This is a genomic window from Stenotrophomonas sp. 96582_Sma (assembly GCF_056480905.1).
Map to the genome: position 1 here is coordinate 1,574,713 of NZ_CM151122.1, position 54,659 is coordinate 1,629,371.

Consider the following 54,659-nt stretch of genomic DNA (forward strand, 5'->3'; position numbering starts at 1 on the left):
GCGCTCACCAGGCTGCGGCTGCGCCCGTGCAGCAGCGCCAGTACGGTGCCGGCGGTGACCGTGTCGCCCTCGGAGACATGCCATTCGATGCGCACGTCCGGGTCGAGCGCGCGATGGGTGGCGTCGAACCAGGGGCGGCCGGCGATCACCCCGTCCTGCTTGCACAGCAGGTAGGCGCTGTCGGCCTGGTCGGGCAGCAGGGCGGCGGTGACGTCGCCGCTGCCCAGGTCCTCGGCCAGCGCACGCGCGACATCGGCGGCGACAACGGCCGCATCCGGCGTCGGCAGCGCGCTCATGCGGCCGGGAAGTCGGCGATCTGGGCGGTCGAGATGGCTTCCTCGGCCAGCAGCACCGGGATGCCGTCGTCAACGCGGAACACCTGCTTGCGGTCGCGGGTGACCAGCGCTTCGCGCAGCGGCTGCGCCAGCGGGTTGCCATCGGCCTTGTTCACCGCGCCGGCGGAAATGGCCTTGTTGAGGGCTTCCAGGCCCTTGCCATCCAGCAGGGACAGGGGCTGGCGGGTGTCCGGCGACACCAGCAGGTCGAGCAGCTTGCGATCCATGGTTCTTCGTCTTGCGTGGAAGATGGCTAGAATACGTCTTTAAGGCAGGTGACGGCCAATGACCCCCAACCCGATCGCGCCGCTTGTCGGCATCGTCATGGGTTCCCGTTCCGACTGGGAAACCATGCAGCACGCCGCCCAGAAGCTTGAAGCTCTGGGTGTTCCGTTCGAAGTGAAGGTAGTGTCCGCGCATCGGACGCCGGATGTGTTGTTCAGTTACGCCGAGCAGGCGGGCCCGCGTGGCCTGCGCGCGATCATCGCCGGTGCCGGCGGGGCCGCGCACCTGCCGGGCATGATCGCCGCCAAGACCGCCGTGCCGGTGCTGGGCGTGCCGGTGCAGTCCAAGGCCCTCAACGGCATGGATTCGCTGCTGTCGATCGTGCAGATGCCGGCCGGCATCCCGGTCGCCACCTTCGCCATCGGCAATGCCGGCGCCTCCAACGCCGCGCTGTTCGCCGCCGCAATGCTGGCCAGTGACCAGCCGGCGATCGGCCAGGCGCTCGACGCGTTCCGCGCACGCCAGACCGAAGACGTGATGGCCCACGACGATCCACGCCAATGAGCCTGACCGTAGGCATCCTGGGTGGCGGCCAGCTCGCCCGCATGATGGTACTGGCCGGTGCGCCGCTGGGATTGCGCTTCGAACTGTACGACCCCGCAGCCGACGCCTGCAGCGGCCCGCTGGCGCCGCTCACCGTCGGTGCCTTCGATGACCGTCAGGCGCTGGCGGATTTCGCGGCCAAGGTCGACGTGGTCACGTTCGATTTCGAGAACGTGCCGGCCGACAGCGCGCAGTTCCTGGCCGACCGCGTGCCGGTCTACCCGCCGCCGGCCGCACTGGCCGTGGCCCAGGACCGGTTGAGCGAGAAGACCTTGTTCCAGCAGCTGGGCATTCCGCTGCCGGCCTTCGCTGACATCCGCAGCCGTGACGAGTTGGCGGCGAAGGCTGCCGAGTTCGGTCTGCCGTGCATCCTCAAGACCCGCCGCCTCGGTTACGACGGCAAGGGTCAGTTCCGCCTGCGCAGCGAGGCCGACATCGATGCCGCATGGGATGCGCTGGGTGCGCAGGTCGAGCGTACTGGTCTGATCCTGGAGGGCTTCGTGGCCTTCCAGCGGGAGGTCAGCGTGGTTGCCGTGCGTGGCCGCGATGGCAGCTTCGAGGCCTGGCCGGTCACCGGCAACTGGCACGTCGACGGCGTGCTGTCGGCCAGCGTGGCGCCGGCCGTGTTGTCGGCCGCCGAGCACGAGGCCGCGATCGGCTATGCCCGTCGCGTCGCCGAGCACCTGCAGTATGTCGGCGTGTTCGCGCTGGAGCTGTTCTGCCGCGATGGCGAGCTGTTGGCCAACGAGATGGCGCCGCGCGTGCACAACTCCGGCCACTGGACCATCGAAGGCAGCGAGACCTCGCAGTTCGAGAATCACCTGCGCGCCGTGCTGGGCCTGCCCCTGGGCAGCACCCGCATGCTCGGCCATGCCTGCATGCTGAACTGGCTGGGCGCGATGCCGGACCCGGCGCCGGTGCTGGCCCAGGCCAGCGGCCACTGGCACGACTACGGCAAGGAGCCGCGTGAGGGCCGCAAGGTCGGTCATGCCACGCTGCGCGATGATGCTGCTGATGCACTGGCCGATGCACTGGACCAGGTGGGTCTGGAGCTGGGTCGCCAGGCCCAGGTGGCGCCGGCGGTACACGCGCTGCGCAACCGCTGAACCCGGTAGTGCCGGCCGCTGGCCGGCAATGCAACGATGTGGCGCGCCGGTGCAGGCATCGGCGCAACATTCCCGGTGGTAGCGTGGAGCTCCTTTCACAGGAGTCACGACCATGCTCGACTGGAATGCCTACCGCAAGGAACTGAAGGGCCGCATCGGCGAGATCGGCAAGCTCTCGCCGGATACGGTCAAGGGCTATGCCACCCTGGCCAATGCCGGCGCGCAGACCAACCACCTGGATGCCAAGACCCGCGAGCTGATCGCGCTGGCCGTGGCAGTGACCACCCGCTGCGACGGCTGCATTACCGTGCATGTGGATGCAGCGCTGAAGCACGGCGCCAGCCGCGAGGAAATCGCCGAGGCGCTGGGCGTGGCAGTGTCGCTCAATGCAGGCGCCGCACTGGTGTACTCGGCACGGGTGATGGACGCGGTGGCCGCGCACGAGAGCGCGTGAAGCTCCGTACTGTTTCCCGGTAGTGCCGGCCGCTGGCGGGCGGATCGGGTATGCTCGTGCGCGTATGGGGATGCCGGCCAGCGGCCGGCACTACCCCGTGGCGGAGCCGCTGCCTCAGCGCAGCTGGCTTTCGGCGAATTCCCAGTTGACCATCTGCCAGAACGCGTCCAAGTAGCGCGCGCGATCATTCTGGTAGTCGGTGTAGTAAGCGTGCTCCCATACGTCGCAGCACAGGAGCGGGGTGCTTTCGCCGGTCAATGGCGTGCCGGCGTTGCGGGTGGCCTGCAGGCCCAGCTGCCCGCCCGGATGCTGCACCAGCCACACCCAGCCCGAGCCGAACAGGCCCAGTGCGGTGCGGTTGAATTCCTCGCGCAGGCGCTGCACGTCGCCGAACTGGCGCTTGACCAGCTCGCCCAGCCGCCCCTGCGGCTCACCGCCGCCGCGCGGGCGCAGGCACTGCCAGTAGAAGCCATGGTTCCAGGCCTGTGCGGCGGCATCGAACAGCGTGCCCTGGGCGTGGCGGACGATCTCTTCCAGTGACGCTTCCTCCCACTCGGTGCCGAGGATGCCGGCGTTGACGGCATCCACGTAGGCGCGATGGTGGCGGCCGTGATGCAGTTCCACGGTCTGTGCGGACAGGTGCGGCTGCAGGGAGCCGGGAAGGTAGGGCAGGGCAGGCAATTCGACAGGCATGGACAGGTTCGTGGCCAGGGGGCGGCGGCAGCCGGTTCCATCCGCTTACAATGGCGGCTACCGTGGGCAGTCTAGCCGACCATCACGGTCGGTTTGTCCGGCGAAGCAAGGAGTGTGGTTGTGGCGGTAATGCAGCAAATCCAGGCCGAGGTCGATCGTTACCCGCTCGTGCTGTTCATGAAGGGCACCCCGCAATACCCGATGTGCGGCTTCTCCAGCCGCGCCGTACAGGCATTGATGGCGGCCGGCGCGGTCACCCTGCGCACCGTCAACGTGCTGGAAGAGCCCGAGATCCGCGCCAACCTGCCGCGCTTTTCCAACCTGCCGACCTTCCCGCAGCTGTTCATCAACGGTGAATTGATCGGCGGCTGTGACATCGTGCTGGAGCTGTTCGAAGCCGGCGAGCTCAAGCGCATCGTCGAAGAGGCGACCCAGGGATGAGTGCCTGGCCATCGACGTCACCGACCGACGGGGCGCTCGATGGCCGCCCGTTGCAGGATCGCGTGGTACTGGTCGCCGGTGCCGGTGGTGGGCTGGGCAGTGCTGCGGCAGTGGCTGCTGCAGCCGCTGGGGCCACCGTGGTCCTGCTGGGCCGCAAGCCGCGGCGCCTGGACCGTGTCTACGCCCAGGTCCAGGCGGTCGGCCCGGAACCCCTGCTGTACCCGTTGGACCTGGAAGGCGCAGGCCCCGACGACTATGCCGAGCTGGCCCAGGCCCTGCAGCGCGAGCTGGGGCGGCTGGACGGCCTGCTGGTCTGTGCCGCCCACTTCCCGGGCCTGACCCCGTTCGAGCTGGCTGACCCAGCCAGTTTCGCCCGCGCGGTGCACGTTACCTTGACCGCGCCGGCCTGGCTGGCCCAGGCCTGCCTGCCACTGCTGCGGCAGCGCGAAGATGCGGCGCTGGTGTTTGCGGTCGATGCCCCCGACCGGGTCGGGCAGGCTTACTGGGGCGGTTACGGTGTGGCCCAGCATGGCCTGCGTGGCCTGATCGCCAGCCTGCACGACGAACTCGGCCGCAGCCCGGTACGGGTCAGTGGCCTGTACCCCGGCCCGCTGCGCACAGCCCTGCGGGCCCGGGCGTATTCCGTCGACCAGGACCCGGCCGCCCAAGGCCCGGAGGCCGCCGCCGCTGCGGCCGTGACCCTGTTGTCCGGTGCTGGCGCCACCTGGCGCGGCCGGATTCTCGATGCCAGCGGGGCGTCCCCGGCCGAGTGAGTGCTAGGGAAAGGCGGAGTGAAGAACCCGTCACGATTGCGTTGCGATCGGGTGCCGTTTGTCGCACAACCGTCACATTGATGGCGTAGCGTGTTAATCTAGTGTTAACCGTTGTGGCTTCCTTCAGCCAAGCGGTAGGGAACCCCAGATAAATGTCCGACCAGCCACCCGCAGGGCTGTTTGGATGCGCTTTTTTTCCGCCATCGCCAACTCGCATCGAGGCTACCGAAAAATGACCCACCCACTCCGGATGTCCAAGCTCACCCTTGGTCTCGTGGCTGCGCTCGCCGCCGCTCCCGCCTTCGCCCAGAGCACCTCTGCCGGTGTCGGCGGCCAGGTGATGTCCTCTGCAGGCCAGCCTGTCGCTGGCGCTGAAGTCACCATCACCCACACCGAGTCGGGCACCGTTTCGCGTGCCACCACCGACGCGTCGGGTCGTTACAACGCGCGCGGCCTGCGCGTGGGTGGCCCGTACACCATCACCATCACCAAGTCCGGTGAAGGCACCAAGACCGAAGAAGGTGTCTACCTGAACCTGAACCAGGTCAACACGGTCAACGCCAGCCTCGGCGGCGATCTGGCCGCCACCAACCTGGACGCCGTGAACGTTGTCGCCACCGCCGGCGGCCTGGACCTGTTCAGCGCCACCAAGATGGGCAGCGGCACCAACGTGACGCGCGAAACGATGGACGCGCTGCCGTCGGCCAACCGCAACATCCAGGACTACATCCGCCTGGATCCGCGCATCTCGCAGGTCAGCAAGGCTGACGGCGCGATCTCGGCCGGTGGCCAGAACACCCGTTACAACGCCATCCGCATCGACGGCATCAGCGCCTCCGATCCGTTCGGCCTGGGCTCCAACAACCTGCCGACCGAGCGTCAGCCGGTGTCGATGGACGCCATCCAGGAAATCAACATTGACCTGGCCAACTACGACACCACCATCGCTGGTGGTACGGGTGCGGTGATCAACGCCGTGACCAAGTCGGGTACCAATGAATTCCACGGCACCGTGTACGGTTCGTACCGCGACAAGGACATGGTCCGTTCGCGCCTGGAAGGTGACAAGCAGGACTTTAACGGCTTCAAGGACGAGAAGACCTACGGCATGACCTTCGGCGGCCCGATCGTCAAGGACAAGCTGTTCTTCTTCACCAACTACGAAAAGTACGAGCGTAGCGGTGGCGGTGTCAGCCTTGGCGAAAGCCCCTACAACAAGGCTGGCGGCATCAGTGATGCTGATATCGCCCGCGTCCAGAAGCGCATGTCCGATCTTGGCTATCAGGTCGGCGGCGTCGGTGCGCTGAACAACAAGACCGAGATCGAAGAGTACGCGGTCAAGCTGGACTGGAACATCAACGAGAACCACCGTGCGGCCCTGCGCTACAACAAGATGAAGCAGGACGTGGTGCGTTTCCCGAAGGTCAGCAACAGCGAAATTTCGCTGAGTGACTTCTGGTACACCCAGCCGACCGAGTATGAGACCTGGATGGGTGAACTGTTCAGTGACTGGTCCGAGAACTTCTCGACCGAGTTCAAGGTCTCGCACAAGGACTACTCGTCCAACCGCGTTGCCGCTTCGCACCTGCCGCAGATCCGCGTCCGCTTCGACAACAACAATTCGCTGTACCTGGGTACCGAGCAGAACACCCACACCAACCTGGTGGAGTCGAAGGAACTGAGCGCCTTCGGTGCCGGTACCTGGTATGTCGGTGACCACACCGTCAAGTTCGGCTTTGACTACACCGACAACGACCTGATGAACTTCTACGGTCGCAACCTGTACGGCGCGTATGAGTTCGCCAACCTGGCTGCGTTTGAAGCCGGCACCCCGTCCGCGTACCAGGTGCGCGTGCCGCGTGCTGGTGGCAGCCTGGATGACATTCCGGCGAAGTTCCACCTGAAGAACACGGGTCTGTTCATCCAGGATACCTGGGCGATCAACTACAACCTGAGCCTGATGTTCGGTGTCCGCGTTGACATGCCGGACTTCAGCACCCAGCGCCTGTACAACCCGCGCATCGAGCAGCTGTACGGCTTCAACAACACCAAGCTGGTCGACAAGAAGCTGTTCCAGCCGCGCGTCGGCTTCAACTACACCTTCGATAGCGACCGTCCGACCCAGCTGCGCGGTGGCGTGGGCCTGTTCGGCGGTGCTGCCCCGAACGTGTGGCTGGCGGGTGCCTACCAGAACACCGGCCTGAACTACGCCGAGTACAACCTGACCCGCAATCCGGGTGGTTTCAGCTTCGATGCTGACAATCCGTTCATCCCGGACCCGTCGCTTGCTTCGGCACGTCAGAACGTCGACCTGATCGCTCCCGGTACCCGCCTGCCGTCGGTCTGGAAGGCCAACCTGGCCTTCGATCACGAACTGCCGTGGTACGGCATCGTGGCGTCGGCCGAGCTGCTGGTCACCAAGGTCAAGGATGGTCTGTACTTCGATCGTCTGGACGTCATGACCCCGAACGCCAACCGCTCGGTTGGTCAGGACGGTCGTGCGCTGTACTGGAACGACTACGGCATGAACGGTGCCAATGCTGGCTCGAACGGCATGCAGGCTGGCCAGAAGAACGGTCGTGCCTGCTCGGCCACCGATCAGACCTGCCCGAGTGACCGTGTCAACCGTCCGAGCGATATCGGCGACGTGATCCTGCTGCGCAACACCGACAAGGGTCGTGGTTCCCAGGCTACGTTCTCGCTGGCCAAGCCGCTGACCGAGAACTGGGGCTGGTCGCTGGGTTATACCTACACTCAGGCGAAGGAAGTGAGCCCGCTGTCCAGCTCGCAGAACACCTCGAACTGGAACAACACGCTGAGCCTGAACGCCAACGACAACGTTGCGTACAACTCGCGCTATGCGATCAAGGACCGCATCACCGGTACCCTGGAGTGGAAGCACAACTTCTTCGGTGACAATGCCACCCGCGTCGGCCTGTTCTATGAAGGCCGTTCGGGTCGTCCGTACAGCTACGTGTTCTATAACGACGTGAACGGCGACGGCGCAGGCACCAACGATCTGTTCTACGTGCCGAAGGGCCCGGGTGACGTGATCTTCACCGGCGGCGCCGACATGGAGAAGAAGTTCTTCGAATGGCTGGCGCAGAATCCGGAGCTTGATGCCTACCGTGGCAGCGTGGTCCCGGCCAACGCGCACCGCGCCAAGTGGGTCAACAGCTTCGATGTCCGCATCAGCCAGGAGTTCCCGGGCTTTGCGAAGACCCACAAGGGCGAGATCGCGCTGGACATCATGAATGTCGGCAATCTGCTCAACAAGAAGTGGGGTCTGATCGACGATTACGGCTTCTACGCCACCCGTCGCGTTGCCAACTACTCGGGTATCGACCCGGCTACCGGCAAGTACCTGTACAACTTCACCGGCCGTACCGACAACTCGTCGATCCAGGAAAACAACAACGACAAGGGCAACACCGCCGTGTCGCGCTGGTCGATGCAGCTGACCGTGAAGTACAAGTTCTGATCCGTCAGAGCCTGAAGCAGTAAGTGGAAACGGCCGGGGAAACCCGGCCGTTTTCCGTTCATGCGAAAGTCCTTGCAGGTCATCTGACATCGGCGTAGCATCCGGAAATGTGCGCGGTGCCAACGCCGCCGATGCGGTCCCGGAAAGGCGAACGCGGGAAGCACACATCCAACGGTCGGGCTTCCCGGCCGTTTTGCTTTTTAAGGGGGCGGCAGTACAGTCGGAAACCTTGAAGGAAGCGAAAAATTGGACATGACCACGAACGAAAAATCAGCCCGTGCACTGCCGGTGCAGGATGCGCGGATCTACCCGCGCGGTGGGCTGGATGTGCTGTCGCGGGCCGAAGTGGCCCGCCTGCGCGATGCGTCTGCCGGCGGTATGCACGAGCTGCTGCGCCGCTGCGCGCTGGCCGTGCTGACCAGCGGAAGCGCCTCTGACGATCCGCGCGCGGCGCGCGATCTGTATCCCGATTTCGACATCCAGGTGGCGCAGCAGGATCGCGGCGTGCGCATCGACCTGGTCAATGCACCGGCGATGGCCTTCGTCGATGGCGAGATCATCCGCGGCGTCGCCGAACTGCTGTTCGCCGTGGTGCGTGACCTGGCCTACATGGCCATCGAGATGGGCCCGGCCTACGCGGCCGAGCTGGAGTCGTCCGAGGGCATCACCAACGCGGTGTTCGGCCTGCTGCGCAATGCGCGCATCCTCAACCCGGGCGACCCGAACCTGGTCGTGTGCTGGGGTGGCCATTCGATCTCGCGCGACGAGTACCTGTACACCAAGCAGGTGGGTTATGAGCTGGGCCTGCGCGGCCTGGACATCTGCACCGGCTGCGGTCCAGGCGCGATGAAGGGCCCGATGAAGGGCGCCACCATTGCCCACGCCAAGCAGCGCCGCACCGTGACGCGCTACATCGGCCTGACCGAGCCGGGCATCATCGCGGCCGAGTCGCCGAACCCGATCGTCAACCACCTGGTGATCATGCCGGACATCGAGAAGCGCCTTGAGGCCTTCGTCCGCATCGGCCACGGCATCATCGTGTTCGCCGGTGGCGTCGGCACCGCCGAGGAAATCCTGTACCTGCTCGGCATCCTGCTGCGCGAGGAAAACAAGGACCTGCCGTTCCCGCTGATCCTGACCGGCCCGACGGTGGCAGCGCCGTACTTCGAGCAGATCGATCGCTTCATCCGCCTGACCCTGGGCGATGCAGCCGCCGAGCGCTACGAGATCGTCATCGGCGACCCGGTGGCGGTGGCAAAGAAGATGGCCAACGGCATCAAGCGCGTGCGTGAGCACCGCCTGGCACAGAAGGACTCGTTCTTCTTCAACTGGTCGATCGAGATTCCGTGGGAGTACCAGCAGCCGTTCGTGCCGACCCACGAGGCAATGGCCGCGCTGGACCTGCACCACGGGCGTGCCCCGCACGCGCTGGCGGCCGACCTGCGCCGGGCGTTCTCGGGCATCGTTGCCGGCAACGTGAAGGAAGACGGCATGCGCCGCATCGAGCAGTTCGGGCCGTTCCAGATCCATGGTGACCCGGACATGATGCAGGCCCTGGACGCGCTGCTGCGCGCCTTCGTCGAACAGCGCCGGATGAAGATCTCCGGCGAATACCAGCCCTGCTACCAGGTGCTGGCCTGAGCCTGCGCCGGCGCGATGGGGATCGCGCCGGGACAGGCAGGGGAGGGCGGGCCGTCAAGGCGTTGACGCCCGTCGCCCCGGAATGACCGTTCATCCTGCCGCCGCTTGCCGGTGGCAGGGCGATGGCCCATCGTGGCCATCAACACGCTGGGGAGCGTCCAATGTCTTTGCGCCGGCAAAACGGCTTTACGCTGGTTGAGTTGATGGTCACGATCATGGTCCTGGCCGTGCTCGCCACGATCGCCTTTCCCAGTTTCCAGGGCACCCTGCGATCCAATCGCATCGCTACCGCGAGCAACGAGTTGATCGCTTCACTCGCATTGGCCCGCAGCGAGGCGGTAAAGAATCGTCGTGGTGCGGGTGTCTGTGCGTCGTCTGCGGGCAGTACATGTGATGGCAAAAGCTGGGCTGACGGCTGGCTGGTCTGGGCGGACACCAATGGAGATGGTGCGCTGAGCGCTGGGGAGACCGTGCTCCGCTACAGCGCCGGTCGGCCGGGTCTGACTACGGCGGGTACGCCGGATCTGTCCGTGGGTTTTGACCCACGTGGTCGCAACCGCGCGAATGCATCGCTGGACCTGACCCTGCGCCCGGACACCTGCGGCAAGCAACCGCTGCAACGAACGTTGCGCATTTCGCCGACCGGACAGGTCCGGCTGTTGAAGGAGGATTGCAAGTGAGGCCGTCCCGATCCCATTCCCCGCGCGGCGTGCAAGGGGGCTTCAGTCTGATCGAAGTGCTGATCGCCATTCTCGTGCTTGGCGTTGGCCTGCTCGGTTTCGCGCTGATGCAGACCATGAACGTACGCTTCGTCCAAAGTGCCAACTACCGCACCCAGGCGACCAATCTGACCTACGAGATGCTGGACCAGCTGCGGGTGAATCGGAAGATGGCGCCGGTCTATGTCGGCGACTATACCGCCACCACGTCCAGCAAGAACTGCTTACCTCCCACCGGCAAGGACATCAGCAAAGACGCCTTCACCCTGGATTGGAGGTGCCGCCTGGGCAAGGCGCTGGGCGACGGCGCTACGGGGAAAGTAACCCGGAACGGTGATCAGTACTCGGTCAGCGTGAGCTGGGGGGATGAGCGCTGGAATGCCGATGCCGGTGACACCACGTTCACTGCCAGGAGCGGCTTGTGATGCGCGCCTCATGCTCTTCATCCCGACACATGTCGGGTCTTTCCATGGTTGAGCTGATGATCGCACTGGCCATTGGTGTGATCGTCATGCTCGGCGTGGTGCAGGTGTTTGCAGCATCGAGGGCGGCCTACCAGCTGTCCGATGGCCTGGCGCGGGTGCAGGAAAACAGTCGCTTCGCGATGGATGCCCTGCAACGCGAACTTCGCATGGCCGGGCATTTCGGCTGTGTCAATGACCAGGGGCGAAATACACCGGACAATGCCTCGCTGTTCAGTACCTTCGCAACGGCTCCGCATCCGGCGCTGGACTTCCAGACGTCGATCCAGGGCTTTGAAGCTACCGGAACCGCGCCGGGAGCGGCGGTTACCCTGACAGCCACACCCGCAACCGGCGGAACCGACTACAAGCCCGCGCTGCCTGCCGAGTTTGCTGCGGCCATGCCCAACCGAGTCAATGGCAGCGACATCGTGGTGCTGCGTTACCTGATGCCGGATGGTGTGCCGATCACCGCCATTGGCGGCGTTCCAGGCAAGCCGATTTTCAGTTTTGACAAAGCGCGCCTTGCGGTACTGCAGAGTGGTGTCTCCAACCCGGGGCTGTATGGTGCGGCCGACTGCGCCAGCGTCACGATCTTCCAGGCGCGCGCGGTGGACAAGGGCGCCGGCACCGTCACCTTTGGGGATGCGCCGAACAATGCAGGGAACTTCACCCGTCCGGTCACCACCGGTCAGGCGATGCTGCACCGTGCAGAAAGCGCGCTGTACTACATCGGCTATGACGCCGCCATTGCCCGTTCTTCGTTGTATCGCGTGCGCTTCACCGCCATCCCCAATGGCGCGCTGGTGGCCAATGCGCCGGAGGCACTGGTGGAGGGCGTAGAAAACATGCAGTTGTTGTATGGCCAGGACCGCGGGCTTACCGACGTTTATCCAACCGGTTTCATTGATCGCCAGGGCACTGCCGAAACGGTGCAGGGGTCTACCAATCCGGCCGCGAATGGTTGGCGTCGTGTCGGCGCCGTGCAGCTGGGGATGGTGATGTCCAGTCCGGATCCATCGGCGGCGCCGCAGGCCGACCAGAACGCTGCGCTCACTTCGCTGGGCGTGACGTTCACGGCGCCGGCAGACGGTCGCATGCGCGCTGTCTATCAAACCACCATCGCCCTTCGCAACCGCCTCTTTGGCAACTGAGGCTCGCATGTACACACGCCCGCGTCTTCCTTCCTTCACAGCACGCCGGCAGCAGCGAGGCGCTGTGCTGTATGTCGCCCTGATCATGTTGATCCTGCTGGCTCTTATCGGCATCGCCGGCATGCAGGTTACCGGTATGCAGGAGCGCATGGCGGCCAACTACCTGCGTTCCAATCAGGCCTTCCAGAACGCCGAAGCCGACGTGCGTACCCAGGAGGCGGCCATCAAGACAGCCATCGAAAGCGGCGGCGTTTTCGAGGCCAACCAGGAAGAATGCAGTCCGGTATTCGACCCGGCAACCTGGGCCGATGGCAAGACTGCGGCTGCGGCAATCCATACCCGGCGCCTTGATAAGTGCGTGATGGGCGGCGGAGGGACCGGCCTCGGGGGCCGGAAGAACGAAGAGACCGAAAACATCTACCAGATCACCGTCCTGGCCAGTGACGATCCGGCCAATCCATCTTCCAGCGCTGTCATCGATACGATCTTCATTCCATGAACACTTCGCGCCGCTTCTCCCGCATCGTCTCGACTCCCTGGCTGCGCGCGGGCGCTGCCGTTGCCGTGCTGGCTGGGGTGGGGGCGTTGGTCTACCCGCTGTTCGCTGCGCTTGGCGACTACGACATCGCGCAGGAGCCGTTGTACAGCAAGAAGACCCAGCCGCCGCTGATGATGATGGTGATGTCGCGCGACGAGCAGCTGTTCAACAAGGCCTACAGCGATTACAGCGACCTGGATGAGGATGGCACCCTCGACACCACATACCAGGACAAGTTCGATTACTCCGGTTACTTCGATTCCAACCTCTGCTATTCCTACGCCAGCGGCCAGTTCAAGGCCAGTGCACAGGCCGGCGGCACCTGGAAGCACAGCTGCGGTGGAAGCTGGTCCGGCAATTTCCTGAACTGGGCAACGATGAGTCGCCTGGACGTGATGCGCTACGTGCTGTACGGCGGCCATCGCATCACCGACAGCGCCGCCAGCACCGTGCTGGAGCGCGCGCAGATCCCCAACGATCTGCACGCGTGGGTAAAGGTATACAGCGGCAGTGATATCAACAGTTTCACCCCGTACAAGACCACCATGTCCTTCTGCAACGCCACCATCGAATCCGGTGGTGCACCGCTGATGCGCGCTGCGTCGGGCAACTGGGGCGAGTGGGCGGCCACCGCCAGCCGCCAGTGCATCACCGGCCGAAGCGATGAAGGCAAGGCTGATTCACCTGGCTCTGCCACCAACTTCAACGTCCGGGTTGAGGTCTGCGCCAGTGGCAGCGGAGCTTTCCCGGAGGCGTTCTGCCGCAAGTACAACGATGGCACAAGGGACTATCTGAAACCGGCTGGGCTGCTGCAGTCGTATGGCGAAAGCGGCCGTCTTCGCTTCGGTCTGGTCACGGGTACCTATGTCAATCCGCGCGATGGTGGCGTGGTGCGGCGGAACATCGGAAAGATCGCAGGTAACGGCACCGGATTCTGTGCGGCCGGCGACGAAATCAACCTGTCCAACGGTCAGTTCTGTAACAGCTTGTCCGGTGGTGCGGAAGGCATCATCAATACCATCTCCAACTTCCGTATCGACCAGTGGAACTGGAGCAATAACTGGAATGACTGCAACGACTACAGCATCCTCAACCGACAGGGCTTCGGTGACAGAGGTAATCTGACCGATCCGGGCAATGCCTCGAAGAAGTGCAGTGCCTGGGGCAATCCCCTGGCCGAGATGTATGCCGAAGCTGTGCGCTACATCAAGGGTGAAACCAAGGGCATCTACAGTGCGTCCGGGGACCTGAGCGGGCTGCCCAATGCGGTTGCCTGGAAGGATCCCTACCGCTCCCCGAACGATGGCGGCAACTCCTACTGCGCCACCTGCAACATCCTGGTGATGTCCTCAGGCCTGCCGTCGTTCGATAGCGACAACATCGGGTCGATCAATGGCCTGGCACCTGCGGCGTCGGCAACGGATGCGATCGGCAATCTTGAAGGCATTACTGGTGGCAGTTACATGGCTGGCCGCGTCGGCCTGACCGAGCGCTATGCCTCGATCAATACCCATGAGGACATCTGTCGCGCGGCCAAGGTTACTGGCCTGTCGCTGGTGCGTGGCATCTGCCCGGATGTGCCTTCCACGGAAGGCAGCTACCTGATGGCGGGCTTGTCAAAGGCCGCGGCCGAGACCGACCTTCGTCCGGGCGTGCAGAACAAGCCGGATACCTACAAGCTCACTGCGACCACCTATACCGTGGCCATGGCTGAGAGCCTGCCCAAGTTCGAGATTCCGGTGGGCAACGGCAAGATCACCCTGGCCCCACTGTGCCAGGCCAACAATACCGGTACGGCAAAAATCACCAGCAATGGCTGGCGCAGTTGCTTCCTCGGTTCTGTTGGTATCGGCACCAAACAGTCTACGGTCTCGCCGAATTTCGTCTATGGACGAACTTATCGCGCAGACGGCAAGGCTGGCAGTTTCTCGCTGGTATGGGAAGACTCGTTGTGGGGCAATGACCACGACAACGACGTGGTCTCCATGCTCAGCTACTGCGTGGGCGCTACCTGCAACGACGGCGACAATACGAATTTCCGCAACATCTGCTGGCGCTCCAGCAGTGCGGAGTGCAGCAACAATGCTGTACGCAATACCGTGGGCAGCGATGAGGTGCTGGTCCGCATTGAGAATCTTTCTGCCTATGCCGGCAACGCGATGCTCACCGGCTACACGATCGTGGGTTCGAACGCGGCCGACAACGTGCAGCGACTGGTACTGCGGCCCGGCGACAAGAACGGTTCGGTGCTGACGACCACCTCGGCTCCTCCGGCAGAATGGACAGGTGCCATTGTCCTGCGCTACCGCCTGGGAAGCGGCCAGGCCAATCAGTTGGAGAGCCCGCTGTGGTACGCCGCCAAGTATGGCGTGCCGGCTGGCAAGAAATGGGACAGCAAGGTGCCTGGCGTGCCGGACAACTATTTCCTGGCGCGCAATCCGGCCAAGCTGAAGTCTGCGCTGGAGTCGATCTTCGACAGTGCTGCCGCGGGCGAGGCGCCGGTGGGGGGCAGCGCGACTGGCGCCCGGGTCAACGCAGGTTCCTTCACCGTCTCGGCGCACTACACGGTACCGTCGGGATCCAATGACTGGACTGGCGATCTCATCGCCCGTCAGACCCTCTCCAATGGCGAAGTCGGCCCTGAGCTGTGGCGGGCGTCGACCAGGATGAGCGCTTCGGGCCGCAATATCGTGGTGTCGACTGCGCCGACTTTTGTGAACAAGTCCAATCAGTTGATTCCTGTAGCAGCGGCAGATTTCACTGCGGACAACATTCCCGGCCGCGACCGCGCCGAGAAACTGGGCAACCTTGGGCTCAATACCGTTCCCAACTGGTTCGGTTCGCATACGGTTGCCGATCTCGTCAGCTATCTGCGTGGTTCACCGGTCAGCGGGTTCCGTCCGCGCAGTGTACTGCTCGGCGACATCGTCAATTCCAGCGTCGAGATTGTTTCCACCCGGGATGACTACGGCTATACATCCTGGAAGGAGCAGGGCGGGATAGGCTGGAAGACCACACTCGGTACCCGCTACAAGGCCTATCTGACATCGAAGACTGCGTCTGGCGGCCCGCCCTCAATGGTCTATGTCGGGGCCAACGACGGCATGCTGCACGGATTCAATGCCGGCACCGGAACCGCGGCCGGCACTGAACAGTTCGCCTACATTCCCTCCACGTCGCTGCAGCACATGGCCGAACTGGCCAACCCTGCCTATGGCCATCGCTACTACGTTGACGGCGGACTGACGGCATCCGACGTCCACTACGGCGAGGCGTGGCATACGGTACTGGTAGGGACCACCGGCGGTGGCGGTGCCACGCGCGGCCCGTCCGCCACGGCAGTCGGTAACGGCTCGGTGTTTGCGCTGGATATCAGCAATCCAACGGCGTTCAACAGCGGCAACGTGCTGTGGGAGATTTCCGGCAAGACCGAATCGGACATGGGCTTCGCGTTCGGCAAGCCGGTGGTGGTGCCTGTCGCTGGCACTGATCCGAACGGCGCGCCGCGATTTGTTGCACTGTTCGGTAACGGCGTCAATTCGAGTACGGGCCGTCCTGTGTTGTATGTGGTCGACATCCAGAGCGGTGAGGTACTCAAGCGCCTGTATCCGAGCGGGGGCAAGTACGCGATCGCCAATGGCCTCAACCACGTCACAGCGGTGGCACTGCACAACAGCAGCAGCCTGGCCGATACCGTGTACGGTGGTGACATGCAGGGCAACATTTGGCGCTTCGATCTGCGGGGGGGCGACCCCACGGCATGGAATGTGTCGCTCAGCGGTACACCACTGTTCACCGCCATGCGCAGCGCGGTGGCGCAACCGATCACAGGAGCGATCCAGACGTCTGCGGGGCCGGGTGGGGGCGTCAGCCTGTTCTTCGGTACCGGTCGTTATTTCACCGCCGATGACAACGCCGTTACCCGCAATTCACCTGTGCAGACGCTGTACGGAATATGGGACAACCTCAGCGACGCGATCTCCAGCCGCGACGTGCTGGTGGGGCAGTCGATCAGTGCCAATGGTGCAGCATTCCGCGACATATCCAGCAACGCGGTGGACTATTCAACAAAGCGTGGCTGGTACGTTGATCTGATCGTGGATACCACGGTGGAGGGTGAGCGCTTCTTTGGATATCCGACGTTGCAGGGTGGCACCGTGATGTTCACCACGTATGTGCCTGGACAGTCCGTCTGCGGTACAGGTGGTGGCGTCAACTGGCGCTATCGGCTGAACATGGCCACCGGCCAGCCCGCGATGGGCGGCCTCACCGACGAAGTGGGGGGGGATCCGCTGTGTGGCGCGAATTGTGGCGCCGGGGCGTTGACTCGCGGCGGCGACGTCGCGACGGGGGCTCCTGTGCTGGATACACAAGTCAGTACATCGATGCGCAAGGGCTGCGACCCCAGCGATCCGAAGTGCTCGGTCGATGGTTCGATTGACCGGTGCATCGTGACGCTGAACACTCCGGGCGCGGATACTGCATACGGCCAGCGTGCCTGCGGTCGCCAGTCCTGGCGCCAGATCCGCTGATGACCATGAACATGAGAGCGCCGATGCACACATCCTCAACCCGCCGCTTTGCAGCCGGTTTCACCCTGATCGAGCTGATGATCACCGTAGCCGTGATCGCCGTCCTGGCGGCCGTGGCCCTGCCGTCCTATCAGCGGCATGTGCTGAAGACCAACCGGGCCCTGGCCAAGGCCGATCTGGTCGAGATCGCACAGCTGCTCGAGCGCTACCATACGGTGCAGAACAGCTATGACGGTTTCTCACTGCCGTTCAACCAGTCGCCGCGACAGGGCAACAAGCGCTACACGCTGTCCCTGAACGGTAAGGCCACGGCCAGCACCTACACGCTGCAGGCGGTGCCGGAAACCGGCCAGGACAAGGATGTGTGCGGCACGCTGACGCTGGATCAGGCCGGACGCAAGACGCCGGACAAGAAGACCAATGCGGAGTGCTGGTAACGGTTGGGCATCGCACCTGCAAAAAGGGCTTGCGCTGGCCGCCAAACGCTGGCTAAAATGCGCACCCCGCCCGAATAGCTCAGCCGGTTAGAGCACTTGACTGTTAATCAGGGGGTCGTTGGTTCGAGTCCAACTTCGGGCGCCAGATTCGAAAAAGCCGCGAGAAATCGCGGCTTTTTTCGTTTCCACGATGGCATTGCAGGTTTCAGCAGGGGGTGGACCTGCGCGGGCGCTGGCTCCTGACCCGTCCGGGGACGCTGATGATGACGCGGCTGTGCTCCTGTCCATCCACGCACAACACGATGGACTGGTTGGTACCGGCATTGCGGCCGTCGGGCCGGAACCGCACGTCGGGCCGATGATCGCTGGTGCGCAGGTCGACATGACGCTGGCGTGTCCTGTGCACGCGCAGTTCCCTTGCGGCGGCGGTCGCGCTGTTGGCCGGTTCGACCTGCACCCGCCAGCCCTGGCTCCATGCCTGGTCACACATCATGCCGTCCGACGATCCGCAGACCGTCACGCGGCGGCGTTCGGTGATGGCGGCGCTGCGCGCCATCGACAGGCTGGCGACCAGTTCGGCGCGCAGCGCTTCCGCCTGGAAGTGCCGCAGCGTGCGTTGCCAGGGGCCCCAGGCCAACGCCAGCAGGACCGACAGCACCATGACGGCGACCAGCAGCTCGATCAGATGGAGCCCGCGGTGGAGCCGGACAGGGCGAAGACGATGAGGCATGCCTCCAGCCTCGACGTACGCCGGGGCATTCACCATCAGCCAACGCCGCGCTCACCTGCCCGGAAACCCCTCAGCGGGCCGTCACTCCATGCCCCGTATACTCATCACTCCCGGGAACTGGCACCACCATGAGCGACCGTTTTGAACTCGTCTCGCCGTATTCGCCGGCGGGCGACCAGCCTGATGCCATCGCGAAGCTGACCAGCAACTTCGAAGCGGGCATCGCCAAGCAGACCCTGCTGGGCGTCACCGGCTCGGGCAAGACCTACACCATCGCCAACGTCATCCAGAACGTGCAGAAGCCGACGCTGATCATGGCGCCGAACAAGACGCTGGCGGCGCAGCTGTATGGTGAGTTCAAGGCGTTCTTCCCGCACAACGCGGTGGAGTACTTCGTCAGCTACTACGACTACTACCAACCGGAAGCCTACGTGCCATCGTCGGACACCTTCATCGAGAAGGACAGTTCGATCAACGAGCACATCGAGCAGATGCGGCTGGCGGCGACCAAGACCCTGCTGTCGCGCCCGGACGCGATCGTGGTGGCGACGGTGTCCGCGATCTATGGCCTGGGCGCACCGGAAGACTACCTGTCGCTGCGCCTGATCCTGTCCAAGGGCGAGCGCATCGACCAGCGCGACCTGATCAACCACCTCACCCAGCTGCAGTACACGCGCAACGAATACGAGCTGCAGCGCGGTACCTTCCGCGTGCGTGGCGAAGTCATCGACGTGTTCCCGGCCGAGTCGGACAGCGAGGCGCTGCGCCTGGAGCTGTTTGATGGCGAGGTCGAGAAGATCACGTTGTTCGATCCGCTCACCGGCGAGACGCTGCGCAACATGCAGCGCTTCACGGTCTACCCGAAGACCCATTACGCCACCACGCGCGAGCGTGTGCTGGCGGCGATCGAGACGATCAAGGTCGAGCTGAAGGAGCGCCTGGAGCAGCTGTACGCGCAGAACAAGCTGGTGGAGGCGCAGCGCCTGGCGCAGCGCACCCAGTTCGATCTGGAAATGATGGCCGAGGTCGGCTACTGCAACGGCATCGAGAACTACTCCCGGCACCTGACCGGCAAGAACGCCGGCGAACCGCCGCCGACATTGTTCGACTACCTGCCGGCCGACGCGCTGCTGGTGATCGACGAATCGCACGTGACCATTCCGCAGATCGGTGCCATGTTCAAGGGCGACCGTTCGCGCAAGGAGACGCTGGTCGAGTTCGGGTTCCGGCTGCCCTCGGCGCTGGACAACCGGCCGCTGCGCTTCGAGGAGTGGGAAGAGCGCTGCCCGCGCAGCATCTATGTGTCGGCCACGCCAGGCCCCTATGAGTACCGCGAAGCCGGTGACGAGATCACTGAACTGGTCGTACGCCCCACCGGCCTGATCGACCCGGTGGTGGAGATCCGCCCGGTGGGCACCCAGGTTGACGACCTGATGAGCGAGGCCAACGCGCGCATCAAGGCCGGTGACCGTGTGCTGGTCACGACGCTGACCAAGCGCATGGCCGAAAATCTCACCGAATACCTGACCGAGCACGGCATCCGCGTGCGCTACCTGCACTCGGACGTGGACACGGTCGAGCGCGTGGAGATCATCCGCGACCTGCGCCTGGGCAAGTTCGATGTGCTGGTGGGCATCAACCTGCTGCGCGAGGGCCTGGACATGCCCGAGGTGTCCCTGGTGGCGATCCTGGATGCCGACAAGGAGGGCTTCCTGCGCTCGACCGGCTCGCTGATCCAGACCATCGGCCGTGCCGCCCGCAACGTGCGTGGCAAGGCGATCCTGTATGCGGACAAGATCACCCGCTCGATGCAGGCAGCGATCGACGAGACCGACCGCCGTCGCGCCAAGCAGGTCGAGTACAACGAGCAGCACGGCATCGTGCCGCGCTCGGTGGCGCGTCCGATCACCGACGTGCTGGAAGGTGCGCGCTCCGATGCGGCCGAGAAGGAAGCAAAGAAGGGCAAGGGCAAGGGCAGGCCCGGCGTTGCCGAGGAGGGGAGTGACTATCGATCGCTCAGCCCGGCCCAGCTGGCGTCCCGTCTCAAGGCGCTGGAGCAGCAGATGTACCAGCACGCCAAGGACCTGGAATTCGAGGATGCCGCCCGCGTGCGTGACCAGATCCGGCAGCTGAAGGAAGCGAGTCTGGGCTGAACGCGGCAGTGCAGCATCTTCTTCACAAAAGTGTTGCGCTTCACGGCCGGCATCCGTAATATACGCGGCCTGCACCGACGCAATCGCGGACGTTCAGAAGCAAAATCGGGCGGTTAGCTCAGCGGTAGAGCACTACCTTGACATGGTAGGGGTCACAGGTTCGAACCCTGTACCGCCCACCACGAAGTCCCTGGAAGGGGGCTGTCGTGAACTGCAAAGCCCGGCCCTGGCGCCGGGTTTTTACGTTGCAAGGCCAGCTTTCGGGCGGCAAGAACAAGATGGGCGGTTAGCTCAGCGGTAGAGCACTACCTTGACATGGTAGGGGTCACAGGTTCGAACCCTGTACCGCCCACCACCTGGCTCCCGGCATTGCCGGTGCAGCGGTGGATCACGACGGAAGCCGGCCTTGTGCCGGTTTTTCTCGTTTCAGGCATCGATCACGGTTCCACATGGTCAGCGTTGCACGACCAGGTCTTCGACGCTGATCATCCGCTGCAGCTTCCAGTGACCGTCCACGCGCTCCCAGAGCTGGGCGACGCGAACCGTCGCACCACGCGTGGGCTGGGCAACGCCGGGTTCGTGTTGCAGGGGCTGGTTGGCCAGCCTCAGGACCCGGTCCTGGCGCAGCCGGTAAAGCAGCAGGGAGGGCGAACCGCAATCCTGTCGTACGACGTCCGGCTGCTGGGTTTCGGCAAGCAGGATCTGGCTGCGAAGGGCCTCTTCAGTGGGCCCGTTGCCAGCGCCGAACAGGCTGGAGAGCAGCAGCATCAGGGCAAGCATCGGCATGGCACGGTGCTCCAGCGGGAAAGTGCACGCAGGCTGGCATGACATGTGGGGTGCTGCAGCCGGCCTGCGACGAAGGCCGGAATTGAACCGCCAAAGACGGCCGGGGGGCGATGAATCCGGGCCGTGCAGGCGTAGACTCCGGTCTACCGCGCAATCGCGCCGTCACTGCAAGGAGCTGCCGCATGAGTGATCACGTTCCGGTTTCCCGGCCCAATCCCATCATCGAACTGCTGTTCGGCGGCAACATGCTGGAGGGTACCTTCAAGGCGGTGATCTGGGTGGCCCTGCTGGCGGCAGTGCTGGCGTGGACCACGTTCCGCTGAGTCTTCCCGCTGCCTGCGGCACCGGCGGCGTCGCTGGCCTGCGCTCAGGCGCTGAAGGCCTGGCGCAGGCTGCGCAGCGTGGCCTGGCGATGTTCCTTTGCGGTCGCTTCGCCCATCTCCAGTTCCTGCAGGCGCAATCCCACCAGCGTCATCGACAACGCGTAGCCGCGTGCCGCATCGGCAGCACGCGAAAGGCCCAGTGCGCGGCGCGTCAGCGCGTTCACGTGTTCCAGGTCGGGCAGCAGCCCCAGGTAGACGCGCTCGGCGCTGTCCAGGTCGGGGGCACGCAGGATCGCGTGCGCTTCAGCAGCAGGGGAGACGGAGGCCATGGGGGGTCCTTGTCCGTTGCGGGCGCTCGATCAGAACGAGCGCATCAGAGAAACGAAGGCCGACGTCTGTGTACCGCGACGGGCCATCGGGCTGTCCTTTACTGCATCGCCGAACCACTGGTTGGCGACGACGCCGGTCGCGCGCCACTTCGTGCCCAAGGGCGTGCTGACTGCGATCTGCAGGCTCGGTGATGTCGCGCTGCCCGGGTTGTAGGCGGCAAGTCCCGAGCGCAGCGCTTCTTCGTCGGTGATGCCGTAGTAGTAGTCGAGCAGGCGCGCACTGGAGTGCACCACGCCGACCTTGGGCACCCAGGTGAAGCGACCGGCCTGGATCGGATAGCTGTAGTGCAGGCGCGACTCCATGCCACCTCCGTGCCCGGTGACCTCGCGCATCACGCCGGCCTCGACGATGCCCCAGTCGGCGCTGTACTCACCGTTGATGCCGGCCATGGCCGACATCTGCCGGCTGTGCAGGCGGCGCAGCTGCGGGTCGTTCACGTCGTCGGTCTTGAAGCGCAGCGTGTAGGGCGTGACTGCCGCCGACAGGCGCAGGCCCTCGCGCTTGTACAGGTACATGCCCAGCGAGCCCGGGCTGGCGAAGAAGCGCTCGCCCTGCCAGGCAATGGACGGTACGACCAGCGGCTTGACGTCGTAGTGGGCGTACGCCCCCGAGGTCGCGCCGGCACTGATACCGGCCTGCACGCCCGGGTTCCGGTCGGCGGCGTGGGTGATCAACGGCAGGCCGATGGCAGCGGAGAACAGCAACGGGCGCAGCAGGGTCGGGGACAGCGACGGCATCGATCAACCACTTTGCGGGGGATGGCTGTGCATGGTGCGGGTACAACATTGTCAGAACATTGCGCCTTCGCAACTGGCACACGAAGACGCCCAAACCTGGCGCCAGGCACTATGATCGGCACCGTTTCCGGTAGCCGAGCCCCTGATGCGCATTCTCCTGGTCGAAGACGATCCCGATCTGTCCCGAGCCCTGCAGTCGGGCCTGGAGCGGCAGGGCGTGGTAGCCGACGTGGTCGGCAGCCTGGCCGAAGCCGCGGTTGCGCTGCGCGAGCCGGTACACCAGCTGATGTTGCTGGACCGCCAGCTGCCCGATGGCGATGGCGTGGCTTTCGTCGCCACCGCACGCGCGCTGCGCCCGAACCTGGCGGTGATCATGCTGACGGCCAAGGGCAGGTTGTCAGACAAGGTCGAGGGCCTGGATGTCGGTGCCGACGACTACCTGGTGAAGCCGGTGGCGATCGAGGAGCTGATGGCGCGGATCCGTGCTGTCTCGCGGCGGCCCTCGGCCATGGTGACACCGAGCCTGCATCTGGGCCGGCTGGAATTCGACTTCGAATCGCTGCAGGCACAGGTGGAGGGCCAACCGCTGGCGCTGCCGCGGCGCCAGGTGCTGGTACTGCAGGCACTGGCGATGCGCCAGGGGCGCACGGTCACCCGCACGGCACTGGAGGCCGCGGTGTACGGCTTCGACGATGAGATCCAGTCCAATGCGCTCGATGCGCACATTTCCAAGCTGCGCAAGGCGCTGCAGCAGGCCGGGGCGGGCGTTGAAATCCATGTGATCCGGGGCGTCGGCTACCTGCTGGCGGAGGCCTGAGATGGCGCGTCCGACACGTCCGATCCGTTCCATCACGCTGGGGTTGGCCTGGCGGTTGTTCCTGGCGCAGGCCTTCACCGTGCTGTTCGCCGTTGTTGCGCTGATCCTGACCTGGGGCGACAAGGACACCTGGGGCATGGACATGTTCATGGCTGAAGCCGTGGCCAAGGCCGTGCACAGTGAAGGCGGGCGGTTGGTGCTGGACCAGGCGCGCTGGAACAAGCTCGACGCCGAGGCCGGGGGCAACCTCTGGTTCGCGGCGGTCGACGACAAGGGTGTCTGGCTGGAACGCGGCACGATTCCGGCGATCCACGCCCCGCTGCTCGCGCGCCTGCCGACGCTGGGTGCCACCGAACTCGGCTCGCTGGTGCCGCCGTACCTGGACGTGGCGCGGGTGATGATCCGCAAGGAAGATGGTCGCCGCATCACGGTGATGGTGGGTGGGGCGCCGAAGGGCGGGTTGCTGGACGGTGCGCTGATGGTGCTGCGCCTGATCGGGCTGTGGTTTTTCCTGCCGCTGATCGTGATCACGCTGCTGGTCATGCCGACCGTGATCCACCGCGCGATGCGCGGCGTGCGCCGCTCCGCACAACAGGCCAAGGAGCTGGATATCGGCCAGCCGGGGGCGCGTCTGGATGCGCAGCTGGTGTCGACCGAGGTCGCACCGCTGGTGGAAGCCTTCAACGACGCGATCGACAAGGTGCAGCAGGGGTATGCCGCGCGTGACAAGTTCCTCGCCGATGCCGCGCACGAACTGCGGGTGCCGATTGCAGTGGTGCAGGCGCGCCTGTTGCAGTTGCCGCAGGGCGAGCTGAAGTCGCAGCTGCTGACCGACGTGGCGCGGCTCGGTAACGTTGCCGAGCACCTGCTTGACCTGCAGCGACTTGATCGTAATGTCGGCGCACTGCAGCGGCTGGATCTGGCGTTGCTGGTGCGCGAAGCGGCCGCCGATCTGGCGCCGCTGGTGGTGGGGGCCGGTTACGGCTTCGAAGTGGATGCACCCGAGATGCCAGTGTGGATCCATGGCGACAGCCTGGCGCTGGGGCGGGTGATCGCCAACCTGGTGCACAACGCCATCGTCCACGGCGGCGGACGCGGCACCATCTGCGTGCGCCTGGATGCACGTGGCCTGCTGGAGGTCAGCGACCAGGGCGCCGGCATTCCGGTGGGCGACCGTGAAGCGATCTTCGAGCCGTTCCATCGTCTGCGCGCAGCGGGTAGCGGCAGTGGCCTGGGCCTGCATCTGGTGAAGGAAATCGTGCAGCACCATGGCGGATCGGTCAGCGTCGGCGAGGCGGCCGGTGGTGGCGCCAGTTTCCGTGTCAACTTCCATCGCGGCACCGTCCGGCGCTGACAGCCACGCGGGGAAATCCCCGATAGGCAACCTGCCACGTCCCTCGGCAGGCTGCTGGAATGGTTCCCGAACGATCCGCTCCACCGCTGTTTGGCAGTGGTTGTGCCGCCGGTCTGGTGCTGGGTGCGCTGGCCTGCGTGCAGCTGCCGGTGCTGCCGCCGCTGTGGCTGTGCATGCCGTTGGCCATTGCCAGCGCCACAGGCTGGATCGTGCCTTGGCGCGGCCGCGCCTGGACGGCTGCGCTGTTCGGCCTGTCGTGGGCGGCATTGCACGGACACTGGGTCCTGCAGGGCCAGCTTCCACCCGGAGGGCCCGCGCAGGACGTGCAGGTCCTTGGCCGAGTGGTTGATCTTCCACACAGTGGCCCCGGCTATACCCGTTTCGTGTTGAAGGTCAACGAGGCCGATGCGCTGCCCTCGTTGCGTGGCAAGCGCCTGCAGATCACCTGGAACGATCCATGGCGTGGACCGCCTGCGAGCGGCACCGATGGTGGGCGCCATGCGGTTCAAGCTGGCGCGTACTGGGAGCTGTCGCTGCGGGTGCGGGCACCGCGTTCGCGGATCAATCCTGGAGGCTTTGACGGCGAACGCCATGCATTGCTGCGCGGTATTTCCGGCAATGGCACGGTGCGCGACCCCGGCGCTGCGCGTGAGCGCGCGCCTGCACAGGGCCTGCCGGCCTGGCGCGAGCGCAGCAGTGACGCCATCGCAACGCAGGTGGCACATCCTGCCGCGCGGTTCGTGCAGGCCCTGGCACTGGGCGACACGCGCGGCCTGTCCGATGCCGACTGGGAGCACCTGCGCGCGCTGGGCCTGACCCATCTGGTCGCCATTTCCGGTTTCCACGTTGGCGTGGTGGCTGGCTTTGGCGTACTGCTGTGCCGCGTGTCGTGGTGGCTGTGCCCGGTGCTGGGACGGTTCTGGCCTCGGCCGCAGGCGGCGGCATGGGGCGCGGCGCTGGCCGCAGCCGTCTATGCCGTGGCCGCCGGCGGCGCGCTTCCAACAGTGCGTGCGGCGCTGATGATCGGGCTGGTGGCACTGGCCCGTGCCGGGCGTCGCCCGGTGGGTGCGGGGCAGGGACTGGCCCTGGCCGCGATGGTGATGCTGCTGCCGGCGCCGCTGTCGGTGCTGTCGGCCGGCTTCTGGCTCAGTTTCGGGGGCGTGCTGTGGCTGCTGTGGTGCCTTCCACGAACCGGGCCGGACGGCGTCGGTGGGGGCCTGCGCGGCTTTCTGGCCGCCCAGGGCGTGGCCAGCCTCGGCCTGTTGCCGCTGTGCGTGGCCCTGTTCGGCGGCACCGCGCGCTTGGGGCCGCTGGTCAATCTGCCGATCATTCCGTGGTGGACCCTGCTGGTGGTGCCGTTGTCGCTGCTGGGTACCGGCCTGCACGCGTTGCATGATGGCGCCGGGCGCTGGGCATGGCGCGCCGCCGCCTGGCTGTTCGAGCTCAGCTGGCAGGCCCTGCAGCCGTTGGCGCTGCACCCGCAGGCGATGTGGTGGTTGGCCGAGGCGCCGCGCTGGGCGGTGCCGGCGGCAGTGGCGGGGGTGTTCTGGTGGCTGCTGCCACGCGGCGCTGGCGGTACCTTGGCAGGCCTGCTGCTGTGCCTGCCGCTGCTGTGGCCCGCCCGGCATGCACCGGCTGAAGGCGAACTGGAGCTGCTGGTGCACGACGTAGGGCAGGGCACCGCGGTGCTGGTGCGTACGGCGAGGCACGCGCTCTGGTACGACGTGGGGCCGCCGACCGGCGGCGACGGCAACGAACGCATTCTGGTCCCGTCCCTGCGCGCGCTCGGACAGGGGCCGCCGCAGCAGGCGATGCTCAGCCATGACCATCTTGATCACACCGGCAGCCTGCCGAGCCTGCGAAGGCAGCTGCCCGGGCTGCAGCTGCTGGCGCCACCGGGCAGCACCATCGCCGGCGCTGCGCCCTGCCAGCAAGGGATGCAGTGGCAGTGGGACGGAGTTGATTTCCAGGTCCTGCACCCGGCACCGGGCAGCCGCCAGGCCGAGAACGAGGACAGCTGCGTGCTGCGCGTCGCCAGCCGTCACGGCGTGGTCCTGCTGCCTGGCGATATCGGCCGCCCGGCCGAGCAGGCGCTGCTGAAGGCATACCCGGCAGCGCTGAAGGCGGATGTGGTGCTTGTGCCGCACCATGGCAGCGGTGGCAGTTCCAGCGCGCCGTGGGTCGAGGCCGTGGCGCCACGGCTGGCGGTGGTCTCGGCCGGGCACCGCAACCGCTTCGGGCACCCCCGCCAGGACGTGGTCCAGCGCTGGCAGGCGCAAGGGGCCGAGGTGCTGGCCACGGCCGATTCCGGGGCGATCCGCATATGGCTTGGCGCACAAGGGCTGCAGCTGCGTGAACAGCGCATCCACGCATCCCGGTGGTGGGATGCCGCTGGGCGGGCGCGGTCGGCTGCTATCCTATCGCCGATCGAACAAGCGGCCGTTGGGCCGGAGGGTTGAAACGTGTGGGAACTGGTCAAGGCCGGTGGCTGGCCGATGGTGCCGCTGCTGCTGTTGGGCGTACTGGCTTTGGCGATCATCCTGGAGCGTTTCTGGTCCCTGCGACGTACTGAAGTGCTGCCGCCCGGCCTCGGCCAGGAAGTGCGCAACTGGGCGGCACGCGGCAAGCTCGACCCCGCCCACCTGCAGACCCTGCGGGCGAACTCGCCGCTGGGCGCGCTGCTGGCCGCCGCGCTGGAAGCGCGCAACCGTCCGCGTGACCAGATCCGCGAGCGCATCGAAGACACCGGCCGCCACCTGGTGCACCGCATGGAGCGTTTCCTCAACGCGCTGGGCACCATCGCATCGGCCGGGCCGCTGCTGGGCCTGCTGGGTACTGTGATCGGCATGATCCAGATGTTCCTGGGCATCCTCGACCATGGCGTGGGTGATGTGAACCAGCTGGCCGGTGGTATCGGCAAGGCGCTGGTGTGCACCGCCACCGGCATGATCGTCGCCATTCCAGCACTGATGTTCCACCGCTACTTCAAGGGCCGTATCCACGGTTACGTGGTAGAGATGGAGCAGGAAGCCAGCGCGCTGCTGGATACGCTGGATGGCCGCCCCGGCGTGATGAACCCTGCTGCTGCCACGCGCCCGGCCGGCGCGGCCACGGCGAAGGCCTGATCGATGCGTATCGGCAACGACCGATCCCAGGATGAGCCGCATATCGACCTGGTGCCACTGATCGATGTCATCCTGGTGCTGATCATCTTCTTCGTGGTCACCACCACCTTCGATGCGCGCTCGACGCTGCAGGTGCAGCTGCCGACCGCCAGCCAGCAGCAGACCAATGAGCCGCCGCGCTCGTTGAGCGTGCTGATCAACGCCGAAGGCCGCTACTTCATCAATGATCAGGAAGTCCTGCGCAGCGACGTCGAGTCGGTCAAGCAGACCATCGCGGCCGTGGCCGGCAGCGACCGCACGCAGCCGGTGCTGTTACGCGCCGATGCACGCACTCCCTACCAGGCCGTGGTGACCGCGCAGGATGCGCTTGGTCAGCTCGGCTTCCGCCGTATTGCCATTGCAACAGCACCCGAGGTGCGTCCATGAGTTCCAAACACGCGCCGGTGTGGCCGATCTACAAACGTCTGCTGGGATACACCCGTGCCTACTGGGGCATGATGGTCGCCGCCGTCATCGCCATGGCGGTGGAGTCGGTAGCCGGCTACCACTTCACCAAGCTGATGGAGCCGCTGGTCAACCGTGGCTTCGTCAATCCCGAACCGAAAATGGCGGTGATCCTGCCGCTGACCATCCTTGGCCTGTTCCTGATGCGCAGCGCCGCCACCTGGGTGAGCGACTACGCGCTGGCCAAGACCGGTCGCAGCGTGGTGCGCGACCTGCGTGAACAGGTGCTGGCCAAGTACCTGCACCTGCCGTCCTCGCATTTCGATACCGAATCGACGCCGGTGATGGTCAGTCGCCTCAACTTCGATACCGAGCAGGTCACCCAGGCCAGCGCCGATGCGCTCAAGACCGTGGTTGCCGACACCCTGACCATCATCGCCATGCTGGCGGTGATGCTGCAGATGAGCGTCAAGGTGACCGTGGCCATGCTGGTGGTGGTGCCGATGATCGGCGTGATCGTGTCTTACGTGGGCAAGCGCTACCGGCGCATCAGCCGCGGTATCCAGGACGGCATGGGCACGATGGCGCAGACCGCCGAGCAGTCACTGGCGGCCCAGCAGGAAGTGAAGGTGCACGGCACCCAGCAGCATGAGATGTCGCGCTACTCGCGCCTGGCCAACCGCATGCTGGCGCTGAACATGAAGGTGGAAATCACCCGTGCCGGTGCCTCCAGCGTGGTCCAGTTCCTGGCCGCGCTGGCGCTGGCGGTGATCGTCTGGGTGTCGACCCGTGAAGCACTGGCAGGGCGCCTCAATGCCGGCCAGTTCATGGGCCTGATGATCTCGATGACGGCGATCATCCCGTCGCTGCGCCGCCTGACCAGCGTGCAGTCCTCGATCTCCCGCGGTGTGTCCGCCGCCGAGCGCCTGTTCGACATCCTCGACATGCCGGTCGAGCGCGACGAAGGCCGCAACACGGTGCAGCGCGTGCGTGGCGAACTGGCCTTCGAGCACGTCATGCTGCGTTACCGCGAAGACAGTGGCATCGCCCTGGACGACATCAGCTTCGTGGCCAAGCCGGGTACGGTCACCGCCATCGTTGGTCGATCCGGCAGCGGCAAAACCAGCCTGATCCGGCTGGTGCCGCGCTTCTACGAACCCAGCGGCGGGCGCATCACCCTCGACGGGGTGGCACTGGACGACTATCCGCTGGCCGACCTGCGTCGCCAGGTGGCGATGGTCGGGCAGAAGGTCATGTTGTTCGACGACACCATCGGCGCCAACATCGCCTATGGCATGGACGCGACGGATGAACAGATCCGAGCGGCAGCTGAAGCCGCGAATGCCTGGGAGTTCATCGCACGCATGCCGCAGCAGCTGCAGACCCCGGTGGGCGAGAACGGCGCGCTGCTGTCCGGTGGCCAGCGCCAGCGCCTGGCGATCGCGCGTGCGATCCTGCGCGACGCGCCGATCCTGATCCTCGATGAAGCCACCGCAGCGCTGGACAACGAATCGGAGCGCCTGGTGCAGGACGCGCTGCAGCGATTGATGCCCGAGCGCACCACGCTGGTCATCGCGCATCGCCTGTCGACCATCGAGCATGCAGACCAGGTGCTGGTGATGGACCACGGTCGCATCGTCGAGCGCGGTACCCACAAGGAGCTGCTCACCATGGGTGGCCTGTACCAGCATCTGCACAGCATGCAGTTCCGCGAAAGGCAGGACTGATGGCCGGCAAGGGTACCCAGACCCCGCCGTACTGGTACGACGGCACCCCGGTTCCGTGGGCGATGCGCCTGCTGGCGCCGCTGTATGCCGGCGTCACCGCGCTGCGCCGGCGCGCCTATCGGCGTGGCTGGCGCAAGCGCTACACGCTGCCGGTGCCGGTCATCGTGGTTGGCAACATCACCGCCGGTGGGACTGGCAAGACGCCGCTGACCATTGCGCTGGTGGAGCGCCTGCGTGCCGCCGGTTGGAAGCCGGGCGTGGCCAGTCGTGGCTACGGCCGCGAAGATGCCAACAAGCCGCTGTGGGTCAAGGCCGATACGCCGACCGCCAAGGGTGGCGACGAGCCGGTGCTGATTGCCTGGAAGACCGGCGTGCCGGTGCGCGTGGACAGTGATCGTGTTGCAGCCGGCAAGGCGCTGATCGAGGCCGGCTGCGATGTGATCGTCTGCGACGACGGCCTGCAGCACTACCGGCTGGCACGCGACATCGAGATCGAGGTGGTCGATGCGCAGCGCCGCTACGGCAATGGCCGGATGATTCCGGCCGGGCCACTGCGTGAGCCGGTCAGCCGCGCCAGCGAGTGCGATTTCCGCGTGGTCAACCTCGGCCAGGCCGATGAGGAGACTGCAGCACAGGCCTGCGGCTTCGGCCAGTGGCCGATGGCCCTGCACATCGACAGCGCACAACCGCTGGCCGGTGGCCGTGCCCGTCCGCTGTCGTATTTCAAGGGCCAGCGTGTGCACGCCGTGGCCGGCATCGCCCACCCGCAGCGCTTCTTCGACATGCTGCGCGCGCGTGGCATCGGTGTCGTGCCGCACGCCTTCGCTGACCATCAGGCCTATCAGCCGCAGGACCTGTCCTTTGGCAGCCAGCTGCCGGTGCTGATGACTGAAAAGGACGCGGTGAAATGCCGCGCGTTCGGCAATGACTGGCACTACGCGGTCCCGCTGCGCGCCGAGCTGCCTGCCGCATTCTGGGTGGCGCTGACCGACCGCCTGGACAAGCTGCGACCGAACTGAGTGGCGCGGCGGCGCTTGCATTCATGCGCCGCCGGCCGCATTCCCGTTGTAACGAGCCTGCTGAGTACCGCCCCATGACCGAATTCGTCGTCGCCATCCCGGCCCGCCATGCCGCCTCGCGGCTGCCGGGCAAGCCGCTGCGCCCGCTGGGCGGTGAGCCGCTGGTGCTGCACGTGGCGCGTCGCGCGCTGCAGGCCGGTGCCGGCGAGGTCTGGGTCGCTACCGACGATCAACGCATTGCCGACGCACTGTCCGGCCTGGCCGAAGTGAAGGTGGCGATGACCGCCACCTCGCATGCCTCCGGTACCGACCGCCTGGCCGAGTGCGCGCGCATCGCCGGCTGGGCCGATGACACCGTCGTGGTCAACCTGCAGGGCGACGAGCCGTTCGCGCCGGCGGCGGGTATCCGCGCGGTGGCCCAGGCACTGGTTGAAGGCAATGCGCCGATGTCGACCCTCGCCACGACCGTAGAAGACGCGCATACCCTGTTCGACCCGAACGTGGTGAAGCTGGTGCGCAACGTGCGCAACGAGGCGATGTACTTCAGCCGCGCCCCGATCGCCTGGCACCGCGATGGCTTTGCCCGCAGCCGTGACACGCTGCCGGCCGGTCACAACTGGCTGCGCCACATCGGCATCTACGGCTATCGCGCCGGTTTCCTGCAGCAGTTCGCGGCGATGCCGCCGGGCCAGCTGGAGCAGGTCGAATCGCTGGAACAGCTGCGCGTGCTGGAAGCGGGTTTCCCGATCAGCGTGGCGATCTCGCCCGAACCGTTCCCGCCGGGCATCGACACGCCCGAGGACCTGGAACGCGCCGAAGCATTGCTGCAGACGCTGGCTGCCCGATGAAGCTGCTGGTCGTCTGCCTCGGCAACATCTGCCGTTCGCCGATGGCCGAAGGTGCGCTGCGCGCGCGCCTGGACGCTTCGCCGCTGGCTGGTCGGGTGCAGGTCGATTCGGCCGGCACCGGCGACTGGCATGTGGGCGAGCCACCGGACCGGCGAGCGATCGCCTGCGCGGCCGGGCATGGCGTGGACATCGGCGGCCTGCGCGCGCGCCAGCTGCAGGTCGCGGATTTCGACCGCTTCGACTGGATCCTGTGCGCCGATGAGGCCAACCTGCGCGATGCGGGTCGCTTGGCCACACCCGCCCAGCGCGAACGCCTGGCGCTGTACCTGCCGTGGTCCGGCGGGCAGGGCAGGGGTGCGATCCCGGACCCGTATACCGGCGGCAGTGAGCATTTCGAACAGGTCTGGACATTGGTCGACGATGCTGCAAAACGTGCCGTGGCACGACTGTTGCATGACGCCGACTCCGGCATAATCGGGCCATGAACGTCCAGCCCGTCCCGGACCTGCCCGAGTTCGCCACCTGGCTCAACGCCACCCCCTGCACCCTGACCGAACTGCGCGGTCGGCCGGTGGCGCTGTTGTTCGTCAACGCCGCCTCCGCCTGGAGCGCGCAACGCCTGGCCGAGTTCGGCCAATGGCTGTCGCGCCACCCCGGCAAGCTGCAGCCGCTGGTGCTGCAGGTGCCGCGCTTCGATTTCGAACGCGAGGCCGGCGCCGCACTGAAGCTGCTGCGTCGCCAGGGCCTGACGATGCCGGTCCTGCTCGATGCCGACTGGGATGGCTGGCGCCGCTTCGGCATCACCGCCTGGCCGACCCTGGTGCTGCTGGATGCGCAGGGCCGCGAACAGCAACGGCTGGTCGGGCAGGGCGCACCCGGCGAACTGGAGCGTGCCTTGAACGCGCTGTGCGAGGGCGCGCCGTCGGCGCCGCCGCGCGGTGGCAGCGAACTGCATCCGGAGCCGCGCCACGCGCTGCGCTTCCCGCTCGGCCTGGCGGTCAGCACCGAACGCCTGTACATCGCCGACAGCGGCCATCATCGCATCCTCGAATGCAGCCACGGTGGCCGCATCCTGCGCCAGTTCGGGCTGGGCACCGCCGATTTCATGGACGGCAACCTCGCCGAAGCCGCGTTCCACCGCCCGCAGGCGCTGGTGCTGGAGCGCGATTCGCTGTACGTCGCCGACACCGGCAACCACGCGGTGCGTCGTATCAACCTGCTGACCGGGATCGTCGATACCCTGTGCGGCAACGGCCGTCCCGGTGCACCGATGGAAGGCCCGGTCGCGCAGGCGCGGCAGGTTGCGCTGGACCATCCTGTCGGCCTGGCCATTGCCGACAATCAGCTGCAGATCGCCATGGCCGGCGACAACCGCATCTGGAGCTACCACCTGGGCCAGCGCAGCCTGCAATGGCGCGCGGGCAGTGGTTCCATCGACGAGCGCGATGGCAGCGGGCATCTGGCCGCCTTCGCCCAACCCACCGCGTTGGCCGTGGTGCAGCAGGTGCTGTACGTGGCCGATGCGCTGGGTTCCTCGATCCGCGCGCTGCAGTTGCGCGGCGATCTGGTGCAGACCCTGGTCGGGCAGGGGCCGTGGCGCTTCGGTAGCGAAGACGGTCCGCGTTCGGACGCCAGCCTGCAGTTCCCACAGGCGATCGCGCTCAGCCCGGATGCGCCGCTGTTGTGGATTGCCGATACCGGCAACGGCCGCCTGCGCACGCTGCGCCTGGGCGGTGGCGAACTGACCACCCAGCCGTTGCCACGACGCCTGCATGGCCCCGCCGGCCTGGCGGTGGGGGCCGGTGCGGTATGGATCGCCGAGACCGACGCCCATGCCGTGCTGCGATTCGACCCGGATAGCGGCGTGCTCAGCGAAGTCCCGATCAGCGAATGACAGACGTTCCCGCCCCGGCCTTCGACGGCAAGGCCTTCGCGGCCCAGCTCAGTACCGCCCCTGGCGTGTACCGCATGTACGCCGCCGACGACACGTTGCTGTACGTGGGCAAGGCGCGCGCGCTGCGCAACCGTGTCGGCAGCTATTTCAACGGCAGCCCGAAGAACGCGCGGATCATGTCGATGATCTCGCAGATCGCGCGCATGGACGTGACCGTGACGCGCTCGGAAGCCGAGGCGCTGCTGCTGGAGAACCAGCTGATCAAGTCGCTGTCGCCGCGCTACAACGTCTCGCTGCGCGACGACAAGACTTATCCGCATGTGCTGCTGACGCGCGAGGACTGGCCGCGCATCGCGCTGCATCGTGGTCCGCGTGCCATTCCCGGTCGCTATTTCGGGCCGTATCCCGGGGTCACCGCGGTGCGTGAAACGCTGAACCTGATGCACAAGCTGTTCAAGCTGCGCAGCTGCGAGGACAGCGTGTTCCGCAACCGCTCGCGGCCGTGCCTGCAGTACCAGATCGGCCGCTGCAGCGCGCCCTGCGTGGAGCTGGTGCCGGCGCCGGACTACGCCGAATCGGTGCGTCGCGCCGCACTGTTCCTGGAAGGCAAGAGCGACGAGTTGACCCGCGAACTGGGCGAGCAGATGCAGGCCGCCAGCGAGGCACTGGAGTTCGAGCAGGCCGCGCGCCTGCGCGACCTGATCTCCTCGCTGCGCAGCATGCAGACCCGCCAGTACGTGGATGGCCGTGCCGCGGATCTGGACGTGCTGGCGGTGGCCATGCAGGGTTCGCAGGCCTGCGTGCTGCTGCTGGCTTTCCGCGATGGCCGCAACCTCGGTACCCGCCCGTTCTTCCCACGCACCAACGGTGAAGAAAGCCCGGAGGAAGTGCTGGCCGCGTTCGTCTCGCAGTACTACATCGAATTCGAGCCGCCGCGCGAGATCCTGCTGGACCGCGAGATTCCCGATGCCGACCTGCTGGTCGCCGCGCTGTCAGCCTCGGCCGAGCGCAAGGTGCAGCTGAAGTGGAACGTGCGTGGCGAACGCGCCGGCTATGTGGAACTGGCCAGCCGCAACGCGCAGCTGACCCTGGCCACCGAGCTCAACAGCCGCAACGCGCAGCATGCGCGCAGCGACGCACTGCGCGAGATGCTGGGCCTGGCCGAGCCGGTCAAGCGGGTCGAGTGTTTCGATATCAGCCACACCCTGGGCGAGGCTACCGTGGCCTCGTGCGTGGTGTTCGACGCTGCCGGTCCGGTGCGCGCGCAGTATCGCCGCTTCAACATCAGCGGCATCGAGCCGGGCGATGACTACGCCGCCATGCGCCAGGCCATCGACCGCCGCTTCCGCCGTGCGGTGGAAGAGCAGGGCGTGCTGCCGGACGTGCTGCTGATCGACGGCGGCGCCGGGCAGCTGGCGCAGGCCCAGGCCGCACTGGCCGACCTGGGCGTGGAAGGCGTGCTGCTGGTGGGTGTGGCCAAGGGCGTGGAGCGCCGCGCCGGCCACGAAGCGCTGGTGATGCCTGATGGCCGCGAGCTGCGCCCGGGCGCGGCCAATCCGGCACTGCAGTTCATCCAGCAGGTGCGCGATGAGGCGCACCGCTTCGCCATCACCGGCCACCGCGGCCGCCGCCAGAAGGCGCGGATGACCAGCAAGCTGGAGGACATCCCTGGTATCGGGCCGCGCCGCCGCGCCAGCCTGCTCAAGCATTTCGGCGGTCTGGTCGGCCTGAAAGCCGCTGGTGAAGCGGAAATCGCCAAGGTGGAAGGCATCAATGACGCCCTCGCGGCACGTATCTACGCTAACCTGCACGGGTTGGCCACGCCTGATCCGGCCGAGTAGAGAGAGAAGCACGCAAGCATGAAGTTGACCCTGCCCACCTGGCTGACCTTGTTGCGGATCGTGATGATCCCGGTGCTGGTGCTGGTGTTCTACCTGCCCTACACCTGGACCAACTTCGCTTCGGCGGCGATCTTCGGCCTGGCCGCGATCACCGACTGGCTCGATGGCTGGATCGCACGCCGTTACCAGCTGGAATCGGCCTTCGGCGCCTTCCTCGACCCGGTCGCGGACAAGCTGATGGTGGCGGTGGCGCTGTTCCTGATCGTGCAGGGTCACCCGACGCCGTGGATGGCGTTCTGGGCGGCAGTCATCGTCGGCCGTGAAATTGCGGTATCGGCGCTGCGCGAATGGATGGCCGAGCTGGGCCAGCGCGCCAAGGTGCGCGTGGCGATGATCGGCAAGGTCAAGACCACCGCGCAGATGGTCGCGCTGCTCTGCCTGCTGTATTCGGTGGCACCGAACGTGCCGGTGGAAGACATCTGGATGGGCTGGCCGGTGTTCCACATCGGTGACTGGACCCTGGCCATTGCTGCCGTGCTGACCCTGTGGTCGGGCCTGCAATACCTGCACGCCGCTTGGCCGAGCCTGCGCGATGACGAGCGCGCGGCGCGCGAGCGTGCGCGGCAGAAGAAGCTGGGCAACTGAGCCCCGGGGTCGGATCCCTTTCCGCAGGAAAGGGCTCTGACCCCATCGGTGCGTTTATCCACGCATGGCGTGGATCTACTCGACACGCTGGACGGATCTACGGTGATGCCCCATCCACGCATGGCGTGGATCAACTGGAAATGCCGCATCCACGGATGATGCGGATCCATCGGTTTGCGGGGATGCCATAGTAGATCCACGCCATGCGTGGATACGCAATGCAAGGTGCCTCGCAGACCCTAAAAAAGCGCTTGACGCCATCCTTGGAATAGGTAAAATTTCGCCTCCCAAGCGGGAATAGCTCAGTTGGTAGAGCGCAACCTTGCCAAGGTTGAGGTCGCGAGTTCGAGTCTCGTTTCCCGCTCCAGATTCAAGAAAAACGCTCCCGAAAGGGGGCGTTTTTCGTTTGCGTCCAACGCGCTTCATTGCCACTTCACCGTCGCCCCATCGCCCCACCACATGAAGGTTGGATGCTGCATCCTTCGTTCCAAGGGTGACGCCGCGATGCCTCATCAATCCTCCGCCTACGATCACGACGTGGTCATCGTCGGTGCCAGTTTCGCCGGTGCCGCCTGCGCGCTGGCCGCTGCCCAATACGGCCTGCGCGTCTGCGTGCTGGAGCGCAAGGCAGATCCCGGCGAACGCCTGCACACCACCGGCATCGTGGTGAAGGAAGCGATGGAGCAGACCTGGCTGGGGCGCATGCCCGAATACCTGGTGCAACGCGTTGCCAATGTGCGGCTGTATGCGCCGAACCTGCGCAGCGTGTTGTTGGCCGCGCCGGGCTATTACTTCCTCACCACCGATACGCCGAACCTGATGCGCTGGCTAGCCAGCGAGCTGCGCGCGAACGGTGTCGACCTTCGCCTGCAGCAGTCCTTCACCGACGCCCATCGCAGTGGTGACGGCTGGCAGGTGGAAGGGGCAGGGCGCTGCGCCTACCTGGTCGGCGCCGATGGCGCGCGCTCACGCGTTGCCCAGCGCACCGGCCTCGGCCAGGTGCGTGACAACCTCTACGGCGTCGAACGTGAGTTCGCCGGCCTCCAGTTGCCGCAGGGTGACGCACTCCATTGCTTCGTCAGCAAGCGCTTTGCACCGGGCTACATCGGCTGGGTCGCGCAGAATCCAACCGGCCTGCAGGTGGGATTGGCGCTGCGCCATGACCCGAATCAGGTACGCCCGCCTGATATTGATGGCTTCCTTGAGCACGTGCGCGATGTGGTCGGCATTCCGCCTTCGGCGCGCCCCTCGGCTACCCGTGCCGGCCTGGTGCCTTGCGGCCGGCCGGATGGGCCGATCACTGGCCAACGGCTGATCCTGACCGGCGACGCGGCGGGCATCGTCTCGCCATTGTCCGCCGGGGGCATCCACTCCTCGTGGCGGCACGGCTGGGCGGTCGGCGAGGCGATTGCCCGTCATCTGCGTGGCCAGGGGCCGGAAGCGGAACGGGTGGCGCGGCAGGTGGCGCCGGCATTCCATGGCAAGCGCCTGCTGCGCTGGGCGATGGATCATCTGCAGGCCGACTGGCCGCTCAACGCACTGCTGCACACGGCGACCACGCGGCGCATCGCTGAGCAGGTCTACTTCCATCGCCGTGGCCTGCGAACCTGAGGTATCGGTCCTGGGGGCCTGAACGCCGCCCCACAATGCACGCGAAAATTCCTGTTGACGCCGTGCAGCAATATCGACACAATAGCGCTCCTTCGACGCAGGTCGAACGGAATCTGCGGGAATAGCTCAGTTGGTAGAGCGCAACCTTGCCAAGGTTGAGGTCGCGAGTTCGAGTCTCGTTTCCCGCTCCAGATTCAAGAAGAACGCTCCCGCAAGGGGGCGTTTTTCGTTTGTCACACCGGTTGCACCACCGCCGCGCTAGCGTGCCTTGCCGGGCAGGGCGCTGCACCAGGTCCGGGCATCCTGCCGGTGGAAACCGGGGCAGCGGTTGTCCTGCGGGATGTAGACGTAGGGAGCGTCATCTTCGTAGGTGAAGTGGTAGTAGTAGGTCCGGTCCTTTCCGTACAGCCAGTAGTTCGACGAGCCCTGGTTGATGGCATATGGCTCGAACGTGAAGATCGAAGATTCACGGGGGATGAAGTTGCTGCGCTCCATCAGTAGCAGCACGGCGTTCGAGACCAGTGGGGTGGTCAGGACGAGCACGATCACACCGACAGTCGCTGTCGTGATCGAGCCAATCAGCAGCCAGCGGCGGGGGTGTTTCACGGTCGGGCAGCATCGAAGCAAGACAATGCCGCAATGTGCAATACGCTGTGAAAGTCGTCCAGTGTTCCGTGTCGAGAACGCATTGAAAGCGTAGTGAAAGACTGGGTCGGCGTTGCCTGAACCGCACGCGTGCTGTGACCTTTTTCGGACGATTTCTCCATGTTCGCTCCACAATCGCACGGTAGCCTTCATGCTCCTTCTACACGTTGGCGGGCTGGTGGTCAGGCGTATCACTTCAGTGGCAGTGCCCAAGGCCGGGCACGGACTCTCCCTGCATGCAGTGCTGCGCCCTGGTGCGTTGTTGGCAAGCCTGGCCTTGGCCGGTTGCATGTCGGTGCCTGTTCCGGACCTGCCTGACCGCACGCCCAGCACCTGGACCCAGGTGCCGCAGGGCCAGGGCGTGGCAGTGGATGCCAGACAGTGGTGGAAAGTGCTGTCCGACCCGGCACTGGATGGCCTGGTCGATCAGGCCATCGCCGGCAACCTCGACCTGCAGCAGGCCACGCTGCGCCTGCAGGCCGTTCGGATCGTCGCCGGCACTTCCGACTCGCGTTTCCTGCCGGAAATCTCGGCCAGCGCCAAGCAGGTGCAGGACGCCGCCGCCGTCGATACCTACTTCCATGCCGGCATCGAAGCGATCTGGGACCTGGGCCTGTTCGGTGCCGCCGAGAGCGCGCAGTTGAGCGCGCAGGCTTCGGCCGGCAATGCCGAGGCGCTGCGCAATGCCGCGCAGGTGGCGGTGATTGCCGACGTGGTGCGCAGCTATCTGGACCTGACCGTTGCACAGGCCCAGCAGGACCTGCTGGCCCGCCAGCAATCGGTGGATGACCGCGGCGAGCACCTGGCCCTGGTCCGCCAGCGCCTGCGCCTGGATGAGCCGGGCGAACTTGATCGCCTGCGTGCACGCCAGGCCGCCACCCACGCCGCCATCGCACAAGCCCGGGAAAACGCCGACAACGCCGCCCGTGCGCTGGCATTGTTACTGGGCCGTGATGGCCCGGATCCGGCTTGGCGCGCCTATCGCTCGCCGCCGAAGCTGGGCACGTTCTCGCTGCAGCAGGTACCGGCCGATCTGCTGCGCCGCCGCCCGCAGATTCTGCTGGCCGAATCTGAAGTGATGCAGGCCGCGGCGAGCAAGGGCTCCGCACGTGCCGCGATGTATCCGCGGGTCAGTCTTGGTGGCTCGATCCTGTACGCCTACAACCTCACCCAGAACGCCCGCTCCAACTCCGATTCCAGTCCGTCGATCGGCCCGTACGCCGATATCCCGCTGTGGGATTGGGGCCAGCGCCGCGCGCGCTTCAATGCCGATGAAAAGCAGCTGGATGCTGCACTGCTCGGTTACCGCAAGGCGGTACTGGAAGGCGTGAGCGAAGTGGAGGGCGCGCTGGGCAGCCTGGCGCGCCAGGACAGCAGCATTCAGTCGCTGCGTGCGGCCAATGATGCCGCCGGCCAGCAGGTCAAGCGCCAAGCGCGGCAGGTGCAGCTGGGCCTGTCCAGCGAGTTCGATGGACTGGATACGCAGCGTGCCGCGCTCGCCTCGCAGGCTGATCTGATCGGTGCGCAGGGCGCACGCGTGCTCGCGTTTGCTTCGCTGTACCGAGCGCTTGGCGGTGCACCGCTGCCGGCTGAGGGTGAGGGCGAACAGCAATGATCGCGCTGGCCCGCAAGACCCTGGCCTATGAGTGGCGCCGGTTTCTGCCGGTAGTGCTGGCGATGTGCTTTGCCGGCGTGCTGCTGATCGTGCAGGCGGCGCTGGTGCTGGGTATCTTCGGTACCGCCGCGATCTACGTGAAGGCATCGTCGGCTGATATCTGGGCCGGTTTCCCCGGCACCCAGAGCGTGAACTACGGCCATGCAATCAGTGCGGATGTGGAAAGCCACCTGCGCATGGATCCGGATGTCACCCGCGTCGAACCCTACGAATGGGTCGATGGCGAATGGCGTTCCAGCGCGCAGGGTACCGGCAACGTGTCGGTGTACCTGTCCGGCATCTCCACCCAAGGCGACGCGATGATGTTCGCGCGCATCCTGCCCGCCGACCTGCGCGCGCAGCTGCGCGAGCCGGGCGCGGTGATCGTCGACAGCGCCGATCTGGATACGCTGGGCGTGGACCTGCAGAACAACCGTGCCTGGATCAACGGCAAGGCAGTGCGTGTGGTTGCCGCACAACCGGGCCTGCGTGGCCTCGGTGGCGTCAACGTGCTGGCCTCGCTGGATACCGCGCGCGCCATCGCCGGTACCGAACCGCATGAAGGCAGTACCTATTTCGTGGCGGGCCTGCGCTCGCCGGACCTGGCCAGCGGCGTACGTGATCGTCTGGCCGCGTCGATGGGGCACGCCACGCCTGTCGAGTTCTGGACCGCACCGGAGTTCGCCAGCCGCTCGCAGCAGTACTGGCTGTTCGATACCGGTGCCGGCATCGCAGTGTTGTTCATGGCCGTCATCGTCTGCTTTGTTGGCGCGGTGATCACCAACCAGTCGTTTGCTTCGGTGGTGGCCGGTTCGGTGCGCGAGTACGCCACGCTCAATGCACTCGGTGCCGGTCGCTATGCGCTGGCGCGGGTGGTGTTCGAACAGGCACTGTTGATCGGCGGCGTGGGCATGTTGTTGGCGGCGGCCTTCAGTACGGTGGTGCTGTTGATCGCGCAGAGCCAGCGCGTACCGGTGCAGCTGACGCCGATGGTGATCATCGGCTGCGTGGCACTGGTCGCGGTGATGGCCATGCTCTCCAGCATCATGGCGGTACGCAGTGTCGTCCGCTCCGATCCATCGTTGCTGCTGCGTTGAGGACCGGTCGATGACTTCTACACGCGCCGTCGCCCCGACCCTGCAGGCCGACGCACTGGAAAAGGGTTTCATGTCCGGCGATGTGCAGGTGCCGGTGCTGCGCGGCCTGTCACTGGACATCTACCCCGGCGAACTGACCCTGGTATCGGGCCCGTCCGGCTGTGGCAAGAGCACGCTGTTGTCGCTGCTGTCCGGCCTGTCCGCGCCCGATGGCGGCCGCGTGCACGCACTCGGCCAGGATGTGGGCCACATGACGCGCAGTGAGGTGGAGCGCTTCCGCCTGCACCATGTCGGCTTTGTGTTCCAGGGCTTCAATCTGTTCCCGGCGCTGACTGCACTGGAACAGGTGCAGCTGCCGCTGGGCTATCGCGGCATGAGCAATCGCGAAAGCGAACCGCTGGCGCGCAAGGCATTGGACGAGGTCGGCCTGACCCATCGCAGCCACATGCGTCCGGCGCAGCTGTCCGGCGGTGAGAAGCAGCGTGTGGCCGTCGCCCGCGCCTTCGCCAAGTCGCCGACGCTGATCTTCGCCGACGAACCGACCAGTGCGCTGGATGCCGAGAATGGCCAGCGCGTGATCGACATCCTGCATCGCTACGCACGTGCGCATGGCGCCACCGTGCTGTGCGTGAGCCACGATCCGCGCCTGATCCGGCATGCCGATCGGGTGATCGCCATGGAAGACGGCATGGTCCGTGATGACCGCCGCCAGAACGAAACTGTAGAGTCCGCCCCATGACCAAGACGTCGCACCTGCTTCCCCTCAGCCTGGCCCTGTCCGCGGCATTGCTGCTCGGCGCCTGTTCCAAAGAGGCGCCCGCCCAGGCATCCGCCGGTAAGGCCAGCACTGCTGCCGCCGCCAAGGTTGCGGTCGCGCGCGGCATCATCGACGTCGAGGGCGGTTTGATCGCGCTGGCACCGCCGGTGGATGGCTCGATCACTGCCGCGCCGGTGAAGGAGGGCGCCACGGTGAAGAAGGGACAGCTGCTGCTGTCGCTGGATGGCGCCCTGCTGCAGCAGGAGGTGGCGATGGCCACTGCCGATCTCGCTTTGGCCAATGACCGCCTGAAGGGCAGCCAGGCGCAGCTGCGCGAACTGGAGCGCAATGCGACTCGCCTGTCCACCGGCGCCAGCGAAGGCGTGTCGTCCAACCAGCAGGCCGATGCAGCCAAGCAGCAACTGGCCGGTGTGCGCGCCGATGTCGACGTGGCTGGTGCGCAGGTCGACATGGCCCAGCACAAGCTGGAGCACGCCAGACTGAAACTGCAGCAGATGTCGCTGAGCGCACCGGAGGCCGGCACCGTGGTCGGCCAGGTGCCGGGACTCGGTGCATTCGTGCAGGGTGGCAAGCCAGCGATCTCGCTGCTGCCGGCACGCCCGCTGCAGGTGCGTGCCGAACTCAGTGCTGCCTACGCCGATGCCGTGCAGGTGGGCATGAAGGCCACCGTGGTGCCGGACAGCGATGGCGCCGAGAACACCGGCTCACTGCCACCCGCGCGCGTGGTGCGCATCAGTCCGGTGTTCGCGCAGGCACGCTTGCCCGAAGACGCGGGGCGCGGCGTGGCCAAGGTGGTGGAGTGTGTGCTGGAGTTCGACGGCGAGGCCAAGGCGCGCTTCGGCCAGCATGTGCGGGTGGAGTTCCGGAAGTAGGCGCTGGCCTCAGTTCCCGAGCCAGCGTCGCAGGCGAGGCCAGAGTGAGGCCGGCACAACCACGAGCAGTGCCAGCAGCAGGATGGTGCTCATGCCGAGCAGCCAGTTCGAGTGGACGTCGCGCACGGGGGATTGATGCATGGCAGCCAAGCCCCATAGGACGTTCCACCCCAGCCATGGAATGAGGCTGATCAGGATCCGCAGCCACAGGCGGCGGAACCGCCATGGCTGCACAGCCAGGCCCAGCGCTGTCATTTCCACGAGGACGATCAGCGCGAACGTGATCACCGAGCCGATGGGATAGGGCAGTGTCCCGGACTCGGTGTGACGCAGTTGCCAGTAGTCTGGCTTGAAGCCGGCATGGATGAGCGCGGCAACCAGCAGTAGCCAGATGAGTGATGCCAGCAGCCAGAAGGAAGGGGGAGCACGGAATGCGATGGGCAGGGGCACGATGCAGGCGTTCGTCGCTGGCGGATCCTCAACCTTCCTGCATCGGCCTGCCGCAATCCATGCAAGAGATCCGAAAATGAAGCGGTGAAGCCCTCGGGTCCAGCGCCTTAAGGAACCGCAGTCGGGGTATTCTTCCTGCCGGAAATGCGTCCCAGGACACTGACCAGCGACACCACGCACAGCGCCAGCAGCAGTCCCACGTCCAACAGCAGCAACCACAGCAGGTGCATTCCCTGCACCGGTGGTTGGTGCATCGCCGACAGCAGCCATGGTACCGACCACGCCAGCAGCAGCACGAAGGCAATCAACAGGCGCAGCCACAGTCGCTTCAGTTTCCATGGCCGCACGATCAAGGCGGCCATGACCAGTTCAACCGTGCCCAGCAACGCGAACACGATGACAGTGCTGGTCGGGTAGGGCAGCTCGGCGCCTTCCAGGCGGTGCAGCAACCAGTAGTCCGGGGTGAAGCCGGCATTGACCAGCGCGACGATCAGCGCCAGCCAGGTCAGCGCGACCAGCAACCAGAACAGGCGGACGTAGCGTCTAGGCATCGGCGGTGTCCATGGCGGCGGGGAGGCGGTTGCGTGATGCATACCATGCGGAGATGACGATTGCGGCCAGTGCCAGCAGGCCGGGCCCGGCGGTGAAGTACAGCAGGCGCAGCGGATGGTTGTGCATCAGCGTCCAGCTGGCGAACGCCAAAGGAATCGTCAGGACCAGCAGCTTGGCAAACAGTGGCCGCAGCACCGCGATCAGCGGCTGGGCGCCAATGAACATCCAGAACAGATAAAACTGGGCGATGCCCAGGCCGATGTCGCGATGGGAGGTGAAGCCGAAATGGTCGCGATACCAGTTCATTCCCAGCGGAATCAATGCCCAGTACAGCAGCGCTACCAGCAGATGCAGCGCCAGGGCGATCAACAGGGGCTTGCCGCGAAGGAACATAGGCGCACGGGGCTGGGCGGGGCAGCGTACCCCAGTGCGGACGCCCGTGACCGCATGATGTGAAGACTGTTGACGGCGTGAAGGAATTTGGACACAATAGCGCTCCTTCGACGCAGGTCGAACGGAATCTGCGGGAATAGCTCAGTTGGTAGAGCGCAACCTTGCCAAGGTTGAGGTCGCGAGTTCGAGTCTCGTTTCCCGCTCCAGATTCTACAGGGCCCCGGTAGGGGCCTTGTTTTTCTCCCGCCACGGCAAGGCGGGGCACGTTGGGCCACAAGGCTTTACGCGCAGTCAGAAAAGTGAAATCGCTGGTGTGTGTTCCGGATTTCCGGTACCATGGCGGCTTACGCGGGAATAGCTCAGTTGGTAGAGCGCAACCTTGCCAAGGTTGAGGTCGCGAGTTCGAGTCTCGTTTCCCGCTCCATGTTCCGACAGGCCCCATCATGGGGTTTTGTCTTGTCAGGGCTCCGTTCCTGGCGCGCAGTACGTTGGCCTCATGGCAGAGTGGCTATGCACCGGATTGCAAATCCGTTTACAGCGGTTCGATTCCGCTTGAGGCCTCCAAATAAACCCCTGATTCGTCAGGGGTTTTTCTTTGCCTGGCGTTTGGCGGTGTTGGCCAGAATCCCCTGATTCGGCCCTGAAATCATCGGTCTGCCACCCATTTCCGGGTGGCAAACTCGCGTTAACATGCGCCGAGTGCGTTTACGTGAGTTTGAGTAGGGATGGCGACCAAGCGACGCCGGGGCGACTCCTGGCAGTACACGATCAAGCGGGCGGGGCTGCTGCCCCACGGGAGAGCTGGCCGGGAAGGCAGTTACCTGCAAGGTGCGAAAGGGCGGTGAGGCGGGGCAGCTCTTCGCGCAGCAGGTAAGTAGCCCCTTGATCAACGTCGCTGCTGCCGCAGCTGAGAGGGGGCGCAACATCCTCTGCGATCGCGGTGAGCGGGCGGTGGTGGACCTGACCGTGCCGCTGTTCCCGAGGCCGCTGAAGGCGGGGGAGATCGGGGTGATCTTGCCGCTCGACCTGGTGCAGGTGCTGAGTTCTGAAGGAACTTGGCACGGCCAATGCGAGTCGATTCGTATTGAGGTCGTCGTGGATCAACAGGCTGTCGTGATCGAGCAGACGGCGACTCTGGAGAGGCATTTCACCGATGCGGACTGATCTGTGGAATCAATTTGGCGAACTCGTCAGCGGACGGCCGCGATTGTTGGCAACGGTCACTGCACACAATGCAGATGGCACCAGTAGCCTGACAACCTATGACGGCGCGCAGATGCGCGCCTTCGGTCAGCTGCAGCAGCCTATCCCGTACAACGTTTGGGTCAGTGGTGGCCGACTGCTGGAGGCCGCGCCCAATCTCCCGTTGGTAGAAGTAGTCGTCTAACGAAACAGGGCGCTGCCCAGATGCCGGCAAGCATCCAGGCAGCGCCGCAACAGAGGTGATCTCAGCACCTGGCATTGGCCGTGACCCCGTCGCCCTCGCGAGAGCGGCGGGATTGTTGTCAGGGCCAAGCGCAACGGAAAGAGATCAGAAGGTTTCTACTCTACAGCGCTGAGGGAGCCTCTACCCGTAGCACACCGCTGTGGTATGCATCCCTCCATCGACGTGTTCACAGTTCGGGCATCACTTATCAGACACGCTACTTGCGCTGTGTGTGTGCCTTCGAAGGGGGAGCTGTATGGCTCAGTCACCGACGTTGTACATCTTCCATCATCGACGGAAAGCGTTGCTTTCATGTCTCCTGCGACGACACTCTTAAAAGCAACAGCGCCAGCGGATGTGAAATTGCTTCCGACAGGATAGTACCCGTCAGGGGCAACGGCATACAGATAGTCCGAGCTCCTTGCGGAGATTGGGGCATTGCTCGAAGAAGGAGCATCTGCTTTGCTGTTTGTGCAGGACCAACTCCACACTGCCTCTCCGGAAATTGTAGTTGCCCCCCTTGAGGGAACAGAATCCTTCGCTTCACACAGGGCTTGATGATAGATCTTGGTTGCTTGACTTTGGTCGTCAAATCGGTAGACCAGTCCTCCTTTTCCATCTCTAAACAGACGTTGCTCGACCATCACTTTTCCCCCGCTGAAATCGGACGATGGGATGGTTCGAACGATCCATGTCTTTCCATCTGAAGATTCAAGTTGACGCTCATGAATCGCAGATTTCTCATTGGAAATGTGATTTGCGCTTGCCAGTCCAGGCGTTGCGGCCATAAAAATGGCTAGAGCGATCGCGGATTTCCCAAGCGGCTTCGAAGACTTTTTACAGTGTCCATACTTTTCCTCTGGTCGATTTGGCGTATCAGCCAAGCTATCTACGCTACTGGCTAGTGACCTCTTGGACTCAACTGCCGAGACAGTCGATATGGAGGGCACCGGTTACACCATATGCGATGCAGGGCTCGCTTGCGCGAAATCGCTTGTATTTTGTGAAATCGATTCGTATTTATGTTCCTCGGGCTGACCGTAATCTTCACTAGGTCATGCCTCTATTCATGGTTTCAATTTCATGGCGATATTGGGACACGGTCGGTTGGGAGAGCTCTGCCTAGCGCCTGTATGGACAGCCCGACCCAACAGGGCGAAGTTGCCCGATGGTGCCGGGCGGGTGGGGCGGGCATTCTGACTCTGCTGGATACGGGGCCGCAGGCAGCTCAACCCGTAGCCGAGGCCGGAGCGAAGGAGGTGGAGCGGATCAGGGCAGCGCTGGAGCCCCGTAAGCCTCCGGCCGAAACGAAACCCCGTCCGAGAGATGCGCGTAAGGCATGGGTGAGGGCAGGACTGCGCGATCTACGTGGTTGGTGAGCGAAGAGGGTTCCCGAATACACGGGAGCTGCCCATTGCGAGACTAGGGGCTGTTCGCAGGTCTCCTGAATTGAACTCAATCTAAGCTGTTGACTACAATGCACAGTACGCCAGCCTTCTAAGCCGATCGACCTTCGACTATTCTCTTGCCTGTTCATCTTTTAGAGAGGGGCGGCAAATGGATTTCCCTGGCGAAAAGTTGCTCATTCATTTTTTGGATATGGTAGAGCGTAATGCGCTTTCGCCCTTCGTTGGTCCGTGGAAGGCCAAGCGCGACGGATTCGCTGCGATGGAAGTTCAGCGCGCTCAGATGTTGATGATTGCGCAGGCAGAGAGTGACATTTCTCGCATTAAAAGTGGTGAGCTGATCTTCTCGCAGGGAGAGGCGGATGCAGGTCTGCCAAAGTTAGTTCAAGCTCATTTGGCCTCAGATGAAGCTCAGGTTTCCAAGGCTCCAATTTTCGACGTGCTCAGCGCGCAAAGCGCAGGTGCTTTTACTAATAGTGCGATTCACACCCTGCGCAGAGAAGTAAATATTGCAAAGGCGGTTGCTCGCGCAGGTGGTGTTCTGCTGGAGGGCGAAGGTGTAGCGCCTGAGCAGGACCCCGATCCCGACTGGCTAGAACGCTGGCGCGAAAATGCGGGGGGCGTGTCAGCGGAGAAAATGCAAGAGCTTTGGGCTCAGGTTTTGGCGCGCGAAGTGCGGGCGCCAGGTTCGCTGTCTCTGAAGGCGTTGGATCTGCTAAGAAACCTCGACGGCAATGATGCGGCGCTGATTGAGAAGCTGGCTTCCTTCGCAATTGACCGTACGATAGTGCATAGAGGCTCAGGCGCCGATATCAAAGACTGGCTGAATTTTGGAGACGCGGTAGCACTCCAGGAGCTGGGAATCCTCGCGGGTGTTGAGTCTTTGGGAATGTCGTTGTCACTGCAATCGGAGTCAAGTACTGAATTCGTAGCTGGGCTTCGAGTGGGGCGGTGGGGGTTTGGGGTCAGAGGGAGCGATCCGAGTGCCGTTGTTAGATTGGATGGGTACAAGGTGACTAACGTAGGGCAGGAGATTTTGCTGCTTGTGGATGTCGAGCCCGACCGTGCATATCTAGAGGGCGTCGCTGCTTCCATCAAAGCTCATGGCCTTACCGTCGAACTTGGAATAGTCGTTCCTATTGAGGGCGGAAGCGGCTTCCGTCTGGAAGGGGCGGTGCGGCTCTAGTGGCCCACCGCACCTTGGCGGCAGGATAGCTCAGAGCATTGGCCTCCGTAAAACTGGCAGCAAGTTATTGAAATTTTCGGCCGAACTGCGCGGCTCTCCGTAAATTAACTTGCTATAAGTGATTGATTGCTAATAAAAAAACTTGCGGACTTTTTAATCTACTGCTCGAGCTCTCTGCACTCTTTTTGGATCACGGAAGAGCACAGCTTCTGCATGTAACTAAAGTGAGCCTTTTCCTCGGTGGAAAGTAGACTTTTTCCTGCATGAACGATTCTGGATCGAATGTCGTATCCCTTCTTAAATCCGGATGTGATGTTCTCGCGATCTCTACTGTTTCTTCCAAGAAGGTAAGCGCAACGGTTCGCCATCAATTGGCTGAGTCCTGTTTCGCGCCCTTGCTTTTCATCTCCCAGTAAAATTTCGAGCGCAATGCACACTTGGACAAAACGCACCTGATCGTTAGATCCACAGTGACTGTCGAAGTACCATCGCGCAGCGTTGCGCAGGCGCTCATCCGCGCGATCCATAACCTTTCCCAGCGTGCCTAAGAGTGCCAGGGTTCGGACGGCGGTTTCTCCGGGTGTCGGCGCGAGTCTGTGGATTATCTTGCCCATCTCCTTTTCCTGCGCTGGATCGAACGCGATACTCCAACTGTGTTGTTCTTCGGAACTATCAGTTCGATACATTTCAACTCTGTATGAAGGGGGGCGCTTGGTGGTAAATCGCCAAGGGTCGTGAGAAAAAATACCGAGGGACAGTCCAATGCCATACATAGAAAGTACTGAGGCGATCACTTGGTTTGCGCCGAGGGAGTCGCGACGTTGAGGCACATATCCTTCCACGGCCATTCGTAGATAGAGGGCTGGTTCGTCGACTGAACCGCTGTAGCTGCGTCCGAGGAGTGCAGTGGCGAGCGAAGCTACGCCTTCGTTGACTGGCGCTCTTGGCACGAGGTTGCTCGGCACTAACGCTACCTTTGACGTCAGCTCAAGCCCGTTTTCCCCGACCAGTACTGGATCGATCTCACCTGGAATCCTAACGTAAGCGGTGTACTGCCACGGTAAAGCCTCTAAGCTTCGGATCAGTTCCTCTGCCCATTCAGCAGGCGCATCGGCTCCAAGAACGTCGCAGAAATCTGTGGGTGGCTGGTCAAAACGCCATGGCCCAATATGTCGCTGATGGACTTCGTTGACGACGAAGTCGGACACGTGCAAGTCACCGATGTAACGCCTGAGCTGCTGATCAGTTGGTGAGCCGACGGACACGAGCTTGTGCAGGGAAAAAAAATCGGTCTCGATGCTGAGCGAAGCGCCAGATACGATACTGGATGCCCGCAACCCCGCAGCGATTCGAGTGGTGAGGGTGGCGCGCAGCGTTCGGGGCAGAGCAATGGGCATTGGTTCGGTTCAATTAGAGGTTCAAACAAGTCTAGCTTTGCCAAGGTCAGTTACGTCAGGTGGCAATTTGGGTGTCGTTTTTCCTAAGTGCTTGAATTTAAGAGGCCTTGCACGGATTGCAAATCCGTTTACAGCGGTTCGATTCCGCTTGAGGCCTCCAATTGAAAAGCCCTGACTCCGGTCAGGGCTTTTTGTTTGTCTGGATACCGGCACGTGCCCGGATCGATATCCGCTACAGCCTGGCCAGCGCCTGCACCGTGGCCAGGGTCAGTGGCTGGGGCAGCGCATCCAGCGCGAACCAGCCCAGCCCTGTCTGCACACCCGGCTCCTGGATGGAAGCCTCGGCACCGGCAGGTGCCCGAGCCTCGAAGATCGGCGCGACCCAGTGCTGCGCAAGTGTCGGCTCGAAATGATCGGCCACGCACAGCAGGCGCAGCAGCGTCACTTCCAACGCCGTCTCCTCGCGAGTTTCGCGGACCACGGCAGCCTCCACCGTTTCCATCCAGTCGACTTTGCCGCCGGGCAGGCCCCAGTGCCCGCGCTCCGGATCGCGTCCGCGCTGGATCAGCAGGATGCGGCCGTCGGCATCACGGACGACGGCGCCGCATCCAACGCGGGGAATCTGCAGTTCAGTCATGGCGGAGAGTGAAGAAGGAGCCGTCTTCATTCTTGCATGCACGCCGTATCAGGCGAACCCGCGCTAGGCTGGGCACCTGTGCATCAGCAACCTCACAGGTGTGTCGCATGCTTCTCCGGCAACTCGGCGCTGACGACGCCGATATTCTCTGGCAAGCACGGTTGCAGGCCCTTCGCGAGTCGCCTGCGGCGTTCCTGTCCACGCTGGCCGAGGCGCAGGATGACTCGGCGGACGTGATGCGCGCCCAGCTTGCCGATCCCGGCACGCGCTACTTCGGCACGTTCGTGGGCGGCATGCTGGTGGGTTTCCTGCGTTACGTACGCCCGGTGCGGTTGGCGCGGCGGCATACGGCGGAAGTGCACAGTGTCCATGTGGATACTGGCTATCGAGGCCAGGGTATCGCCCGTCAACTTCTTCTTGCCGCGTTCGCGGCTGCGCGCGCGGAAGGCATTGAATCGCTCACTCTCACGGTGCTGGCGGACAACGCCGCCGCGCGCGCGCTGTATGAATCGCTGGGTTTCACCGAATCCGGCGTCGAGCCGCGCGCGGTGAAGCGCGACGGCCGCTATGTGGACATGGTGTCGTACTGGATTTCAGTGACCAGCCACCCACCATCGCCGGCACCTTGAATCACCCGCTCTACGCCGGATCGTGGACCGGCGTCTGCGCGCGGAAGTTGCGCCCGACTGGTTCACCCACGCTCAGGTAGTGGCGGAACAGATAGATCAACGGTTTCCAGTGGGCGACATCGATGTGCTGGGTGCCAGCCACGGTGATCGCTTCGTGCGCATGCACGCAACGGATCCGTCCTTCGACGATCACGAAGCCCTGGCTGTCATCCTCGGCGGGCGGGTGCATCGCCATCACGCTGACTTCCACCTGCAGCGGGCACTCGGCAATCGCCTCTGGCGCGACGTGCGTCGAGGCGACCGCACTGAAGCCCCCCAGCGCGAACTTGTCACGCACATGCACGTAGCCCATCGCCTGTTTGGCATTGGGCACCGGGTCGCAGCCTGTCACGCGCGCGATGGCCTCGACCTGTGCGGCCTGCGCGGAGGATGGGAAGTTCAGTACGCACTCGTTGCGCAGCTGGAGGTTGCGATAGCCCTGACCCTGCACGCCGAGGCCCAGCACTACCCGGTTGCCCAGGGCCCAGAACGAAGACAACGGACTGATGTTGCTGCTGCCGTCGTCGTTCAGCGTGGTCATCAGCAACACAGGCGTGCCCGGGTACAGGACCGAAGGGGTGATGCGGCGGCGGGGAATCGGAGCGGTTTTCACGGCAGGCCTTGCGCTATCGGGGTGGCCACTGTGCCTTGGCAGCGGGTGCCGACGCTTCGGCCTGCATCGAATTGTCGGCCCGCAACGGCGTGCCACAATGCGGGCATGGTCCACACCTCCGGTTCCCTTGTCAGCGTCGGTGCCCTGGTTGGCGACCAGGCGCGCGCATCCATGCTGCTGCAGTTGATGGATGGGCGTGCGTATACCGCGACGGAGCTGGCACGCGTGGCTGGGGTAACACCGCAGACGGCGAGCACGCATCTGCGCAGGCTGGTCGAGGGCGACCTGCTGGTCGCTGTCGCGCAGGGGCGCCATCGCTATCACCGGCTGGCCTCGCACGAAGTCGCCGACATGCTGGAGGGCATCCTGCGCGTTGCGGACCGCACGCCGTCCTGCACCGCTGAGGCATCACGCAGCATGCCGGCGTTGCGCCAGGCGCGTTCCTGCTACCGGCATCTGGCCGGTGTGCATGCGGTGGCGATCACCGACCGCTTGTTGCAGGCAGGGCACCTGGTCCCGCACCAGGCGCATTGGCAAGTGAGTGTGGAGGGCGCAGCGTTCCTGCAGGAGCTCGGCCAGCCGCTGGCTGAGCTGCTGCGGCTTCCCGTGACGGTCAAGCCTGCGCGCTACTGCCGAGGATGCCTGGACTGCACCGAGCGGCGCCCGCATCTGGCCGGGCTGGTCGGCGAGGCGATGCTGGACAGCTTCGTGAAGAACGATTGGCTTCGGCGGGTTGAGGGTCGACGCGAACTGCGCCTGACGCAGCCGGGGCGCGAAGCGCTGTGGACGCGGTTCGGCCTGGCGACATAAGGGCCCCTCCAGTCTCATTCGCCCACGACATGGCAAGGCGCTATGGTCGAGTTCCAAGTCTTAGGGAGCTGCAATGGCGAGCAAGGACATGAACGATCGCGGCACGCTGGCGGTATGCCGGCAATGAGCAAATCTTCTGTGGAAGTACGTTGGCTGACGTTCCGCCTGATGAACGGCCAGTCGATCGGACCGGATCGACTGAAGGATGGATGGGTGATTGCTTCGGAGACCCGCCACTGTGGCGTGCGGCGTGAAGCCATCGAAGGCGCGGGCGTGGTCTACGCGCTGTATGCACCGGCCAACCTGGCCTCACCGCGGCGCGCGGAGATGCGCATGCGCGAATTCCTGATGAGCTCCGGCTACACCTTCACCATGGGTACGCTGGGCGGCTGACGCCGCCCTTTGGGGTCACGGGCGTACGGTCAGTGCCTGGCCGAGCATGCCGATTGGACCGCGCGCATCGTGCAGCACGGTGCTGGTCAAGCCGAGACCCTGGTGGCCAAACGACACCGACGTGTCGAAGCCCAGCCACTCGCCTTCGGGCATGCCGAACAGGTGCGCGGTCAGATCGAGGTTGGGGAAGGCGACCTCCTTCGGATCGGCGCGCACGGCCATGCCATTGGACAGATCGAACAGGGTGGCGGCACGGGCCAGCGGACTGACCGGCTCGCCGTCCAGCAGCGCGTGCTTCGCGCGCGCCCAGTAGGTGGCACGGCCGGGCCCCTGATCATGTCGGCGGATCTCCACGCTCTTGATGAAACCGCCTGGCCAGACCGTACCTGGGTCCCACGCGGGCATTGATTCCGGCGGAGCAATGCCGGTGATCGGCGTGCCGGCGATGGCCTGCGTATCGTTCGGGCGCATCAGCCATGCACGCACGCGCAGCGCGGGGCGATCGTCATGGCGCAGCGTGGCTTCGACCAGTTCGATGGTGCGACCACCGCGCAGCACCTGTACGTCGGCCTCCATCGCTTCGATCGGAATGGTGCCGAGGATGTCGTAGGACAGGCGCGCGATCAGAAAACCGTGCCCACGCGCTGCGGCGTCGCGTTCCAGGTGGTGCGCCAGCAGCCCGATCGCAGGTGCGATGTGTTGTTCGCGGATGTTCCAGGCGCCGCTCGTGTGTTCGGTCGGCAGGTAGCGGGTGTCGCTCAGTCGTTCGAAGAAGGCCATCGTATGCGTTGTGTCAGCAGGGAGGGGAGGCGGCAGATGCTGCGCGGGTTCCTGCATCGTAAGCGTTTGGCAGCGTGGCCGGCTGAGCCGGCTCCCGCAGGAGCCGGCCGGATGCCGGTCAGGAGGACTGGCAATCCATTTCGCGGCACATCTTGTACTGGGCCAGGCATTCTGCGGGTGTCTTGGCCAGTGGGCCTGAAGTTGCGCGCAGACAATATTCGTACTGCTGGCTGCAGAATTCACAGGGGCCTGCGGCGAAGGCCAGCCCGGTCACGGCCATGCCAAGGAACATCACGGTCTTCAAGGTCGTCTTGATCATCACGTCAGTCCTTTGTGTGCCCGTCAATGGGCCCGGCCACCATAGCAGTCCTTATGGCGCGCCCCTGATGCGCTGCGACACGTTGAGCTCAACGCTGGATTGCCTTCAAGGCGTCGACAACCTGTGCTTCAGAGAAGCCACAATGCCCTTCGCCCACCGGCGGCAGCACGCGCGGCAATGGTCGCGCGCCGCCCTGTGCGGCCATCTGCGGATACATCGCCTGCATGTGCGGCACGATGGTGGGATCGTTGTTGTTGAACTGGACCACCAGCGGTCGCTTCAACGCGCCGCTCAGTGCCAGCTTCGCGCGGACATCGGCCTGTGCCGCAGGCACGGGAGCGATGCGCTGCACGCCGGCATTGAACGCGGCGTCGTCACCGAATCCGCTGTACACCACACCAAGGTTGCCGGCCGGCATGCCGCCGCTGCGCGTGGCCAGTTCATGCAGGACCAGCGTGTGCAGGCTGATTGTCCCGGCCAGTGCATCCGGAGCGACCTGCAGTCGCTTGGCGAGCACGTCGGCATGCTGGGGATTCCGTTGCAGCG

Annotated in this window: 54 protein-coding genes and 8 tRNA genes (2 of these 62 only partly in view); 45 read left to right on the forward strand and 17 right to left on the reverse strand. The window is 64.8% G+C overall.

What is annotated here, in order from left to right:
- Together nadC and ACZK2R_RS07290 are read right to left on the reverse strand one after the other, a co-directional pair.
- Positions 1 to 296: the beginning of a carboxylating nicotinate-nucleotide diphosphorylase gene (gene nadC, locus ACZK2R_RS07285; RefSeq protein WP_049463565.1), read on the reverse strand. It extends 556 nt beyond the left edge of the window; 296 of the gene's 852 nt are visible here — the first part of the coding sequence; the start codon lies at positions 294 to 296; its stop codon lies off the left edge, out of view.
- Positions 293 to 562 (reverse strand): Trm112 family protein, encoded by a 270-nt coding sequence (locus ACZK2R_RS07290; RefSeq protein WP_049455526.1) that lies wholly within the window; start codon positions 560 to 562, stop codon positions 293 to 295. The genes nadC and ACZK2R_RS07290 overlap by 4 nt, the downstream gene beginning before the upstream one ends.
- A gap of 58 nt (positions 563 to 620) precedes the next feature.
- Between ACZK2R_RS07290 and purE the strand changes: the two genes are divergently transcribed.
- From purE to ACZK2R_RS07305, 3 genes are all read left to right on the forward strand, one after another.
- Positions 621 to 1,124, forward strand: coding sequence for a 5-(carboxyamino)imidazole ribonucleotide mutase (gene purE, locus ACZK2R_RS07295; protein WP_005412808.1), 504 nt, complete (start codon positions 621 to 623; stop codon positions 1,122 to 1,124).
- Positions 1,121 to 2,269, forward strand: a complete 1,149-nt coding sequence (locus ACZK2R_RS07300; protein ID WP_032128885.1) for a 5-(carboxyamino)imidazole ribonucleotide synthase — start codon at positions 1,121 to 1,123, stop codon at positions 2,267 to 2,269. Before purE ends, ACZK2R_RS07300 begins: the two co-directional genes overlap by 4 nt.
- Before the next feature lie 112 nt (positions 2,270 to 2,381).
- A complete protein-coding gene (locus ACZK2R_RS07305; protein ID WP_004152082.1) occupies positions 2,382 to 2,723 on the forward strand; it encodes a carboxymuconolactone decarboxylase family protein in 342 nt (113 codons plus the stop codon).
- Positions 2,724 to 2,837: 114 nt separating this feature from the next.
- On the opposite strand, the gene ACZK2R_RS07310 is transcribed toward ACZK2R_RS07305, so the two are convergent.
- Entirely contained in the window at positions 2,838 to 3,416 is a 579-nt protein-coding gene (locus ACZK2R_RS07310) for a superoxide dismutase (RefSeq protein ID WP_049423333.1), read from the reverse strand.
- Positions 3,417 to 3,536: 120 nt separating this feature from the next.
- On the opposite strand from ACZK2R_RS07310, the gene grxD reads away from it, so the two are divergent.
- The 11 genes from grxD (at position 3,537) to ACZK2R_RS07365 (ending at position 17,738) form a co-directional block, all read left to right on the forward strand.
- Positions 3,537 to 3,857: a Grx4 family monothiol glutaredoxin gene (gene grxD / locus ACZK2R_RS07315; protein ID WP_005408852.1), complete on the forward strand. Its 321-nt coding sequence runs from the start codon at positions 3,537 to 3,539 to the stop codon at positions 3,855 to 3,857.
- A complete protein-coding gene (locus ACZK2R_RS07320; protein WP_049399918.1) occupies positions 3,854 to 4,630 on the forward strand; it encodes an SDR family NAD(P)-dependent oxidoreductase in 777 nt (258 codons plus the stop codon). The genes grxD and ACZK2R_RS07320 overlap by 4 nt, the downstream gene beginning before the upstream one ends.
- 232 nt (positions 4,631 to 4,862) lie before the next feature.
- Entirely contained in the window at positions 4,863 to 8,111 is a 3,249-nt protein-coding gene (locus tag ACZK2R_RS07325) for a TonB-dependent receptor (protein ID WP_080355163.1), read from the forward strand.
- A gap of 252 nt (positions 8,112 to 8,363) precedes the next feature.
- A complete protein-coding gene (gene ppnN / locus ACZK2R_RS07330; protein ID WP_010486098.1) occupies positions 8,364 to 9,752 on the forward strand; it encodes a nucleotide 5'-monophosphate nucleosidase PpnN in 1,389 nt (462 codons plus the stop codon).
- A gap of 161 nt (positions 9,753 to 9,913) precedes the next feature.
- Positions 9,914 to 10,432 (forward strand): GspH/FimT family pseudopilin, encoded by a 519-nt coding sequence (locus ACZK2R_RS07335; RefSeq protein ID WP_049412580.1) that lies wholly within the window; start codon positions 9,914 to 9,916, stop codon positions 10,430 to 10,432.
- A complete protein-coding gene (gene pilV / locus ACZK2R_RS07340; protein WP_180837471.1) occupies positions 10,429 to 10,896 on the forward strand; it encodes a type IV pilus modification protein PilV in 468 nt (155 codons plus the stop codon). The genes ACZK2R_RS07335 and pilV overlap by 4 nt, the downstream gene beginning before the upstream one ends.
- 56 nt (positions 10,897 to 10,952) lie before the next feature.
- Complete coding sequence (locus ACZK2R_RS07345) at positions 10,953 to 12,086, forward strand: PilW family protein (protein ID WP_049412604.1); 1,134 nt, start codon at positions 10,953 to 10,955, stop codon at positions 12,084 to 12,086.
- A gap of 7 nt (positions 12,087 to 12,093) precedes the next feature.
- On the forward strand, positions 12,094 to 12,585 hold the full coding sequence (locus ACZK2R_RS07350; RefSeq protein WP_029380064.1) for a pilus assembly PilX family protein: 492 nt from the start codon (positions 12,094 to 12,096) through the stop codon (positions 12,583 to 12,585).
- A gap of 416 nt (positions 12,586 to 13,001) precedes the next feature.
- The gene (locus ACZK2R_RS07355; protein ID WP_260467286.1) at positions 13,002 to 17,156 is read left to right on the forward strand and encodes a pilus assembly protein; all 4,155 of its coding nucleotides are present in this window, start codon (positions 13,002 to 13,004) and stop codon (positions 17,154 to 17,156) included.
- A gap of 23 nt (positions 17,157 to 17,179) precedes the next feature.
- On the forward strand, positions 17,180 to 17,593 hold the full coding sequence (locus tag ACZK2R_RS07360) for a type IV pilin protein (protein WP_125893533.1): 414 nt from the start codon (positions 17,180 to 17,182) through the stop codon (positions 17,591 to 17,593).
- 68 nt (positions 17,594 to 17,661) lie between these two features.
- Positions 17,662 to 17,738 (forward strand) — tRNA-Asn (locus tag ACZK2R_RS07365).
- A 60-nt stretch (positions 17,739 to 17,798) separates the two neighbouring features.
- On the opposite strand, the gene ACZK2R_RS07370 is transcribed toward ACZK2R_RS07365, so the two are convergent.
- Complete coding sequence (locus ACZK2R_RS07370) at positions 17,799 to 18,359, reverse strand: GspH/FimT family pseudopilin (RefSeq protein ID WP_253143284.1); 561 nt, start codon at positions 18,357 to 18,359, stop codon at positions 17,799 to 17,801.
- Between the two features lie 92 nt (positions 18,360 to 18,451).
- Between ACZK2R_RS07370 and uvrB the strand changes: the two genes are divergently transcribed.
- The 3 genes from uvrB to ACZK2R_RS07385 all read left to right on the forward strand — a co-directional run bounded on the left by uvrB (position 18,452) and on the right by ACZK2R_RS07385 (position 20,831).
- A complete protein-coding gene (gene uvrB / locus ACZK2R_RS07375; RefSeq protein ID WP_032128896.1) occupies positions 18,452 to 20,476 on the forward strand; it encodes an excinuclease ABC subunit UvrB in 2,025 nt (674 codons plus the stop codon).
- Between the two features lie 107 nt (positions 20,477 to 20,583).
- Positions 20,584 to 20,658 (forward strand) — tRNA-Val (locus ACZK2R_RS07380).
- Positions 20,659 to 20,756: 98 nt separating this feature from the next.
- Positions 20,757 to 20,831, forward strand: a tRNA-Val gene (locus ACZK2R_RS07385).
- A 98-nt stretch (positions 20,832 to 20,929) separates the two neighbouring features.
- On the opposite strand, the gene ACZK2R_RS07390 is transcribed toward ACZK2R_RS07385, so the two are convergent.
- Positions 20,930 to 21,262 (reverse strand): hypothetical protein, encoded by a 333-nt coding sequence (locus ACZK2R_RS07390; RefSeq protein ID WP_125893534.1) that lies wholly within the window; start codon positions 21,260 to 21,262, stop codon positions 20,930 to 20,932.
- A gap of 182 nt (positions 21,263 to 21,444) precedes the next feature.
- Here ACZK2R_RS07390 and ACZK2R_RS07395 point away from each other — a divergent pair, with 182 nt between their 5' ends.
- Positions 21,445 to 21,585, forward strand: a complete 141-nt coding sequence (locus tag ACZK2R_RS07395; RefSeq protein WP_165929929.1) for a hypothetical protein — start codon at positions 21,445 to 21,447, stop codon at positions 21,583 to 21,585.
- A 44-nt stretch (positions 21,586 to 21,629) separates the two neighbouring features.
- Here ACZK2R_RS07395 and ACZK2R_RS07400 read toward each other — a convergent pair whose 3' ends face one another.
- Both ACZK2R_RS07400 and ACZK2R_RS07405 read right to left on the reverse strand, forming a co-directional pair.
- Positions 21,630 to 21,914, reverse strand: a complete 285-nt coding sequence (locus ACZK2R_RS07400; protein ID WP_032128898.1) for a hypothetical protein — start codon at positions 21,912 to 21,914, stop codon at positions 21,630 to 21,632.
- Between the two features lie 30 nt (positions 21,915 to 21,944).
- Positions 21,945 to 22,712, reverse strand: coding sequence for a MipA/OmpV family protein (locus ACZK2R_RS07405; RefSeq protein ID WP_125893535.1), 768 nt, complete (start codon positions 22,710 to 22,712; stop codon positions 21,945 to 21,947).
- A gap of 145 nt (positions 22,713 to 22,857) precedes the next feature.
- Here ACZK2R_RS07405 and ACZK2R_RS07410 point away from each other — a divergent pair, with 145 nt between their 5' ends.
- The 15 genes from ACZK2R_RS07410 (at position 22,858) to ACZK2R_RS07480 (ending at position 38,228) form a co-directional block, all read left to right on the forward strand.
- Positions 22,858 to 23,529, forward strand: coding sequence for a response regulator transcription factor (locus ACZK2R_RS07410; RefSeq protein WP_032128900.1), 672 nt, complete (start codon positions 22,858 to 22,860; stop codon positions 23,527 to 23,529).
- Position 23,530: 1 nt separating this feature from the next.
- On the forward strand, positions 23,531 to 24,883 hold the full coding sequence (locus tag ACZK2R_RS07415; protein ID WP_478487922.1) for a sensor histidine kinase: 1,353 nt from the start codon (positions 23,531 to 23,533) through the stop codon (positions 24,881 to 24,883).
- Between the two features lie 59 nt (positions 24,884 to 24,942).
- Positions 24,943 to 27,342, forward strand: a complete 2,400-nt coding sequence (locus tag ACZK2R_RS07420; protein ID WP_180837473.1) for a DNA internalization-related competence protein ComEC/Rec2 — start codon at positions 24,943 to 24,945, stop codon at positions 27,340 to 27,342.
- Positions 27,343 to 27,345: 3 nt separating this feature from the next.
- The gene (locus ACZK2R_RS07425; RefSeq protein WP_019337175.1) at positions 27,346 to 28,008 is read left to right on the forward strand and encodes a MotA/TolQ/ExbB proton channel family protein; all 663 of its coding nucleotides are present in this window, start codon (positions 27,346 to 27,348) and stop codon (positions 28,006 to 28,008) included.
- A gap of 3 nt (positions 28,009 to 28,011) precedes the next feature.
- Positions 28,012 to 28,434, forward strand: coding sequence for an ExbD/TolR family protein (locus tag ACZK2R_RS07430; protein WP_125893537.1), 423 nt, complete (start codon positions 28,012 to 28,014; stop codon positions 28,432 to 28,434).
- Positions 28,431 to 30,179: a lipid A export permease/ATP-binding protein MsbA gene (gene msbA, locus ACZK2R_RS07435; RefSeq protein ID WP_032128904.1), complete on the forward strand. Its 1,749-nt coding sequence runs from the start codon at positions 28,431 to 28,433 to the stop codon at positions 30,177 to 30,179. The genes ACZK2R_RS07430 and msbA overlap by 4 nt, the downstream gene beginning before the upstream one ends.
- Complete coding sequence (lpxK, locus tag ACZK2R_RS07440; RefSeq protein ID WP_125893538.1) at positions 30,179 to 31,198, forward strand: tetraacyldisaccharide 4'-kinase; 1,020 nt, start codon at positions 30,179 to 30,181, stop codon at positions 31,196 to 31,198. The genes msbA and lpxK overlap by 1 nt, the downstream gene beginning before the upstream one ends.
- A 74-nt stretch (positions 31,199 to 31,272) precedes the next feature.
- Entirely contained in the window at positions 31,273 to 32,046 is a 774-nt protein-coding gene (gene kdsB, locus ACZK2R_RS07445) for a 3-deoxy-manno-octulosonate cytidylyltransferase (protein WP_180837474.1), read from the forward strand.
- The gene (locus ACZK2R_RS07450; RefSeq protein ID WP_032128907.1) at positions 32,043 to 32,531 is read left to right on the forward strand and encodes a low molecular weight protein-tyrosine-phosphatase; all 489 of its coding nucleotides are present in this window, start codon (positions 32,043 to 32,045) and stop codon (positions 32,529 to 32,531) included. Before kdsB ends, ACZK2R_RS07450 begins: the two co-directional genes overlap by 4 nt.
- The gene (locus ACZK2R_RS07455; protein ID WP_125893539.1) at positions 32,528 to 33,940 is read left to right on the forward strand and encodes a hypothetical protein; all 1,413 of its coding nucleotides are present in this window, start codon (positions 32,528 to 32,530) and stop codon (positions 33,938 to 33,940) included. Before ACZK2R_RS07450 ends, ACZK2R_RS07455 begins: the two co-directional genes overlap by 4 nt.
- Positions 33,937 to 35,781, forward strand: coding sequence for an excinuclease ABC subunit UvrC (gene uvrC / locus ACZK2R_RS07460; protein WP_180837475.1), 1,845 nt, complete (start codon positions 33,937 to 33,939; stop codon positions 35,779 to 35,781). Before ACZK2R_RS07455 ends, uvrC begins: the two co-directional genes overlap by 4 nt.
- Positions 35,782 to 35,799: 18 nt before the next feature.
- Positions 35,800 to 36,426 carry a CDP-diacylglycerol--glycerol-3-phosphate 3-phosphatidyltransferase gene (gene pgsA, locus ACZK2R_RS07465; RefSeq protein WP_012510614.1) on the forward strand — a complete coding sequence of 209 codons (627 nt, stop codon included), beginning with the start codon at positions 35,800 to 35,802 and terminating at the stop codon, positions 36,424 to 36,426.
- Between the two features lie 291 nt (positions 36,427 to 36,717).
- A tRNA-Gly gene (locus tag ACZK2R_RS07470) sits at positions 36,718 to 36,793 on the forward strand.
- A gap of 137 nt (positions 36,794 to 36,930) precedes the next feature.
- Positions 36,931 to 38,037, forward strand: a complete 1,107-nt coding sequence (locus ACZK2R_RS07475) for an NAD(P)/FAD-dependent oxidoreductase (protein ID WP_180837476.1) — start codon at positions 36,931 to 36,933, stop codon at positions 38,035 to 38,037.
- 115 nt (positions 38,038 to 38,152) lie between these two features.
- A tRNA-Gly gene (locus ACZK2R_RS07480) sits at positions 38,153 to 38,228 on the forward strand.
- 67 nt (positions 38,229 to 38,295) lie between these two features.
- Here ACZK2R_RS07480 and ACZK2R_RS07485 read toward each other — a convergent pair.
- The gene (locus ACZK2R_RS07485; RefSeq protein ID WP_253143281.1) at positions 38,296 to 38,643 is read right to left on the reverse strand and encodes a hypothetical protein; all 348 of its coding nucleotides are present in this window, start codon (positions 38,641 to 38,643) and stop codon (positions 38,296 to 38,298) included.
- A 190-nt stretch (positions 38,644 to 38,833) separates the two neighbouring features.
- On the opposite strand from ACZK2R_RS07485, the gene ACZK2R_RS07490 reads away from it, so the two are divergent.
- From ACZK2R_RS07490 to ACZK2R_RS07505, 4 genes are read left to right on the forward strand one after another with little or no spacing between them, the layout of a single operon-like run.
- The gene (locus ACZK2R_RS07490) at positions 38,834 to 40,297 is read left to right on the forward strand and encodes an efflux transporter outer membrane subunit (RefSeq protein ID WP_478487925.1); all 1,464 of its coding nucleotides are present in this window, start codon (positions 38,834 to 38,836) and stop codon (positions 40,295 to 40,297) included.
- Positions 40,294 to 41,433: an ABC transporter permease gene (locus ACZK2R_RS07495; protein ID WP_100434389.1), complete on the forward strand. Its 1,140-nt coding sequence runs from the start codon at positions 40,294 to 40,296 to the stop codon at positions 41,431 to 41,433. Before ACZK2R_RS07490 ends, ACZK2R_RS07495 begins: the two co-directional genes overlap by 4 nt.
- 10 nt (positions 41,434 to 41,443) lie before the next feature.
- Positions 41,444 to 42,172, forward strand: a complete 729-nt coding sequence (locus ACZK2R_RS07500; RefSeq protein WP_012510619.1) for an ABC transporter ATP-binding protein — start codon at positions 41,444 to 41,446, stop codon at positions 42,170 to 42,172.
- The gene (locus ACZK2R_RS07505) at positions 42,169 to 43,083 is read left to right on the forward strand and encodes an HlyD family secretion protein (protein WP_180837478.1); all 915 of its coding nucleotides are present in this window, start codon (positions 42,169 to 42,171) and stop codon (positions 43,081 to 43,083) included. Before ACZK2R_RS07500 ends, ACZK2R_RS07505 begins: the two co-directional genes overlap by 4 nt.
- A gap of 9 nt (positions 43,084 to 43,092) precedes the next feature.
- Here ACZK2R_RS07505 and ACZK2R_RS07510 read toward each other — a convergent pair whose 3' ends face one another.
- From ACZK2R_RS07510 to ACZK2R_RS07520, 3 genes are all read right to left on the reverse strand, one after another.
- Positions 43,093 to 43,533: a hypothetical protein gene (locus ACZK2R_RS07510; protein ID WP_253143278.1), complete on the reverse strand. Its 441-nt coding sequence runs from the start codon at positions 43,531 to 43,533 to the stop codon at positions 43,093 to 43,095.
- A 107-nt stretch (positions 43,534 to 43,640) separates the two neighbouring features.
- A complete protein-coding gene (locus ACZK2R_RS07515; protein WP_253143277.1) occupies positions 43,641 to 44,084 on the reverse strand; it encodes a hypothetical protein in 444 nt (147 codons plus the stop codon).
- Complete coding sequence (locus ACZK2R_RS07520; RefSeq protein ID WP_180837480.1) at positions 44,077 to 44,478, reverse strand: hypothetical protein; 402 nt, start codon at positions 44,476 to 44,478, stop codon at positions 44,077 to 44,079. Before ACZK2R_RS07520 ends, ACZK2R_RS07515 begins: the two co-directional genes overlap by 8 nt.
- 130 nt (positions 44,479 to 44,608) lie before the next feature.
- Between ACZK2R_RS07520 and ACZK2R_RS07525 the strand changes: the two genes are divergently transcribed.
- The 5 genes from ACZK2R_RS07525 to ACZK2R_RS07545 all read left to right on the forward strand — a co-directional run bounded on the left by ACZK2R_RS07525 (position 44,609) and on the right by ACZK2R_RS07545 (position 48,496).
- Positions 44,609 to 44,684, forward strand: a tRNA-Gly gene (locus ACZK2R_RS07525).
- Between the two features lie 142 nt (positions 44,685 to 44,826).
- Positions 44,827 to 44,902: transfer RNA gene (locus tag ACZK2R_RS07530), tRNA-Gly, on the forward strand.
- 66 nt (positions 44,903 to 44,968) lie between these two features.
- Positions 44,969 to 45,042: transfer RNA gene (locus ACZK2R_RS07535), tRNA-Cys, on the forward strand.
- Positions 45,043 to 45,360: 318 nt separating this feature from the next.
- Positions 45,361 to 45,642, forward strand: a complete 282-nt coding sequence (locus tag ACZK2R_RS07540; RefSeq protein WP_258015754.1) for a hypothetical protein — start codon at positions 45,361 to 45,363, stop codon at positions 45,640 to 45,642.
- 1,819 nt (positions 45,643 to 47,461) lie between these two features.
- Positions 47,462 to 48,496 carry a DUF2806 domain-containing protein gene (locus ACZK2R_RS07545; protein ID WP_346485035.1) on the forward strand — a complete coding sequence of 345 codons (1,035 nt, stop codon included), beginning with the start codon at positions 47,462 to 47,464 and terminating at the stop codon, positions 48,494 to 48,496.
- A 158-nt stretch (positions 48,497 to 48,654) separates the two neighbouring features.
- Here ACZK2R_RS07545 and ACZK2R_RS07550 read toward each other — a convergent pair whose 3' ends face one another.
- A complete protein-coding gene (locus ACZK2R_RS07550) occupies positions 48,655 to 49,893 on the reverse strand; it encodes a HEPN domain-containing protein (RefSeq protein WP_180837482.1) in 1,239 nt (412 codons plus the stop codon).
- Positions 49,894 to 50,125: 232 nt separating this feature from the next.
- A complete protein-coding gene (locus ACZK2R_RS07555; protein WP_180837483.1) occupies positions 50,126 to 50,530 on the reverse strand; it encodes an NUDIX hydrolase in 405 nt (134 codons plus the stop codon).
- Between the two features lie 107 nt (positions 50,531 to 50,637).
- Between ACZK2R_RS07555 and ACZK2R_RS07560 the strand changes: the two genes are divergently transcribed.
- Positions 50,638 to 51,159 (forward strand): GNAT family N-acetyltransferase, encoded by a 522-nt coding sequence (locus ACZK2R_RS07560; RefSeq protein ID WP_180837484.1) that lies wholly within the window; start codon positions 50,638 to 50,640, stop codon positions 51,157 to 51,159.
- Between the two features lie 10 nt (positions 51,160 to 51,169).
- On the opposite strand, the gene ACZK2R_RS07565 is transcribed toward ACZK2R_RS07560, so the two are convergent.
- Complete coding sequence (locus ACZK2R_RS07565) at positions 51,170 to 51,811, reverse strand: flavin reductase (RefSeq protein WP_180837485.1); 642 nt, start codon at positions 51,809 to 51,811, stop codon at positions 51,170 to 51,172.
- Between the two features lie 105 nt (positions 51,812 to 51,916).
- Between ACZK2R_RS07565 and ACZK2R_RS07570 the strand changes: the two genes are divergently transcribed.
- Positions 51,917 to 52,621, forward strand: coding sequence for an ArsR/SmtB family transcription factor (locus ACZK2R_RS07570; protein ID WP_049399948.1), 705 nt, complete (start codon positions 51,917 to 51,919; stop codon positions 52,619 to 52,621).
- 123 nt (positions 52,622 to 52,744) lie between these two features.
- Positions 52,745 to 53,014 carry a hypothetical protein gene (locus ACZK2R_RS07575; RefSeq protein ID WP_032128923.1) on the forward strand — a complete coding sequence of 90 codons (270 nt, stop codon included), beginning with the start codon at positions 52,745 to 52,747 and terminating at the stop codon, positions 53,012 to 53,014.
- A gap of 15 nt (positions 53,015 to 53,029) precedes the next feature.
- Here ACZK2R_RS07575 and ACZK2R_RS07580 read toward each other — a convergent pair whose 3' ends face one another.
- The 3 genes from ACZK2R_RS07580 to ACZK2R_RS07590 form a co-directional block, all read right to left on the reverse strand.
- Positions 53,030 to 53,794: a thioesterase family protein gene (locus ACZK2R_RS07580; RefSeq protein ID WP_180837486.1), complete on the reverse strand. Its 765-nt coding sequence runs from the start codon at positions 53,792 to 53,794 to the stop codon at positions 53,030 to 53,032.
- 118 nt (positions 53,795 to 53,912) lie between these two features.
- The gene (locus ACZK2R_RS07585; protein WP_032128925.1) at positions 53,913 to 54,113 is read right to left on the reverse strand and encodes a hypothetical protein; all 201 of its coding nucleotides are present in this window, start codon (positions 54,111 to 54,113) and stop codon (positions 53,913 to 53,915) included.
- 88 nt (positions 54,114 to 54,201) lie between these two features.
- A protein-coding gene (locus tag ACZK2R_RS07590) for an alpha/beta hydrolase family protein (RefSeq protein ID WP_180837487.1) crosses the window boundary here: on the reverse strand, positions 54,202 to 54,659 show its 3' portion. The gene runs 619 nt beyond the window's last position; the window shows 458 of its 1,077 coding nt (coding positions 620-1,077); its start codon lies off the right edge, out of view; its stop codon occupies positions 54,202 to 54,204.

What these genes read in the sequence shown, in the direction of transcription:
- ACZK2R_RS07290 (WP_049455526.1), bottom strand. Translation starts at nt 562, where the DNA reads ATGGATCGCAAGCTGCTCGACCTGCTGGTGTCGCCGGACACCCGCCAG.
- purE (WP_005412808.1), top strand. Translation starts at nt 621, where the DNA reads ATGACCCCCAACCCGATCGCGCCGCTTGTCGGCATCGTCATGGGTTCC.
- ACZK2R_RS07300 (WP_032128885.1), top strand. Translation starts at nt 1,121, where the DNA reads ATGAGCCTGACCGTAGGCATCCTGGGTGGCGGCCAGCTCGCCCGCATG.
- ACZK2R_RS07305 (WP_004152082.1), top strand. Translation starts at nt 2,382, where the DNA reads ATGCTCGACTGGAATGCCTACCGCAAGGAACTGAAGGGCCGCATCGGC.
- ACZK2R_RS07310 (WP_049423333.1), bottom strand. Translation starts at nt 3,416, where the DNA reads ATGCCTGTCGAATTGCCTGCCCTGCCCTACCTTCCCGGCTCCCTGCAG.
- ACZK2R_RS07320 (WP_049399918.1), top strand. Translation starts at nt 3,854, where the DNA reads ATGAGTGCCTGGCCATCGACGTCACCGACCGACGGGGCGCTCGATGGC.
- ACZK2R_RS07325 (WP_080355163.1), top strand. Translation starts at nt 4,863, where the DNA reads ATGACCCACCCACTCCGGATGTCCAAGCTCACCCTTGGTCTCGTGGCT.
- ppnN (WP_010486098.1), top strand. Translation starts at nt 8,364, where the DNA reads ATGACCACGAACGAAAAATCAGCCCGTGCACTGCCGGTGCAGGATGCG.
- ACZK2R_RS07335 (WP_049412580.1), top strand. Translation starts at nt 9,914, where the DNA reads ATGTCTTTGCGCCGGCAAAACGGCTTTACGCTGGTTGAGTTGATGGTC.
- ACZK2R_RS07345 (WP_049412604.1), top strand. Translation starts at nt 10,953, where the DNA reads ATGATCGCACTGGCCATTGGTGTGATCGTCATGCTCGGCGTGGTGCAG.
- ACZK2R_RS07350 (WP_029380064.1), top strand. Translation starts at nt 12,094, where the DNA reads ATGTACACACGCCCGCGTCTTCCTTCCTTCACAGCACGCCGGCAGCAG.
- ACZK2R_RS07355 (WP_260467286.1), top strand. Translation starts at nt 13,002, where the DNA reads ATGAGTCGCCTGGACGTGATGCGCTACGTGCTGTACGGCGGCCATCGC.
- ACZK2R_RS07360 (WP_125893533.1), top strand. Translation starts at nt 17,180, where the DNA reads ATGCACACATCCTCAACCCGCCGCTTTGCAGCCGGTTTCACCCTGATC.
- ACZK2R_RS07370 (WP_253143284.1), bottom strand. Translation starts at nt 18,359, where the DNA reads ATGGTGAATGCCCCGGCGTACGTCGAGGCTGGAGGCATGCCTCATCGT.
- uvrB (WP_032128896.1), top strand. Translation starts at nt 18,452, where the DNA reads ATGAGCGACCGTTTTGAACTCGTCTCGCCGTATTCGCCGGCGGGCGAC.
- ACZK2R_RS07390 (WP_125893534.1), bottom strand. Translation starts at nt 21,262, where the DNA reads ATGCCGATGCTTGCCCTGATGCTGCTGCTCTCCAGCCTGTTCGGCGCT.
- ACZK2R_RS07395 (WP_165929929.1), top strand. Translation starts at nt 21,445, where the DNA reads ATGAGTGATCACGTTCCGGTTTCCCGGCCCAATCCCATCATCGAACTG.
- ACZK2R_RS07400 (WP_032128898.1), bottom strand. Translation starts at nt 21,914, where the DNA reads ATGGCCTCCGTCTCCCCTGCTGCTGAAGCGCACGCGATCCTGCGTGCC.
- ACZK2R_RS07405 (WP_125893535.1), bottom strand. Translation starts at nt 22,712, where the DNA reads ATGCCGTCGCTGTCCCCGACCCTGCTGCGCCCGTTGCTGTTCTCCGCT.
- ACZK2R_RS07410 (WP_032128900.1), top strand. Translation starts at nt 22,858, where the DNA reads ATGCGCATTCTCCTGGTCGAAGACGATCCCGATCTGTCCCGAGCCCTG.
- ACZK2R_RS07415 (WP_478487922.1), top strand. Translation starts at nt 23,531, where the DNA reads ATGGCGCGTCCGACACGTCCGATCCGTTCCATCACGCTGGGGTTGGCC.
- ACZK2R_RS07420 (WP_180837473.1), top strand. Translation starts at nt 24,943, where the DNA reads ATGGTTCCCGAACGATCCGCTCCACCGCTGTTTGGCAGTGGTTGTGCC.
- ACZK2R_RS07430 (WP_125893537.1), top strand. Translation starts at nt 28,012, where the DNA reads ATGCGTATCGGCAACGACCGATCCCAGGATGAGCCGCATATCGACCTG.
- msbA (WP_032128904.1), top strand. Translation starts at nt 28,431, where the DNA reads ATGAGTTCCAAACACGCGCCGGTGTGGCCGATCTACAAACGTCTGCTG.
- lpxK (WP_125893538.1), top strand. Translation starts at nt 30,179, where the DNA reads ATGGCCGGCAAGGGTACCCAGACCCCGCCGTACTGGTACGACGGCACC.
- kdsB (WP_180837474.1), top strand. Translation starts at nt 31,273, where the DNA reads ATGACCGAATTCGTCGTCGCCATCCCGGCCCGCCATGCCGCCTCGCGG.
- ACZK2R_RS07450 (WP_032128907.1), top strand. Translation starts at nt 32,043, where the DNA reads ATGAAGCTGCTGGTCGTCTGCCTCGGCAACATCTGCCGTTCGCCGATG.
- ACZK2R_RS07455 (WP_125893539.1), top strand. Translation starts at nt 32,528, where the DNA reads ATGAACGTCCAGCCCGTCCCGGACCTGCCCGAGTTCGCCACCTGGCTC.
- uvrC (WP_180837475.1), top strand. Translation starts at nt 33,937, where the DNA reads ATGACAGACGTTCCCGCCCCGGCCTTCGACGGCAAGGCCTTCGCGGCC.
- pgsA (WP_012510614.1), top strand. Translation starts at nt 35,800, where the DNA reads ATGAAGTTGACCCTGCCCACCTGGCTGACCTTGTTGCGGATCGTGATG.
- ACZK2R_RS07475 (WP_180837476.1), top strand. Translation starts at nt 36,931, where the DNA reads ATGCCTCATCAATCCTCCGCCTACGATCACGACGTGGTCATCGTCGGT.
- ACZK2R_RS07490 (WP_478487925.1), top strand. Translation starts at nt 38,834, where the DNA reads ATGCTCCTTCTACACGTTGGCGGGCTGGTGGTCAGGCGTATCACTTCA.
- ACZK2R_RS07495 (WP_100434389.1), top strand. Translation starts at nt 40,294, where the DNA reads ATGATCGCGCTGGCCCGCAAGACCCTGGCCTATGAGTGGCGCCGGTTT.
- ACZK2R_RS07500 (WP_012510619.1), top strand. Translation starts at nt 41,444, where the DNA reads ATGACTTCTACACGCGCCGTCGCCCCGACCCTGCAGGCCGACGCACTG.
- ACZK2R_RS07505 (WP_180837478.1), top strand. Translation starts at nt 42,169, where the DNA reads ATGACCAAGACGTCGCACCTGCTTCCCCTCAGCCTGGCCCTGTCCGCG.
- ACZK2R_RS07515 (WP_253143277.1), bottom strand. Translation starts at nt 44,084, where the DNA reads ATGCCTAGACGCTACGTCCGCCTGTTCTGGTTGCTGGTCGCGCTGACC.
- ACZK2R_RS07520 (WP_180837480.1), bottom strand. Translation starts at nt 44,478, where the DNA reads ATGTTCCTTCGCGGCAAGCCCCTGTTGATCGCCCTGGCGCTGCATCTG.
- ACZK2R_RS07545 (WP_346485035.1), top strand. Translation starts at nt 47,462, where the DNA reads ATGGATTTCCCTGGCGAAAAGTTGCTCATTCATTTTTTGGATATGGTA.
- ACZK2R_RS07550 (WP_180837482.1), bottom strand. Translation starts at nt 49,893, where the DNA reads ATGCCCATTGCTCTGCCCCGAACGCTGCGCGCCACCCTCACCACTCGA.
- ACZK2R_RS07555 (WP_180837483.1), bottom strand. Translation starts at nt 50,530, where the DNA reads ATGACTGAACTGCAGATTCCCCGCGTTGGATGCGGCGCCGTCGTCCGT.
- ACZK2R_RS07560 (WP_180837484.1), top strand. Translation starts at nt 50,638, where the DNA reads ATGCTTCTCCGGCAACTCGGCGCTGACGACGCCGATATTCTCTGGCAA.
- ACZK2R_RS07570 (WP_049399948.1), top strand. Translation starts at nt 51,917, where the DNA reads ATGGTCCACACCTCCGGTTCCCTTGTCAGCGTCGGTGCCCTGGTTGGC.
- ACZK2R_RS07575 (WP_032128923.1), top strand. Translation starts at nt 52,745, where the DNA reads ATGAGCAAATCTTCTGTGGAAGTACGTTGGCTGACGTTCCGCCTGATG.
- ACZK2R_RS07580 (WP_180837486.1), bottom strand. Translation starts at nt 53,794, where the DNA reads ATGGCCTTCTTCGAACGACTGAGCGACACCCGCTACCTGCCGACCGAA.
- ACZK2R_RS07585 (WP_032128925.1), bottom strand. Translation starts at nt 54,113, where the DNA reads ATGATCAAGACGACCTTGAAGACCGTGATGTTCCTTGGCATGGCCGTG.